Below are 57498 nucleotides of genomic sequence, written 5' to 3' on the forward strand. Positions count from 1 at the left end.
GCGACGATCAGCACCACGCCCTTCTGCCCCGCGGGATAGGTTCGCAAGATCGTCATAGCCCGGCATTCCTCAGGGACACGGTCATCGTGTACACGTGGCGCAATCGGGTATCGCAAGGCACCACCACGGTGCTGCCCAACACCGCCCAACTGGTCTGATTCGCGCAACCCGAGCGCCCGCCCGCCGGCGCCGAACCCAACGGGCCCTCCAATAAGGCGGCTATCCTCAGGCTGTTGACCTGCGCCCAATTGCTGACCTGGGCTGCGGGCAGATACTGCGTGGTCACCCCCGGCGTGCTGCCGACGCCGTACCACACCTGCAAGGCATCCACCCCGGGCACTACCGGCGTCAGCTGCCAGCTGGAGGCTGTTCCGTCATATACCGCCTGATACAAGGCGCTCTGCGCGCCTGTCGCCTGCGCGACGAAATAGGCGGTTTGCGACAAAGGCACCGCCACCGAGCCCACCGGAAAATCCGTATCCAAAGCCTGCTTCAGATTGATCACGCTGCCGCTGCTGGCGCTGCCGACGCTATTGACTTGCAGAATCGACGAGTGCCCGCAATTGGATACCGCCAACAGGTTGTTGGCCACCACCCCGGAGGCCGCCAGCGTAACCAGGGCCGTGCTGCCGGCCGATGCGTAGGTATTGACCCACACCGGCGTCGTGCCATTCGTTTGCCCGGCGAAAACCAGCACATCGCTGCCCTGCGCCACTTTTCCTTGCAGGCTGCTATCCAGCGTCGGCGACCAATCGGTCAATGTGCTGTCGTTGTTGCCGTTTAGCGCGCTCAGCGTCAGCGTCGACGAGGCCAGCGTCGCGTCATAACCGATGACCGGCGAGTTGAAGTTGCTCAACAGGCCATTTGCCGCCACCAGCGCGTTGGAAGTGGTGGCGCCGGAGCAGCCAAAAAAGCCGGCAGAACGCGCCGTCTGCGAAATCACGCTGGACAAGGTCGCGCCGGCGTTCTGCAACATGCCCTGGCCGGCATTGGTGGAATAATCCTTGCGCCCGCCCACCATGATGCCGACCAACGCAGTCAGCAGCAGCAAACCGATGGTGATCGCCACCATCAATTCAATCAGGGAGAATCCAGACTGCGCTCGCCAAGCTTTCACATGATGGTCCTCACCGTCACGGTCTGCAGGCTGCCGCCGCTGACCGCATTGCCATCGGTCCACCAGATCTGCACCACGCGCTCGGTGCTGCCGCCATTTGTCGGCTGATAAACGCTGCCGGTGCCTCCAGGCAGATTGTTCTGCACATCGCTCAGCCACTGATACTTGTCATAAGTGGCCATCGTCGCCGCGTTGCACGCGGAAGTGACGCAATTGCTTTGCAGAGAGGAAGCCGCGGTGCCGGACGCCACATCGTAGTTGCCCACGCCGACCTGGGCTGAATTCGCACGCATCCGGTCAACCATATCGTAAGCGTATTGGGTGGCCATCTGCCGCAGATAAGCCGAGCCGCTGGCGCGTTCCGCATTCAGTATCACGGCGATGGCCGCCAGCACGCCCATCGCCAGCACCAGCAGCGCAATCAGCACCTCCAGCATGGTGAACCCCGCCGCCGGCCGCCTCAGTCCATTGCGCATGTCCATCCCCATTGCCCGGCCGTCATGGCCAGAATAGCCCCAGCCAATGACAAATGGCAGCAACCGCCGACAAAAGGACGGATAGCGACGATGGACGGCGATCAAACGCATCGGCTGGCAATCAGCCCAGCAGAAAGGCCAAAGCCCCGCCGGGGACCGGTCGGGGCTGGACGTCGCGCGATCCGCGCGCGCAAAGCACAAAGCCCAGCTCGTGTGAGCTGGGCTTCGTATGGGGCGTCTGGCGGTGTCCTACTTTCACATGGCGAATGCCACACTATCATCGGCGCTAAGGCGTTTCACGGTCCTGTTCGGGATGGGAAGGCGTGGGACCACCTCGCTAAGGCCACCAGACATAAACTGGCACAAACTGGAAGAAGCCTGGGCTGGTATTCAACCAACCCGCATATATTCGGTATTTGATGTACTTCGCACATCCACTCTCGTCGCCTAGCCTTGCTAAGCTACTCAAATGATAGGATCAAGCCTCACGAGCAATTAGTATCGGTTAGCTTCACGCCTCACAGCGCTTCCACACCCGACCTATCAACGTCCTGGTCTCGAACGACTCTTCAGGGAGGTCAAGCCTCCAGGGAAGTCTCATCTTCAGGCAAGTTTCCCGCTTAGATGCTTTCAGCGGTTATCTCTTCCGAACTTAGCTACCCGGCTATGCCACTGGCGTGACAACCGGTACACCAGAGGTTCGTCCACTCCGGTCCTCTCGTACTAGGAGCAGCCCCCGTCAAACTTCCAACGCCCACTGCAGATAGGGACCAAACTGTCTCACGACGTTTTGAACCCAGCTCACGTACCACTTTAAATGGCGAACAGCCATACCCTTGGGACCGGCTACAGCCCCAGGATGTGATGAGCCGACATCGAGGTGCCAAACACCGCCGTCGATGTGAACTCTTGGGCGGTATCAGCCTGTTATCCCCGGAGTACCTTTTATCCGTTGAGCGATGGCCCTTCCATTCAGAACCACCGGATCACTATGTCCTGCTTTCGCACCTGCTCGACTTGTCGGTCTCGCAGTTAAGCTACCTTTTGCCATTGCACTATCAGCACGATTTCCGACCGTACCTAGGTAACCTTCGAACTCCTCCGTTACACTTTGGGAGGAGACCGCCCCAGTCAAACTGCCTACCATGCACTGTCCCCAATCCGGATCACGGACCAAGGTTAGAACCTCAAACACACCAGGGTGGTATTTCAAGGACGGCTCCACTGAAACTAGCGTCTCAGCTTCAAAGCCTCCCACCTATCCTACACAAGTCTGTTCAAAGTCCAATGCAAAGCTACAGTAAAGGTTCACGGGGTCTTTCCGTCTAGCAGCGGGTAGATTGCATCTTCACAAACACTTCAACTTCGCTGAGTCTCAGGAGGAGACAGTGTGGCCATCGTTACGCCATTCGTGCGGGTCGGAACTTACCCGACAAGGAATTTCGCTACCTTAGGACCGTTATAGTTACGGCCGCCGTTTACCGGGGCTTCGATCAAGAGCTTGCACCCCATCACTTAACCTTCCGGCACCGGGCAGGCGTCACACCGTATACGTCCACTTTCGTGTTGGCACAGTGCTGTGTTTTTGTTAAACAGTCGCAGCCACCTATTCTCTGCGACCTGTCAAAGCTCCTCCCGCAGGGGATTCACCTCAACAGGCATACCTTCTCCCGAAGTTACGGTATCAATTTGCCGAGTTCCTTCTCCTGAGTTCTCTCAAGCGCCTTAGAATTCTCATCCTGCCCACCTGTGTCGGTTTGCGGTACGGTTCTTATGCAGCTGAAGCTTAGTGGCTTTTCCTGGAAGCGTGGTATCAGTCACTTCAGGTCCGTAGACCCTCGTCATCACTTCTCGGCCTTAAGGAGCGGCGGATTTGCCTACCACTCCAGCCTACCGGCTTAAACAGACTATTCCAACAGTCTGATGACCTAACCTTCTCCGTCCCCACATCGCACTGCATAAAAGTACGGGAATTTTAACCCGTTTCCCATCGACTACGCTTTTCAGCCTCGCCTTAGGGGCCGACTCACCCTACGCCGATGAACGTTGCGTAGGAAACCTTGGGCTTTCGGCGAGCGGGCTTTTCACCCGCTTTATCGCTACTCATGTCAGCATTCGCACTTCTGATATCTCCAGCATCCCTTACGAGACACCTTCACAGACCTACAGAACGCTCCCCTACCACGGACGCTTACGCGCCCATCCGCAGCTTCGGTTATCAGTTTGAGCCCCGTTACATCTTCCGCGCAGGACGACTCGACCAGTGAGCTATTACGCTTTCTTTAAATGATGGCTGCTTCTAAGCCAACATCCTGGCTGTCTGGGCCTTCCCACTTCGTTTACCACTTAACTGATCATTTGGGACCTTAGCTGGCGGTCTGGGTTGTTTCCCTCTTGACGATGGACGTTAGCACCCACCGTCTGTCTCCCATGCTCGCACTTTCCGGTATTCAGAGTTTGCCATGGTTTGGTAAATCGCAATGACCCCCTAGCCATAACAGTGCTTTACCCCCGGAAGTGATACATGAGGCACTACCTAAATAGTTTTCGGGGAGAACCAGCTATCTCCGAGTTTGTTTAGCCTTTCACCCCTATCCACAGCTCATCCCCTAGTTTTGCAACACTAGTGGGTTCGGACCTCCAGTGCGTGTTACCGCACCTTCATCCTGGCCATGGATAGATCACTCGGTTTCGGGTCTACGCCCAGCAACTAAAGCGCCCTATTCGGACTCGGTTTCCCTACGCCTCCCCTATTCGGTTAAGCTTGCTACTGAACGTAAGTCGCTGACCCATTATACAAAAGGTACGCAGTCACGGAACAAGTCCGCTCCCACTGTTTGTATGCATCCGGTTTCAGGTTCTATTTCACTCCCCTCCCGGGGTTCTTTTCGCCTTTCCCTCACGGTACTGGTTCACTATCGGTCGATCACGAGTATTTAGCCTTGGAGGATGGTCCCCCCATATTCAGACAGGATTTCGCGTGTCCCGCCCTACTTCTCGTATGCTTAGTACCAAGAATGCGTTTTCGTGTACGGGGCTATCACCCACTACGGCGGTCCTTTCCATGAACCTTCCACTAACGCAATCTCTATCACATACAGGCTGTTCCGCGTTCGCTCGCCACTACTTACGGAATCTCGGTTGATTTCTTTTCCTCGAGTTACTTAGATGTTTCAGTTCACTCGGTTCGCCTCCTCTGACCTATGTATTCAGTCAGGGATACCGCCTAAGCGGTGGGTTTCCCCATTCGGACATCGCGGGATCAAAGCTCTATTGCCAGCTCCCCCGCGCTTTTCGCAGGCTTACACGTCCTTCATCGCCTGTGATCGCCAAGGCATCCACCAGATGCACTTAGTCGCTTGACCCTATCATTTCAGCAGCCTAAACCACTAAAACAACAAGATGTGTTTGTGCGACGACTGCACCGCCCCTTTTGATATGGCGACGCAGCCTTAGATACAATCAAATACCCAAGATGACGATTTGTCCGCATGCAGAATTAACTGCATGCCTTCATCTCGCCGTCTCAATATATTCGGCTTCTTCAGTTTGTTAAAGATCGGGCGTTTATACAACGCAAACAGAATCAAACTTCTCAATTTGATTTTGTTTGCATTGAGTGGTGGAGGATGACGGGATCGAACCGACGACCCCCTGCTTGCAAAGCAGGTGCTCTCCCAACTGAGCTAATCCCCCTCTAAATCCGAAATACCGCGTTGCTTAGTCGCTCGTGTACACTTGTACACGTCGCTCCCGCGCGCCTTGTCTTTCGGCTTTATATCCGGGTGCCAATTCAGAACACCCAGAATGTAACTGGTGGGTCTGGTAGGACTCGAACCTACGACCCCTGCGTTATCAACACAGTGCTCTAACCAGCTGAGCTACAAACCCAGTTGACTTATGAAGTTGTGGCATCCACAACCTCATTTTGATCAAAACCAAGCGAATCAAGGCGGAAGGCGACGACGTGTAATTCAGTACACGAGGAGCTTTCCAACGCAGAGTCGCGCCGGTTTTCATCAAAATGCCCTTAACTTGAATAACCGATAGGCTGTAAGTGCTTGGCAATCGCCATTCTCTAGAAAGGAGGTGATCCAGCCGCAGGTTCCCCTACGGCTACCTTGTTACGACTTCACCCCAGTCATGAATCCCACCGTGGTAAGCGGCCTCCTTGCGGTTAGCCTACCCACTTCTGGTGAAACTCACTCCCATGGTGTGACGGGCGGTGTGTACAAGACCCGGGAACGTATTCACCGCAGCATGCTGATCTGCGATTACTAGCGATTCCGACTTCACGCACTCGAGTTGCAGAGTGCGATCCGGACTACGATCGGTTTTCTGAGATTAGCTCCACCTCGCGGCTTGGCAACCCTCTGTACCGACCATTGTATGACGTGTGAAGCCCTGCTCATAAGGGCCATGAGGACTTGACGTCATCCCCACCTTCCTCCGGTTTGTCACCGGCAGTCTCATTAGAGTGCCCAACTTAATGATGGCAACTAATGACAAGGGTTGCGCTCGTTGCGGGACTTAACCCAACATCTCACGACACGAGCTGACGACAGCCATGCAGCACCTGTGTTACGGCTCCCTTTCGGGCACCAAGATATCTCTACCAAGTTCCGTACATGTCAAGAGCAGGTAAGGTTTTTCGCGTTGCATCGAATTAATCCACATCATCCACCGCTTGTGCGGGTCCCCGTCAATTCCTTTGAGTTTTAACCTTGCGGCCGTACTCCCCAGGCGGTCAACTTCACGCGTTAGCTACGCTACCAAGGATTCAAACCCCCAACAGCTAGTTGACATCGTTTAGGGCGTGGACTACCAGGGTATCTAATCCTGTTTGCTCCCCACGCTTTCGTGCATGAGCGTCAGTGTCATCCCAGGGGGCTGCCTTCGCCATCGGTATTCCTCCACATCTCTACGCATTTCACTGCTACACGTGGAATTCTACCCCCCTCTGACGCACTCTAGTCGTGCAGTCTCCAATGCCGTTCCCAGGTTAAGCCCGGGGCTTTCACATCAGACTTGCACAACCGCCTGCGCACGCTTTACGCCCAGTAATTCCGATTAACGCTTGCACCCTACGTATTACCGCGGCTGCTGGCACGTAGTTAGCCGGTGCTTATTCTTCCGGTACTGTCATCCCCGCCAGGTATTAACCAGCGGGATTTCCTCCCGAACAAAAGTCCTTTACAACCCGAAGGCCTTCTTCAGACACGCGGCATGGCTGGATCAGGCTTGCGCCCATTGTCCAAAATTCCCCACTGCTGCCTCCCGTAGGAGTCTGGGCCGTGTCTCAGTCCCAGTGTGGCGGATCATCCTCTCAGACCCGCTACTGATCGTCGCCTTGGTGAGCTCTTACCTCACCAACTAGCTAATCAGACGTCGGCTGCTCGTATAACGTGAGGCCTTACGGTCCCCCACTTTCCCCCTCAGGGCGTATGCGGTATTAATCCGGCTTTCGCCGAGCTATCCCCCATTACACGGTACATTCCGACGCATTACTCACCCGTTCGCCACTCGTCAGCGGTGCAAGCACCCTGTTACCGTTCGACTTGCATGTGTAAAGCATGCCGCCAGCGTTCAATCTGAGCCAGGATCAAACTCTTCAGTTCAATCTCAAGCAAATTTTCTGGCACGCAAGTTCAAAGAAATAAACAAGTATCTCTTGTCTCTTGCAGTGCAAGTGTTCGGCTTTCGCCAAGCACTTACACCTATCGGTTATTCGTTCTGTTAAAGAGCAGTGCCGTCCGCCGCGTCGTCTTCACCGGAACCGTTTCGTTTCCGCTGCTTCGTTCGCTGCGTCAGCTGAGGAGACGAACTATACCTGCGCCCTCACCCTCGGTCAACAGGTTTTTTGAGAAAACATGGAGGTTTTATAAAAATAACGCACAACCAATTGATATTTAATAAATTAATTCATATAGATTTTTGCAGGATTTGCCTCTCGCCTTCAGAAATCGGGCTTTCAGCCTAAGAGGCTGCGTGCGAAAAATGAAAAAAGCCCCGATATTTCGGAGCTTTTCCCTAATGGATGCGTTTTTCGTGCTTATCCAGGCCGTAGCCCCACCTCAGCTGCGGTAGTCGGCATTGATCCGCACATACTCATAGGAGAAATCGCAGGTCCACACCCTTGCGCTGGCGGCGCCGCGTCCCAGCTCCACCCGCACGGTGATCTCGCTCTGGTTCATCACCGCCTGGCCCTGCTCTTCCTTATATAGGGGATTGCGGCCGCCTTCGCAGGCGACCAGTACGTCATCCAGATATAGAGAGAGGCGATCGACGTCCAGATCGGCGACGCCGGCATAGCCGATGGCGGCCAGCAAGCGGCCCAGGTTGGGATCGGACGCGAAGAAGGCGGTCTTAACCAGCGGCGAACGGGCGATCGCGTAAGCCACATCCTTGCATTCGGCCACCGAGCGGCCGCCGTTCACTTCCACGGTGATGAATTTGGTGGCGCCTTCGCCGTCGCGGACGATGGCCTGGGCCAGCTCGATGGCGACATCCAGCAGCGCCTGCTTCAACTGTTGATAAGCCGGCTGCTCCGCCGAGTCGATCAACAGCGCGCCGCTCTGCCCGGTGGAAATCAGAATGAAGCTGTCGTTGGTGGAGGTATCGCCGTCCACTGTGATGCTATTGAACGATTGGTCGGCCACCTCTCGCACCAGCAGGTTCAGCATCGGACGGGTGACAGCCGCGTCGGTGGCGACAAAGCCCAGCATGGTCGCCATATTGGGATGGATCATGCCCGAACCCTTGGCGATGCCGGTGATGGTCACCGCCTGGCCGCCGATATCCAACTTGCGGCTGGCGGCCTTGGCCAGGGTGTCGGTGGTCATGATGGCTTCCGCAGCCTCGGCCCAGTCGGCCTGGCGCAGCGTCGGCAACGCAGAGATGATCTTGTCGGCCGGCAGCGGTTCCAGAATCACGCCGGTGGAGAAAGGCAGTACCTGTTCGGTTTGCAGCTGGTCCCGCTCCGCCACCGCCCGGCAAACGGACAGTGCTCGCTCTCGCCCGTCGAAGCCGGTGCCGGCATTGGCGTTGCCGGTGTTGACCACCAGCGCGCGGATCTGCACCCCGGCGGCCAAATGCTCCTGGCACAGCTGCACCGGCGCCGCGCAGAAACGGTTGCGGGTGAACACGCCGGCGACGGTATTGCCCTTGTCCAGCTTCACCACCAGCACATCCTTGCGGCCCGGGGTCTTGATGCCGGCTTCGGCCACCAGCAGTTCGACGCCGGCGACCGGCGGCAACAGGCCGACTTGCGGCGGATTCAGATTCACAGCCATGAAACTCTCCAGCATTTACATATATGCGACGGATTGTATAAGAATTTCGCCATTCATGGCTGGGCAAATCGTTTTGCCTATTCCTGCGCCTCGCGCAGGCAGCTCAGCAGCGCCTCGCCGTAGCGCGCCAGCTTCAGCTCGCCCAGGCCGTAGATGCGCTGCAAGCCGGCCGGGCTATCCGGGCGTTTTTCCACCAGATCGCGCAGCGTGCGGTCGGAGAACACCGCGTAGGCCGGCACATTGTGCTCGTCGGCCACCTGGCGGCGCCAGCGCCGCAGCGCCTGCCACAGCCGCTCTTCGCGCTCGGTGCGCAGCCAGCGGTCGGCGCCGCCGCTGCCGCGCGACTTCTTCTCGTCGGCCAGCGGGCGCAGATAGATGCTCTGCTCACCCTTCAGCAACGGCCGGCAAGCGTCGGTCAGCACCAGCGACTGGCCGCGGGCGATATCCACCTGCACCAGTTGGCGCGCCACCAGCTGGCGGACGATGGAGCGCCACCAGCGCTGGTTCATGTCCTTGCCGATGCCGTAGGTGCTGAGCTGGTCGTGGCGGTGATGGCCGATGCTGGGGTTCTGCCGTCCCAGCAGCACATCGATGACGTGGCCGGTGGGAAAACGTTGCCCCACTCTATAGATGCAGGACAATAGCTTGCGCACCGGCTCGGTGGCGTCGTAGGTGATGGGCGGATGCAGACAGTTGTCGCAATGGCCGCATGGTTTGCTCGCCTCGCCGAAATGGGCGAGGATGTGCTGGCGGCGGCAGCCGGCGGTTTCGCAGAAGGCCAGCATCGCGTCCAGCTTGCTCAATTCCACTTGTTTCTGCAGCTCGGCCATCTCGCCGCCTTCTATCATCTGCCGCAGCTGCACCACGTCGTTGAGGCCGTAGCACAGCCAGCTGGCCGACGGCAGGCCGTCGCGGCCGGCGCGGCCGGATTCCTGATAGAAGTTTTCCGGGCTCTTGGGCATGTCGATGTGGGCGACGAAGCGCACGTCCGGCTTGTCGATGCCCATGCCGAAGGCGACAGTGGCCACCATCACGATGCCGTCCTCGCGCAGGAACAGCCGCTGGTTGGCCTCGCGCTCGGCATGGCTCATGCCTGCATGATAGGCCAGCGCCTCGATGCCGTTCTCCCTCAGCCACTGCGCGGTGTCTTCCACCCGCTTGCGCGACAGGCAGTAAACGATGCCGGTGGCGCCCTGGTGCTCCTGGCGGATGAAATCCAGCAGCTGCTTCTTGGCGTTGTGCTTTTCCACCACCTGGTAGAACAAGTTGGGCCGGTCGAAGCTGGACAGGAACACCCTGGCCTCGGACAACTTCAGGTAATGAATAATGTCGAGCCGGGTCTGCTCGTCGGCGGTGGCGGTCAGCGCGATGCGCGGCACATGGGGAAACTGCTCGGCCAGCATGCCCAGCTGCTGGTATTCCGGCCGGAAATCGTGGCCCCAGTGGCTGACGCAGTGCGCCTCGTCGATCGCGAACAAGGCGATCTTCAGACTGGCGATGAACTCCTGGAAACGCGGCGTCAACAGCCGCTCCGGCGCCACATAGAGCAAGTCCAGCGTGCCCGCGCGCGCCTGGCGCGAGATATCGCGCGCCTCGTCCTGAGAAGTCGCCGAATTTAGGCAGGCCGCCGCGACGCCCAGTTCCTGCAGCGTGGCCACCTGGTCCTGCATCAGCGCGATCAGCGGCGACACCACGATGGCGACGCCGTCGCGCAGCAAAGCCGGGATCTGGTAGCACAGGCTCTTGCCGCCGCCGGTGGGCATCAGCACCAGCGCGTGGCCGCCGTGGGCCACTTGCTCGACGATCTCCTGCTGCTGCCCGCGGAATTCCGGGTAGCCGAAAATATGATTGAGGATGGAGACTGCGTCGTGCATGAGCGGGACGGGATGGCGCGGGAGAAAACGCCATTGTACGGCAAGGAGGCCCCCGGGACGAGCCGGGCAAAAAAATGGCCGCCAGGTGATGGCGGCCTCAAGTTGGATGGAGACAATGTGAAACGAAGAGGAAAAATGCTCTCGCACTACGAAAGACCGGCCTCGCCGCGATAAAGTTCCGGACTTTCTGCAAAAATCTGCCACGGCGCCGCAAACGGTTTTCCCGCGCTCCCGGCTATGCGACACTGGCGCCATCTTCTGGAGACATTCATGCGCACCCTGTTCACCACCCTGGCCGCCGCGATTTTGCTGGCCGGCTGCGCCGCCGCGCCGCAACGGACCACCCCGACCCAAACCGTCAAGCCTTCCGCTCCCGCGCCGGCCCAGGCCAGCGCCGACTGGCAGAATCTGGGCGTCTCGCCCAACGGCAATATCCTGAACGAGCTGGACCTGCTGTCGATCAAGCGCCAGGGCGCGGTGACGACCTTCCGCGACCGCAAGACCATCTTCAATCTGAAGAAGGAAAACTTCCTGACCACCCCGCGGCACAAGACCTCGCTCAACACCTGGCAGATCGATTGCGCGCAGCACACCTTCCGCTTGCTGGACATGACCTTGTTCGACGAAAACGGCCGCCAGATCGCCAGCTTCTCCTATAATGACGGTCAGATAAAATCCATGCCGGTGGTGCAGAATTCCGCCAGTTATCAACAAATGCTGCTGGTTTGCAAAGGACAGCCCGGTTTCTGAAAACCACCGGGCGCCCAAGCCCGCAGCGCCCCGTCATCTCGCCTGCCGCACCGCCCAACTACAGGAGTCTCCATGACCATCCGACGCGTGGTATTCAATCAGAAAGGCGGGGTGGGCAAATCCACCATCGCCGTCAATCTGGCGGCGGTGGCGGCCAGCCGAGGCCGGCGCGTGCTATTGATCGACCTGGACCCGCAAGGCAACGCCAGCCATTACCTGCTCGGCGCCGCCGGCGGCGAAGCCGGCCCCAGCCTGGCCGACCTGTTCCAGCAGATGCTGAACATCTCGCTGTTCGCCAAGGAGCCGCATGAGTTCGTCCGCGGTTCCGGCATCGACGGCCTGTCGCTATTGGCCTCGCACCCCGAGCTGTCCGAGCTGATGGCCAAGCTGGAATCGCGCTACAAGATGTTCAAGCTGAAAGAGGCGCTGGACCAGCTGGCGCCGCAATACGACGAGATCTGGATAGACACCCCGCCTGCGCTCAATTTCTATACCCGCTCGGCGCTGATCGCGGCCGACCGCTGCCTGATCCCCTTCGATTGCGATGCGTTCTCGCGCCAGGCCCTCTATAACCTGAAAGAAAGCGCCGACGAGATTCGCGCCGACCACAATCCCGATCTGTTCATCGAGGGCATCGTGGTCAACCAGTTCCAGCCGCGCGCCAGCCTGCCGGTGCGGCTGGTGGACGAATTGAAGGCGGAGGGCCTGCCCGTGCTGGCTTCCCCGCTGTCGGCTTCGGTCAAGATCCGCGAATCGCACCAGGCCGCGCGGCCTATGATCTATCTGGATCCGCGCCACAAGCTGTCCCGTGAATTCGAGGCGTTGTACCAAGAGTTGAGCGATCGCTGACGAGGGAGCCCATGCCGAGGTTGAACCGCCTCACCTCGCTGCTGCTGTGCGGCCTGCTGGGCTTAGGCCTGTTGCTGGGCGAATACTGGCTGCTGCTGGAGCATGACCGGGAAGAGCGCCAGCAGCAGCTGCAGCACTGGGGCGCGCTGGGCACCGGCATCGTGATCTTGCAGATACAGAACGCGCTGGAGCATTCCCGCATGCTGGCGCAACAGCTGGCCAGCGCCGACGCCCCCCACAGCCTGACCGATCTGGCGCGCCGCGTCGTCCGCGACGACAGCGTGTTCGCCGGCATCGGCACCGTGGAGCTGGTGGAGCAGAACCGCCGCGCCGCGTTTGAAAACCGCATCGCCACCAGCATCCGCTTCCTGCAGAACCAGCATCTGCAGGCCAGTCCGATTCAACTGCAATACTACCCGGTGGCCAGCTACCTGCCCGACGACGCCAACGCGCTGCCGCAGGGCCTGGATCTCAGCCACCGGGGCAACTCCAAATGGGTGCTGGACCTGGCCCGCCGCAGCGACCAGCCCATGCTGTTGTCCGGCCAGCCGCTGGATACCGGCATGCCGCGCCTGGACGTCGTCACCCGCCTGGGCAACGACCATACGCTGCTGCTGCTGCACCTGCGCCAGGACAAACTGATACAACCGATCAACAACGAGCTGATCAGCGGCAACCCCCTGCACCATGTGCGGCTGCTGGCCTGGGGCAAAAACCAGCCTGACACGCCCTTGCTGGACTCGGTGCCGGGCCGTCCGCTGCCGACCGATCCGCCGATATTCTCCCGCCTCAGCCCGATAGGCGGCACCGATCTGCAGCTGGGCGCCTACGCGCTGCAACCGGTGCGTCCCCAGCTCGGCCCGGTCGCCTGGATCATCCTGGCGGCGTCCGCGCTGGTGCTGGCCCTGCTCCTGCTGGCGCAGCAACGACAGCTGCGCGGCGGCTTGTTGCTGGAAAGGCTCGCGGCAAGCCTGCGCCTGCAGTTGCAGGAGCTCGACCGCACGCTGCGCGAACAGATCAACGACCGCGAGCAATCGCAGCAGGCCCTGGCGCAAAGCGAGGCGCGCCAACGCGCGATATTGCAGGCCAGTTCGGACGCCATCATCCTGATCCACCGCGACGGCCACATCATCCAGGCCAATCCGGCCGCCGCCAAATTGGTGGAGCAGAGCGCCCAGTCGCTGGAAAACCTGCCCGTCGGCGTGCTGTTCCCGGAACTGTACACGCCTGAGCCCAGCCCCCCGTTCGAGCAGACCGCCCAGCGCCACGAAGGCCGGCCGTTCGAGGCCAGCCTGCTGCGCAGCGACGCCCAGCGCCTGCCGGTGGAACTGTCCTTGAGCCGGGTGGTGATGCCGGACGACTGGTTCTACGTCACCGTGTGCCGCGACATCTCGCGCCGCAAGGAGCAGGAAGAGGCGCTGATCCGGCTGAAAAACAGCCTGGCCGAGCAAGTCGAGGTACAGAGCCGGCAACTGGCGGCCCTGCTCGACGCCAGCCCGCTGGCGATGGCCTATATCGTCGATCGCCACCTACGCCAGGTGAACCACGCCTTCCTCGAACTGTTCCAGCAGCAGGGCATGGACGTGATAGGCCAGCCCACCAGGCCTTATTTCGAGAATCCAGAGCAATGGGAGCGCACCGGCAAGGCGCTGTACAGCCTGCTCAACGACGGCAAGGTGGTGCAAACCGAAGTGAGGCTGCGCACCGGCAAGGGCCAGCTGTTCTGGTGCCGGCTGCACGGCCGCGCGGTCAACCCCTCGGTGCCCAAGCTGGGCACCATCTGGGTGTACCAGGACATTTCCGCCCAGCGCGCGGTGGAGGAAACGCTGCGCCACGCCAAGATCCTGGCCGAGGAAACCAGCCGCGCCAAGACCGAGTTCCTGGCCAATATGTCGCATGAGCTTCGCACTCCGCTGCACGCCATCCTAGGCTTCACAGAGATGGGCCAGCTGCGCGCGCAGGGGCTGGGCGACGCCAAGGCGGAGCAGTACTTCGCCCGCATCAATACCAGCGGCAGCCGGCTGCTGACTCTGCTCAACGATCTGCTGGACATGGCCAAGATGGAAGTGGGGCGGATGGAATACTCGATCGGCCGCGGCAATCTGACGCAATGCCTGCGCGAAGCGTGCGATGAAATGACGCCGCTGGCCGGCCGCAACCAAATCCAGCTGAAGCTGAGCTGCGAGCCGGAGATGCTGGCGGCCGACATCGACCCCTTCCGCCTGGGGCAGGTGATACGGAACCTGCTGTCCAACGCGATCAAGTTCAGCCCGGCCGGCTCGGAAATCCAAGTGCGGGCATGCCTGACCGAGCGGGACGGATCCGACTGGATCATGACCAGCGTCGAAGACGGCGGCCCCGGCATCCCGGAGAAGGAGCTGGAAACCATCTTCGACAAATTCATCCAGAGCAGCACCACCAAGACCGGCGCCGGCGGCACCGGCCTGGGCCTGGCCATCAGCCGCGAAATCATGCATGCCCATCACGGCTGGATCACCGCCGGCAACCTGCCCCAGGGCGGCGCCATCTTCACTTTCGCGATTCCCTGCCATTTTCAGCTAAAGGAGGACGACTCCGATGTCTCATAAACTCCTGCTCGTCGACGACGAGCCCTTCAACCTGGAGCTGATGACGGAGCTGCTTCAGGACGCCGGCTATGAAACCCGGCAGGCGGAAAACGGGGAAATCGCCTGGGACATCCTGTCCAGCGAAGGCGAGCAGTACTCCACCGTGCTGCTGGACAAGATGATGCCGGGCATGAGCGGCTTCGACGTGCTGAAGAAAATCAAGGCGGAGCCCCGGCTGGAATTCCTGCCGGTGATCATGCAGACTGCGATGGGCGCCGCCTCCAGCGTGCAGGAGGGCCTGGCCGCGGGCGCCTTCTACTACCTGACCAAGCCGTTCTCGCGCGACATGCTGCTGGCCATCGTCGGCGCCGCGGTCGGCCACTGGGACCGCTATGCCCATTTCCGGGAACTGGCCAATCTCCACGTCGACGCGCTCAAGCACCTGAACGCCGCCACCTTCCGCTGCCGCAGCCACCGCGAGGCCCAGGCGATCACCGCGCTGCTGGCCAAAACCTGCCCGCATCCGGAACGGGTGGCCACCGGCCTGTTCGAGCTGCTGGTCAACGCCATCGAGCACGGCAACCTGGAAATCAGCTACGAACAGAAAAGCCAGCTGATCGCCGCCGGCACCTGGGAACAGGAGCTGGAAAGCCGGTTGTCCGCGCCGACTTACCGCGACCGTGAGATCACGGTGGCGTTCTCGCAGCAGGGCAAGCAGCTGCAATTCGTCATCGAGGACATGGGGCCGGGCTTCGACTGGGAGTACTACCAGAACGCCGAGCCGTCCTCGCTGATGAACAGCCACGGCCGCGGCATCCTGATCGCCCGCAAGCTCTCGTTCGACGATCTGCGCTACCAGGGCAAGGGCAACCGCGTGGTGGCGCTGGTCAATCAAGGGGAGTGACCGCCTCATCGCCGCAGGGGCCGGCATCGCGCCAGTAGCGAGGCGCTTCGCGGCGCAGGCAGCGCCAGGCCAGCGCGTCCCCCATCTCCAGCGTCAGCGCGCCGTCCAGATCGGTGCGCAAGACAGCCGCCCCCGCGCGCCGGAAGCGCTCCAATACCAGCGGGTGCGGATGGCGATAGCGGTTCAAGTGCCCGGCGCTGACCACCGCCAGCCTGGGGCTCGCCGCCGCCAGCCAAGCCTCGCTGCTGGCGGTGCGGCTGCCGTGATGGCCGGCGACCAGCACGCTGCTGGCCAGGCGCAGGCCAGGCTGGGCCGCCAGCGCCTCCTCCATCCGCGCCGGCGCGTCGCCGCTCAGCAGCAACGCCTGCCGTCGCGTGGCCACCCTCAATACGCAGCTTCGGGCATTATCCTCGTCGGCCCGCCATCCCGGCGGCGGACCCAGCATGTCGAAACGGACGCCGTCCCATTCCCAGCCCTGCCCTTGCGCGCATCCCGCCGCGCCCGGCGCGGTTTCCGGCTGCCCCGCCAACACCCGCCCCACCGGCAGCGCGGCCCTCACGCCCGCCGCCGCGCCGTCGTGGTCGCTGTCGTGATGCGACAGCAACAACGCGTCCAGCCGATCAACGCCCAGGCCGCGCAGCTGCGGCAGCACCACGCGTCCGGCCTCGCCCGCGCCGGTATCGAACAGCAGCGCATGGTCGGCCGTCTGCACCAGCACCGACAAGCCCTGCCCCACGTCCAGCACCGTGGCGCGGGCGACGCCCCATTCCGGCCCCGGCGGCCGATAGACCAGCAAGGGCAGCAACAGCAATCCGCCCAGCCCCTTGCCGGGCACGCCGCGCGGCGCGATCAGCCACACGCTGCCGATGCCTGCCAGCGCCAGCAACGCCCATGGTGCGCCGGCCACGTGCCAGGCCGGCCCATGCGCCAATACGCCGACCATCCAGTAGAATCCGCGCGCCAGCCCGCCCGCCAGCGGCAACAAGCCATCCCAGGGCAGGGCGACGGCCAGTAGCGACAGGGGAGTCAACAAGACGGAGACATAAGGGATGGCCAAGGCATTGGCCAGCGGCGACAGCAGCGGGAAACCGCCGAACAGCGCCGCCAGCGGCGCCAGGCTGGCGATGCCGGCCGCCCACTGCCCCGACGCCGCGGCCCGCCAGCCGACGGGAGGCCGCCGCCGCGCCAGCGAGCTGAACATCAACGCCGCCACCAGGCTGAAAGACAGCCACAGGCCGGGCGTCAGCGCCGCGAACGGGTCCAGCAGCAATACCAGCGCCAGAGCCAGCCACCAGGCCTGAAAAGGCGACAGCTGACGCCGCCACAGCAGGCAGGCGCTGCCCGTCGCCAGCATGAACAGCGTGCGCTGGGTCGGCACGGTGAAGCCCGCCAACAGCGAATACAACGCTGCCGCCGACAGCGCCAGCATCGCCGTCGCCACCCGGGGAGCCCGCAGCCCGGGCACCCTGCGCACCAAGCGGGCGCCCATCCAGGCCACCAGCGCCGCCAGCATCGTGATGTGCAAGCCGGACACCGAAACGATATGGGTCAGCCCGGTGGCGGCGAATAACTGCCAATCCTCTCTCGCGATCCGCTGCTGCGCGCCCACGGTCAAGGCCGCCACCAGCGCCGATTCCCGCCCGGGACCCAGCGCGCGCTCGATGCGCGCCACCTGGGCGCCCCGCCAGCGGTCCACCCAGGCCATCAGATCGTTCCGGTCCGGCAGCCGCTGGCGTGGCTTGCCCGCCGATCCGCTGGCGAGCAGCCCCTCGGACCAGAGCCAGCGCTCGGCGTCGAAGCCGAAGGCATTGGCGCTGCCTCTCCGCGGCTTGAAACGCGCGCTCAACTGCCAACGGCTGCCCGGCGGCCAGTCGCGCCGCTGGTAGTCGTGCAGTTGCACCCGCTCCGGCAGCGCGACGCCTGGCGTCAGCGCCTTCTCCACCTCCAGCGTCAGCCGGATGCCGTACTCGCCTGGGTCAGGCAAGCCCCGGACGGTGGCGACCAGCTCGACCGGCTTCTGCCACCACGCCGGCGGCAGCGATTGCTCCAGCCGCCACTGCGCGCGCAGGGCGGCGTAACCCAGGCCCAGCAGCAAGGCCAGCGCGCAGACCGCCCCCTGCCGCAGCCATGGCCGCCCGCGGCATCCGGCAACCGCGGCGGCGGCCATCCCTGCCGCCAAGCCAATCCACCATGTGCCGGGCAGCGCCGGCAGGAAAGCGCAAGCGACGACGCCGGCCACCCAGGCCACCCACTGCGACATGTTTCCTCCGACTCTGCGGCCCGCCGGCCATGGCCAGCGTCCCGCCGCCTGCCCGACATATGGTTCCTAGGTAAAACTACCTGGCAAAACAACGGGCAATGTCGATTGAATTTAAAACCCCATGGACTAAACCTATGTCAACGGATGGGTTTTTTCCCCTGCCGGCACCCCGCCGACGGGATCATCTGACGAAGGAGCGAACGTGGAAGCTTATATCGGCAGCATTATCCCCTTTGCCTTTGACTATCCCCCGGTCGACTGGGCGCAATGCCAGGGCCAGACGCTGCAAGTCTCGCAAAACCAGGCGCTGTTCGCCGTCATCGGCAATCATTACGGCGGCAACGGCAGCACCAACTTCCAACTGCCCAATTTGTGTGGCCGGATGCCGATCAGCATCGGGCCGGCCCAACCCACTTACAACCTGCCGTCCTACGCGATCGGCAATTTCGGCGGCCAGCAAACCGTCGCCCTGCTCACCTCCAACATGCCGCTCCATGCCCACGGCACCTCGGCGGTCAATGTCAGCTTTCAGGCATCGACGATTCCAAACCCGACCACGCCGGCCAGCGCGCCCAGCACCAGCAATCCCTATCTGGGCGCTTCCGGCGGCGGCACCGGCCTAGCCACCATCTGGAGCCAGCAATTGGAAAGCCCGGTCACCGTCAAGGGCCTGGGCCTGACCGGCAACACCGACGTGGCCGGCGGCACCACCCCGGTCAGCGTGCTCAACCCCTTCCTGGCGCTGAACTTCTGCATCGCGGTTCAGGGCCTGTTCCCGACGCGACAATAAACACAAGCCTGCCGGCGGAGCGGATAGCGTCCGCCGGCATTGCCATGCAAGGGGGAAGCCATGCTGGACACGCTGAGCAGCGAGGATTTCACGCCGCTTCTGGGGCAATGCTGCCGCTTTCGCGCGGCGCCGTGGCCGGAGGTGGAACTGCAGGTGCAATCGATACGGCAAAAGCCGCTGTCCCAGGTGCCGGGACGGGAGGGGAGCGAACGCACGCCGTTCGTGGTGGAGCTGGTGGCCACCGCGACCACCGAACTGGTCGACGCCGTCGGCCAGTTGCAACTGCCGGCGGCCGGGGTGCTGCCGGCGCGCACGCTGGACAATGTGTGGATCAGCCGCACCGGCGCGATGGGCCGCGACCGGCGCTACTGTTATTTCCAGTTGCCGTTCAACTAGCGCCTCTCCGCCAGCCGGAACCGGCTGGCGGCCTCAGACCACGCCGGCCATCATGGCCCGGCCATCCGGATGCCACACCAGCTTGTCGGCCATCGCGCCGGCCTCTTCCAGCACGAAACCCAGCGACTGGTAGACCCGGCGCGCTTCGCCGTTGTTATGCCAGACCACGGCGGCCAGCGGCGCGCCCACCTGCTTCGCCGCCTGCTGCAGCCCTTGCAGCACAGCCTTGCCGTAACCTTGGCCGCGCGCCTCCGGCAGCATGGCCAGGAAAATGATGCGCACTTCGTTGGTCCCGAAATCGACCATCACCGCGCCGACCGCGCTGCCGGTCTTTTCCACGATGAAATGCATGGCGTTCGGGTAGTTTTGCCCCGTTCCCTGTTGCAACACCTGCAATTGCTGGCGCTGCACCGTGTCGATCAACTCGGCGTCGCCGCTTATCCACTGCAAGTCGGGACGCGCGCTGCGGTAAATGCGGTCGATGCAAGGCGCGTCGGCCTGACGCGCCGGACGCAGCGACAAGGACGGGCATAACGAGGAAAAATGAAGTTCGGCAGACACACATGTCTCCTTGCCAGTTCATGGAAATAGGAACCCCGCGCGCGCCTCCCCGGCCGGGCCGCTACAGCCCCGCCTCGCGCTCCAGCACAGCCGCCAGCCTGCGCCAACCCAGCGACAGCAGGCTGTAGCGCTCGCCGCTGAGACGCGCCCAGCCGGGCATTTCCCGCAACGGCGGGTCTCGCCGGCCGCAGTCCTCCAGCCGGACCCTGAAAATCGCGCGCAAGGGCACCAGATCATGGTCTCTCAACTCGACCGGAATCGGTCCGCCATACACGGAAGCCAGCAACGGCTGCTCCAGCGCCGCCTGGTTCAAGCGGTCTATCGGCCCCAGCCGGCAGGCAATGGCCCAGGTCTCGCCGCTGTCCGGCACGAACCGGGCGGCATCGCCGCGCCGCAGGCCCGCCAGGCCATCCTCGTCGACATAAGCCTCGCCCCTCACGCCATCGGCGCCGACCACCTGCAACAGACGCTCGCCCTGGGCCACCACGGTGCCGGGCCTCAACGCCTCGCTCACATCGGCCACCCGGCCGGCGAAGGGCGCGATCAGCGCCAGCCGGTCCCGCTGGCTCTGCAAGCCCGCCACTTGTTGTCGCGCCGCCTGCCACTGCTGCTGCAAGGCAGTGCCCTTGCTCTGCAGCTCGCTGTTGAAAGACTGCTGCGCGACCTGCCAGGCCAGATCCGCCTCAAGCACCTTGGCCAAGGCCAGGCGCTGGTCGAGTTGCGGCGAAGCCAGCTGCGCCAGCGCCTGTCCCGCTCTCACTCTTTGCCCTTCGCGCGCGCTCACGCCGGCGACCACGGCGGCCTCCGCCGCGTACAGCCCCTGGGACTGCGCCGCGCCCATCACCGCCGGACTGGACAGTTCGTTCTGCCACGGCAGGATCAAAAACAGCAGCAGCAGGGCCAACAAGGCGGCGCTGCGCCGGGTTTCCATCCTCCAGCGCAAATCGGCGCGGCGGCGCCACCATGCCAAAACCTCACCGACGATGGGCCTGGCAATGAACCATCCCAGCTCCACGAACAGCAGCAGCAGGCCCAGCGTTTTGAAAAACATGTGGTAGACCAACAGCGCGATCGAAGTGAACAACACCAGGCGGTACAGCCAGGTCGCCCAGGCGAACAGGATCAGCCCGCGCTGGCGGGCCGGCGGAAAGCGCTCGGGCACCGGATCGTCCAAGCCCAGCAGCCAGCGCCGCAGCTGCCAGCGCGCCAGCGCGAAGGAACGAGCGTGCAGATTGGGCACGCCCAGCCAATCGGATAACAGGAAATAGCCGTCGAAGCGCATGAAGGGGCTGGAATTGATGGCCAGGGTCGCCAGCCAGGTGGTAGTGGCCAACAGGAAGACGCCGGCGCGCAGCGGCCCCTCCGGCAGCGCGCACCAGGCCAGCGTGGCCCAGACGGCCAGCGTCAGCTCGGTCAGCATGCCGGCGGCGCCGATCAACAGCCGCTGGCGGCGCGAAGGCAGTTTCCAGGCGTCGTTGGTGTCGGTGTACAACACCGGCACCATTACCAGGAAGGCCACGCCCATCGCCGGCACCCGGCAGCCGAAATGGCGGGCGGTCAGCGCGTGGCCCAGCTCGTGCGACATCTTGGCCAGGCTCAGCGATGCCGCGATGCCCAGCGCCGCGCTCCAGCCGCCGTAGCCGGAAAACGTATGGGTGAATTCGTCCCAGCGGCGCGAAACCAAGGCCAGACCCAGCAGCGCGACGCCGGCCATCGCCCACCAGAACGCGGGCCGGAACAGCCATCCGCACCAGGGCAGCAGGCGGTTGAGCCAGGCCTCCGGCCGGAGCAGGGGGATGCGGAAAAACAGGTAGTTCTTCAACAGCCACATCGCGTGGCTCGGCCGCCCGGCTTGGCGCACCCGCCACAGCCAGTCGCTGTCCGCCGCCTGCAGCAGCTGATGCTGCGACAGGAACTGCTGCAGTTCGGCCAGATCGTCCTCGCCCAGGCGCAGCGTGGTTTCGGTATTGACCGCCTCCAGCACCGCCGCTCCGCTGCCCAGCGCCCACCGCGACAGCATTTCGAAGCTCGCCCAGCCCAGCTGGTAGTAGCGGTTGGCCGCCGGATCGTGCAGCATCCAGCTGGGCGATCCGTCCGCCAGATCCGGGCCGGCATGCAGCGTCAGCTCCTGGCGCAACGGCGGCAGCACGCGGGCGGCCACGCTACCAGCCCAGCCATTGCCGCGCGGCGGTCAGCGGCCGGCGCAGCGCGTAATACGCGAGAGGCACCCAGTCGCCATAAACCCGGGCGGTGCCCATCTGCCCCAGCAGCGGCAGCCGCTGGCCAGCGGCAAACCGCGCCTGCAGCCGGTAGGCCAGCAGATTGCCCTCGCCGGCCTCGGCCTTGTAGGCCACCCGCAGCAGCGTGGCCTCGTACGACTGGAACGGCGTGGCGTTCGGGTACAGCGTCACCTTGCCGCCCGGCTCCAGGTCGATCGCCTCCGCCGCCGGCAGCCAGGCGGCCAACTCCACCTTGGCCGGATCGGCCAGCGTCATCACTTTCTCGCCCAAGGCCACCGCCTTGCCCTGCCAGTCGTTCCGGTCGGAAAACACCACCACGCCGTCGGCCGGCGCGGTGACGTGCAAGCGTTTCAACTCCCGGCCGGCGAAATCGGCGCTGATGTCCTTCTCCTCCAGCTTGGCCCTGTCCTGCGCCAGGGCCAGCTTGCCCTTGTCGTCGGTCAGCGCCAGCTGGGCGCTGGCGCGGAAGCTTTCCTCCGCCGCGCTGGCTTCCTCCTTCGCCAGCGCCAGCTGGCTGGACAGCACCGTGGCGTCCAGGTCGAACAAGGCCGCGCCGCGTCGGACCGGCTGGTTGGGCAAGACCGCCACCTTGTCTATCACCCCGGACACCGGCGCGCGCAGCAGGATGGGATCGCTGGGCACCACCTCGGCGCGGGCCAGCACGCTGAGCCGCACCGGGAAACAGACGACAAGCAGCGCGGCGATCAGCAGACGCTTGCGGCGGCGGCCCTCGCGCAGCCACGCCTTCGCCAGCGCCGTCCAGTCGCGCCGCGGCGCATGCTGGCGCAGGGCGTGGCCATAGCCGTGCGCCAGTTCCTCGGCCAGCTGCACCTCGTAGTCGCTCCATGGCAGATCGCGGGCCAGCAGCAGCGCGCCGAGCCCGTCCAGCCTCAGCCACAAGCCGTGCTCCGGCAGCCAGTGCGCCCACTCGTCGGCCAGCGCCTCGGGCAGCCCGGCTGCGTCGCAACACACGCTGAGCCGGTCGGCATCCTCTTTCGCCAGATGGCGGAACAAGGCGGACAGCCATTGCAGATAAGGCGCGGTGGGGTCCGGCTCGGCCAGCCCGGACAAGACGGCGACATGGGCGCGCAAGCCCTCGCGCCAGAACGCAGCCTGACGGTAGGGCAGCAGATGCTGGGTCTCGTTGACCATGACGAAACCCAGGCGTTCCGCGCCATCGGCCTCGCGGGCGCGATGCAACAGCTGCAGCAACGTGGCCAGTTCCCGGCTGCGGTCGGCGTGGCCCATGGCGGCTACTTGAAGCTGGCCCAGCCGCTCATGCCGGGCAGCAGGTTGGCGGCTTTGCCGTCTATCACGCCTATCGCCAGAATGGTCTGGCTGACCGGGTCGATCTGCGCGCCCAGTCGCTCGATGCGCGCCGGGAAGCTGGCGCCCAGCTCGTCCACCGCCACGGTGAAGCGGCTGCCCAGCTTCAGCGTCGCCAGCCATTTGGACGGCACCAGCATGCGCAGCTCTAGCGAGTCGGAATCGACGATGTCCAGGATGGGATTGCCCGGATTCACGTACTGGTGCACCGCCGCGCTGCGCTTGGCCACCCGGCCGTCGAAGGGCGCGGCGATGCTGCATTTGGACACCAGCGTCTGCGCGTAGCTGGCGTCGGCGGCCGCTTCCTTGGCCTTGCCCTGGGCCTGGGTCAGCTCCAGCGTGCCGACCGAGTTGTACTTGGCCAGCTGGTTGTTCACCTTCAGCAACTGACTGGCGGCCTCCAGTGAGGCCTGGGCCTTGCGCAGCTGGGCGCGGTAGCTGCTGCAATCGAACTCCACCAGCGGCTGGCCACGGCGAAAGCCGCCGCCCTCCACCACCGGCATCGCCGATATCTTGGCCGGAATCTCGCTGGACAGGGTGACCGCGTGGCGCGACATCAATTGCACGCGTATCCTCCCGTCGGCGGCAGTGGCCGGCGGCGCGGCCTGCGCGGCCATCGACATGGCCATCACGACCCAGGCCAGCCTCATTGCTTGCCTCCCGAGACGGTCCCCTGCCACTGGTTTTCCGCGCCTTGCAGCGCCTGGCTCAACGAGGCCAGGTCGTAACCCTTGGTGGTGGACGGTAGCGGATCCAGACCCAGACTGGCGCCCATCAGTCCGTAGGCGTTCTGCAGATCGCCGTAGGACTGATACAGCCGCAGCGATGAAAACACCGCGTTGGCGTCGGCGAGTATGCCCTGCAGCCGCGCCGACGCGCCGCTCTCCACCGCGTTGCGGGTCTGTTGATAGATCGCCTGGTCGACGCCGCTCAGCTCATGCTCCAGTTCGTACTGCCGCGACTTGCCCTGGAAATCCAGATAGGCGACGTGCACCTGGGTCAGCACCGCCATGTTCAGCGCCAGCCGCTGCGACTCGCTGACCTGCTTCTGGGCGTCGGCAGCCCGGGTGATCGGCCCGGCGCTGAACAGGTTCAGCAGGTTCCAGCTGATCCGCAGCCCGGCGTCGCTCCAGGAGTTGTTGACCAGGAATTTGTTGCTGTCGTAATGCTGGCCGACGCTGAACTCCAGCCCGGGCAGCAGCTTGGCCATGGCCTTGCGGGTTTCCAGCGCGCTGATGCGGCTGCTGTATTGCGCCTCGACCACTTCCGGCCGGTTCAGCAAGGCCATCTCTTCCATCCGGTCGACATCCATGCCCAAGGTCGGCACCGGCATGCCGGACGGCGTCGCCACCTGGAAGTCCTGGCCCGGCGACACATTCATGATCGCGGCCAATCGAGGCTTGGCCTGCGACAGCGCGTTGCGCACCGCACTCATCTGGCGGATCACATCCAGCAACTGACGGCGGTAGTTGAGCGCGTCCAGCGGCGAGCGCAGCTTCTGCTTCTCCACCTGCCGCGCGTCCTCCAACGCGGACTGGGCGTCTTTCAACAAGGCATCGACCCGCCCCTGCAGCTGTTGGGCGCCGGCCGCCTGCCACCACGCCTCGCGCACCTGCTGCATCAGTTGCTGAGCCACTTTGCGCTTGCGCTGCTCCAAAATCAGCACCCGGTCCGCCTGCTGCTGGGCCGAGTAGTAGCTGACGCCGAAATCCAGCACGTTCCAGCTCAGGTTCAGATCGGCGGTGCGGTCGCGCTTCTCGGAAGAGATGGACGGCACCAGCGATTGCTCGCCGGTGGCGACGTTCTGCGACGACGACGCGTTGTCCTTGCTGCGGGTGGTGTAGCCGGCGGCCAGCGCCAGCTTGGGCAGCATGTCCAGGCTGGACAGGTCCAGCTGCCGCTGCGCCATCGCCTCCTCCATCAGCTTCACCCGGTAGTCCAGGTTGTACTTGAGCGCCCGCGCCATCGCCTCCTGCAGCGTCACCGGCGCGCTGACAGCCTCCTGGCTGCCGAACATCGTCTGCCGGTCGGCACGGAGCTGGGACTGGCGCTCGGCCAGGCTCAACGGTTGCGGCGTTACCGCGCATCCGGCCAGCGCCAGCGCGCACGCCAGCGGAACCAATCGGAGTCCGCGCGAGCGCGGCCTTGCCTGATAATCGGATTGCATCTCACTGCCCCCTTTAGAGCATTGTCGGTTTACCCTGGCCATCCTTATCGCTGTCTATTTTCTGCAGCCCCGCCCGCAGCGGCGAAGCTAGCCCTGCTTGTCATCCCCCAGAAGCGCCGCCAGCCGCTGCAGGAAGCCGCGTTGGCCGTGGTTGTCGAACTGCCGGTTTAGCGCCAGCTTGCCGGCGTCCGGCGTCGCTTTGCGCGCCTGCGTCGTCGCCTGCCGTTTGCCGAAATTCAGCTGGATGTGGCTGTTGCCATGATGGCCGGTCTTGTCCTGCACCCGGATGTCGATCGAAACCGGCTTGTTCCATCCCGCCGGCGCCTGCCCGGTGAAACGGCCCGTCGCCGGGTCGAACTTCAGCCAAGCCGGCAGGGGCTGGCCATTGCTCTGACGCGCCACGATGCTGAGGTTGGCCGAAGACTCGCGGCTGATGATGGTGGCCGGCGGCAACACGATGGTGAACGACTGCCCCGCGGCCACGGGTCGCACGCCCAGGTCCGGATTCACCTGCAGGGCGATGGTCGGATTGCCGGCAGTGTTGCTGACAAAGGAAGGCGCGCCGCCGTTTACATTGTCCAGCCCGTTGGCGCCCAGCGACGGCGAATTGACGCCCGTGCCGGCGTGAGCGGCATCCGACAGCAGATTCTGCGCCGCGTTGTCGGCATGCTCGTTGCCGGTGGCTACCGTCGGCGTGCCTCCCACCGCCGCCAGCACGATATTGGGCGTGATCGGCGGCAGCTGGATGGTGTTGGCGGCTGCGGCGGGAGGTGTCGGAACGACTGTCGGCGCCGGCGTTACAACCGTTGTCGGCGCCTGGGCGCTGACATGGTACGACGGCGCGGTTGCCTGTCCGGTCAACAGATTGCCGGCCTTGTCGCTGACCGTTCCGCTCTTGATCGCCAACGACAGCGAGCCGGTGCCGCCGACGCCGGTCAGCTGGATGGCATACGTGGTGGCGTTGACTGCGGTGACGCTGGAAATCGCGCCATGCGCGCTGCCGCTGACGACCAGATTCAGGTTGTCCGCGGTGAAGGAGGCCACGGGTTTGCTGAACGTCACCTGATAGGACAGCGTACTGGCGGAGGTGTCGAGAGGACCGCCGGCGCTGATGGTCTGGACCTGCGGCGCGGCAGTGTCGACGGTGATGTTGTACCCCGTCGATTGCCCGCTGATATTTCCGGCCGAGTCGGTCGCCGTGGCCCGGATGCTGTGGTTGCCATCGACCAGCGGACTGGCCAGGTTGTAGCTCCACGCGCCGCTGCCGTTGGCCGTCGCCGTGCCCACCGCCGTTCCATCGACATACACCGTCACCATGCTGTTCGCCTCGGCCGTGCCGGTGACCGTCGGCTGGTTGTTGCCGGTGACGCCGTCGCTGCGGCTGCTGCCGGTATCGGTCGCCGTGCTCAGCGCCACGCCGCTTGGCGCAGCCGGCGCCGTGGTGTCGACGGTGATGTTGTACGCGGTCGACTGGCCGCTGACATTACCGGCGGCGTCGGTCGCCGTCGCCCGCACGTTGTGGTTGCCTTCGGCCAAGACACTGGTCAGGTTGTAAGTCCAAACGCCGCTGCCGTTGGCCGTCGCCGTACCTGCCAGCGTGCCATCGACATACACCGTCACCGTGCTGTTCGGCTCGGCGCTGCCGGTGATCGTCGGCTGGTTGTTGTCGGTGATGCCGTCGCTGCGGCTGCTGCCGGTATCGGTCGCCGTGCTCAGCGCCACGCCGCTTGGCGCAGCCGGCGCCGTGGTGTCGACGGTGATGTTATACGCGGTCGACTGGCCGCTGACATTACCGGCGGCGTCGGTCGCCGTCGCCCGCACGTTGTGGTTGCCTTCGGCCAAGACACTGGTCAGGTTGTAAGTCCAAACGCCGCTGCCGTTGGCCGTCGCCGTACCTGCCAGCGTGCCATCGACATACACCGTCACCGTGCTGTTCGGCTCGGCGCTGCCGGTGATCGTCGGCTGGTTGTTGTCGGTGATGCCGTCGCTGTGGCTGCTGCCGGTGTCGCTGGCCGCGCTCAGCGCCAGACCCGTCGGCGCCGCCGGCGCGGCAGTGTCCACCGTGATGCTGTACGCGGTCGACTGGCCGCTGGCGTCGCCTGCCGCGTCGGTCGCCGTCGCGCGGATGCTGTGGCTGCCGTCAGTCAGCGGGCTGGCCAGGTTGTAGCTCCACGCGCCGCTGCCGTTTGCCGTCGCCGTGCCCACCGCCGTGCCGTCGACATACACCGTCACCGTGCTGCCCGCCTCGGCCGTGCCTTGCACCGTCGGCTGATTGTTGTCGGTGACGCCGTCGCTGTGGCTGCTGCCGGTGTCGCTGGCCGTGCTCAGCGCCAGACCCGTCGGCGCCGCCGGCGCGGCAGTGTCCACCGTGATGCTGTACGCGGTCGACTGGCCGCTGGCGTTGCCTGCCGCGTCGGTTGCCGTCGCCCGCACGTTGTGGTTGCCATCGGCCAGCGGACTGCTCAGGTTGTAGCTCCACGCGCCGCTGCCGTCGGCCGTCGCCGTGCCCACCGCCGTGCCGTCGACGTACACCGTCACCGTGCTGTTCGCCTCGGCCGTGCCTTGCACCGTCGGCTGGTTGTTGTCGGTGACGCCGTCGCTATGGCTGCTGCCGGTGTCGGTCGCCGCAGTCAGCGCCAAGCCGCTTGGCACCGACGGCGCCGCGGTGTCAATGGTGATGCTGTACGCCGCCGACAGCGTACTGACGTTGCCCGCGGCGTCCATCGCCGTCACCCGCGCGCCGTGGTTGCCGTCCGGCAGGCTGGTGCTCAGGTTGTAGCTCCATGCGCCGCTGCCGTTCGCGGTGGCGGTGCCCACCTGGAAGCCGTCGATGTACACCGTCACCGTGCTGTTGGCCGGCGCGGTGCCTTGCAGAGTAGGCGTATTGTCGCTGGTGATGCCGTCGCTGTGGCTGCTGCCGGTGTCCGTCGCCGTGCTCAGCCCGCTGATCGCCGGCATCGCCGGGGTCGCGGTATCGATGGTGACGCTGTAAACCGTCGCCTGGCCGCTGACATTGCCGGCGGTATCGGTCGCCGTCGCGCGGATGCTGTGGTTGCCGTCGGCCAGGCTGCTGGCGATGTTGTAGGTCCATGCTCCGCTGCCGTCGGCCGTGGCCGTGCCCATCGCGGTTCCGTCGACATAGACCGTCACCGTGCTGTTCGCATCGGCCGTGCCCTGCACCGTTGGCGTGTTGACGCTGGTGACGCCGTCGCTGTGGCTGCTGCCGGTGTCGGTGGCGGCGGTCAGGCCCGTCACCGTCGGCGTGGCGGGAGCCGTAGTGTCAATGGTGATGGCGCGGCCGGACGACACGCCGCTGTTGACGCCGCCGCTGCTGGCCATCGCCGTGATCGCGTGGCTGCCGTCCGCCAGGCTGGAGACGAAGTTGTAGCTCCACGCGCCGCTGCCGTCGGCGGTCGTGGTGCCGACGCTGACGCCGTCCACATAGACCGTGACGGTGCTGCTGGCGGTGGCGGTGCCGGTCACCGTAGGCGTGTTGTCGCTGGTGATGCCGTCGGAGCTGCTACTGCCGGTGTCGGTGCCCGCCGTCAGGCCGGCTACCGTCGGCGTCGGCAGCTGAATGGCGATATTGCGGGTGACGGCGGAGCTGTTCGCCGTGCCGTCGTTGACGACGAAGCTGATGACCCGGGTGGCGGTATTCGGCGAGCCGGCCGTGTCGTTGTAGGTCACCGCCTGCAGCGCCGACTGCCATTGCGCGACGGTGGCGGTCGCGCCGCTGGAAGTCAGCGTCAGCACGCCGGTGCCGCTGTTGTAGCTGGCGACGATATTGCCGAAGCTGCTGGAGCTGGTGTTGCTGAACGCCAGCACGTCCTCGCCGCTGTGGAAGTTGCCGGTGATGGACACTGTCGCGCTGGCCAGCGTCGCGTTGTCGCGGTCGGATACGGTGATGCCGCCATCCACCGCCACCGGCGTCGGCGTGCCGCTGATGGTGTAGCTGCCATTGGTGCCGGAGACGGTGGCGATCGGCGTTTGATCGGTATCAGCCACCGTCACCGCCCGCGTCGCGGCGGCGCTGTTCTTGGTGCCGTCGTTGACGACGAAGCTGATGGTGCGGGTGGCGTTGTTGGGCGTGATCGCGCTGTCGGTGTAGGTCGTTGCGCGCAAGGCCGCCTGCCATTGCGCCAGCGTGGCCGTCGCGCCGCTGGAAGTCAGCGTCAACACCCCGGTGCCGCTGTTGTAGCTGGCGACGATATTGCCGTAAGTGGTGGAATTGGTGTTGCTGAACGCCAGCGCATCCTCCCCGCTCTGGAAGTTGCCGGTGATGGATACCGTCGCGCTGGCCAGCGTGGTGTTGTCCAGATCGGACAAGGTGATGCCGCCATCCACCGCCACCGGCGCCGACGTGGTGTTGTTGCCAGCGGTGAAGGCCGCGCTGCCGCCGCTGGCGGTGGCGATGGGCGTCTGGTCGGTGGCGGCCACCGTCACGGTCTTAGTGGTGGCAGCGCTGTTCTTGGTGCCATCGTTGGCCACGAAGCTGATGGTGCGGGTGGCGCTGTTTGGCGTCACCGCGCTGTCGGTGTACTTCACGGCGCGCAGCGCGGCCTGCCATTGCGCGACGGTGGCGGTCGCGCCGCTGGACGTCAGCGTCAGCACCCCGGTGCCGCTGTTGTAGCTGGCGACGATATTGCCGTAAGTCACGGCGCTGGTGTTGGTGAAGCTCAGCACGTCCTCGCCGCTATGGAAGTTGCCGGTGATCGATGCCGTGGCGCTGGCCAGCGTGGTGTTGTCGAGGTCGGACACGGTGATGCCGCTGTCCACCGCCACCGGCGTCGAGGTGGCGTTGTCGCCGGCGGTGAAGGCGGTGCTGCCGCCGCTGGCGGTGGCGATAGGCGTCTGGTCGGTGTCGGCCACCGTCACCGTCCGCGTCACCGCGGTGCTGGAGTTGCTGCTGCCGTCGGCCACTTGAAAGCTGATGGTGCGGGTGGCGCTGTTCGGCGTTACTGCGCTATCGGTATATTTCACCGCGCGCAATGCCGCCTGCCATTGCGCCAGCGTGGCGGTGGCGCCGCTGGAGGTCAGCGTCAACACGCCGGTGCCGCTGTTGTAACTGGCGCTGATGTTGCCCATGGTGCTGCCATCGTTGGTGAATGACAGCACATCCTCGCCGCTGTGGAAGTTGCCAGTAATGGACACCGTGCCGCTGGCCAGCGTGGGGCTGGCGTTGTCGGTGACGGTGATGCCGCTGTCCACCGCCACCGGCGTCGAGGCGGCGTTGTCGCCGGCGGTGAAAGCCGCGCTGCCGCCGCTGACGGCGAGCAGCGGCGCGGCGCTGACCGCCATCGTCACGCTGGCGGCGCTGCTGGTGCCGCCGTGGCCGTCGTTGACCGACACCTGGATGGTGCGGGTGGAGGTGTTGGGAATGCCGGCGGCGGTGTCGTTGTAGGTCAGCGCGTCCACCAGCGTGGTCACCCGGCTGGCGGTGGCGTTGCTGTTCAAGGTGACGATCAGGTCATGGCCGCTGACGCCGTCTCCATTGGTGGCGATGGTGCCGATCGCCACGCCGCCCACCGATACCGTGCTGCCCACGCTGGTGCCGCTGGACAGCGTTACCGTGCCGCTGGTGTCGATGCCCAACGCGTCCTCGCCGCTCTGGCCATTGGCCGAGATGTGGACGGTCACATTGCCGCTGTTGAAGTTGGTCGAGTCGCTGTCGGTCACCGTCGCAGCGGTGCCGGTATCGAGGTGGACCGCGCCGCCGCCGGCATAATAGGTGTTGCTGTCGCCATTGAGGTTGCCGATCACCGGGGCCGCGTCGGCGGCCACGGTCACGGTCTTGGTCACCGTGGAGCTGGTATTGCTGCTGGCGTCGGTGATGGCGAAGCTGATGGTGCGGCTGCTGGTATTGGGCGTCAGCGAGCTGTCCCGATAGGTGACCGCCTCCAAGGCCGCCTGCCACTGGGCGTTGGTGGCGGTGGAGCCGCTGGAGGTCAGCGTCAGCACCCCGGTGCCGCTGTTGTAGCTGCCGCTGATGTTGCCCATGGTGCTGCCGTTGTTGGTGAAAGCCAGCACGTCCTCGCCGCTGTGGAAGTTGCCGGTGATCGACACCGTGGCGCTGGTTTGGGTCGAGGCCGCGGTATCGCTGAGAGTGATGCCGCTGTCCACCGTCACCGCGCTGCCGGTGCCGCCGCTGTAGGCGCTGCTGCCGCCGCTGGCGGTCAGCGTCGGCCCGGGGAAATGGAAGTTGGTGGCGTTGATGGCGCCGATGCCGAGCAGGCCGGTGATGTTGTGGCCGTTGGCGGCCAGAACGCGGAACGAGTCTATGCCCTGGAAATTGCTGTTGCCGGACACATTGAACGTCACCAGCGAGCCGCTGTTGTCGATATCGCTGACGCTCTGGCTCAACGTGGCGCCGCTGACGGCGGAACCGTTGAGGTAGCCCACCAGCTGGACGGTGCCGCCGGAGAAAGTGGAGTCGTAGCCATTCAGCACCACGCCGATGGAGTTCAGCGTGAACAGGCTGCTGTCGTTAGGCTTGACCGAGAAATAGTTGATCTGCTTGACCCCGTCGCTCAGCGCGTCCACCGTTTCCACCGAGCTGGAGCCGTCCTTCTCGATGATGATCATCTCGTTCTGGCCGTCGCTGTTGGAATTCATCTGCATCGTGAAATTCCAGCCAAGAACATTGCTGACCGTCAGCGAGGAAACGCCAGTGGGCACCACGGTGGTGGAGCCGTCCTGCGAGTCGAAGGTGGTGGTGCCGGAAGTGGGCCGGGTCAGCAAGCCGTTATAGTCAGTCAAGCTCAGCGCGGCGACGTGCAGCCGGTCGGTCGAAAATTCCAGCGTCCAGTCGCCGCCCAGGCTGGCGGCGCCGGTGGCGTCGGTGGAGGCGGCGGTCACCCGGCCGCTTTCCCGCGCGATGGCATTGACCAGCGCGGCGCCGTCGCTGCCCTCGGCCACGTCGCAGCCATACAGCAGGATGTCGCCGCCGGGGCGCAGCGCCTGCCCTATGGCGGCCAGCTCGGCCTGGTAGTTGGCGACGTTGGCGGTGGTCAGCTGGGCGGCGCCCAGTTGCAGGTCGTTTTCCTGGCCGTGCGAAATGATGTGGATGGCGCTGTAGCCGCTATGGGTTTGCGCCCACTGCGCGATCTGCGCCAGGCCGTCCTTGCTGCTGTCCAGAATCACCACCTGGTAATTGGACGGCAGCTGGGCGATCAGGCTCTGGTAGTTGGCGACGTTGGACTCGACGAACACCACCTGCGGCCCCTGCGCATGGGTGTCGCGCGCGCTGGCGGCGGCATCTCGCGGCTGGGCGGTGGCGGCGACCGCAGCCGCCGTCTCACCGTGGCGCTGCTGGGCGTCGATGCGCGCCGCGTCGTGCGCGGGGTCGACATGATGCGCGGCCTCTCCGACCGAAGCCGCCACCGCGCCGTCGAACATCATCCTGGGTTCCAGCGCCTGCAGCAGCAAACGGCCGGCCGGACGTCCAGCCTGTTTGGCCGATTCCCGGCCCGTCGATTTCCACCACGCCATGTTCCTGCTCCCGCGCCTGCGCTACGGCTGCCGCCGATTGCGTTTGAATAAAAATATCCCTTCTAAAGAAATAGACTAGTTGAGCGCATAAAAAAATGTCGTATGAGTAAAGGTTCTTTAGATAAATCTACTTAGCACCCCTCCGCTGAGCGCCGCCGCTTCCCTTCACCCGGCCAGCCGCGGCTTGCGACGACGCTCCGCATCCCGTATCGTGCGCAACAGATTTTGAAGGACCGCCGATGACCGCCACACCGCTTTACTGCGCCGAACCCGCCCGCCTCGACGCCGCCCGCCGCCTGTGCGAGCGTTTCTCCTTGCCCCTGATCAAGCAGCGGCCGGCCGACGGCTACTGGCTGGAACTGGGCTCCGAACGGTTGGAATTGCTGACCACCGGCAAGCACGGCGCGGTATACGCCGAATTCGTCGATGGCGCGGCGCGCCACCGCCGCGAACAGGGCGGCGGCCGCGGCCAGCCGGTGGCCAAGGCGGTGGGGCTGAAGGGAGCGAGGGATCTGCCTCACGTGGTAGACGCCACCGCCGGCCTGGGCCGCGACAGCTTCGTGCTGGCCACGCTGGGCTGCCGGGTGACGATGGTGGAGCGCTCGCCGGTGGCGGCGGCGCTGCTGGCCGACGCGCTGGAGCGCGCGGAACGCGACGAAACCACCCGCGACATCGCCGCGCGGATGACGCTGGTGCATGCCAACTCGCGCGACTGGCTGGCCGGCCTCGCCGAAGCACAGCGCCCCGACGTGGTGTTCGTCGACCCGATGTTCCCCGACACCGACAAGAAATCCGCCGCCGCCAAGAAAGACATGCAGGCCTTCCAGCACGTGATTGGCGACGACATGGACAGCGCCGAGCTGCTGGCCGCCGCCATCGCCGCCGCCAAGGTGCGGGTGGTGGTGAAACGGCCGCGACTGGGCGCGGCCATCGCCGGCGTGAAGCCGTCGGCGGTGCTGGACGGCAAGTCCACCCGCTTCGATCTCTACGTGATCAAGGCCCTGGCCTCAGGCTGAGTGCGCGGCGCGGCTGTCCGTCGGCGCCTGCCCGCGCTCGTTCATGCCGTAATCGCGCAGCACCGCCGCCACTCGCAGCCGGTAGTCGGCGAAAACGCCTCCCCTTCCCGCCGCCTGCGCCATCCGGTGCGATTCCAGATTGCGCCAGGCGGCAAGCGCGGCCTCGTCCCGCCAGAACGACAGAGACAGCAGCTTGTCCGGCTGATTCAGGCTCTGGAAACGCTCGATGGAGACAAAACCATCCATCGTCCGCAGCTGCTCCGCCAGCCGCGCCGCCCATTGCAGATAGGCCTCGCGGCCGCCTTCGGCCAGCGTCGCCTCGAATATCACCGCGATCATGCTCGTTCTCCCGCGCCGAAGCGGCGCATTCTTACATTGGGCGGGCCAGCAAAGGTGACGCCGGCGCCCAGGGCCCCCCAGTCCGGACGGCTCTCCTCCAATGCATGCAAAGCGCCGCGGGCGGTGGCCAGGGCCAGCGCCTCGCCCGGGCAGGCATGCCGGCCGCCGCCGAAATCCATGGCCTCTGCCGGCCCGGCCGGATCGCGCGCGGCGGCGGCCAGCAACACCAGCACCTGGTCGCCGGCCCGCAAGGTCTGGCCGGCCAGCGTCACGTCCGCTTCGACGAAACGCCGGGTGTGGTGCAGCACCGGGTCTTGCCGCAAGCGCGCGCGCCACTCGACGGGATCGGCATGGTCCCACTCTCCTTCACAGCGCCAGGCGATGCCGGCCGACAGCAGCCCGGCGCCGGCATCGCGGCTCTGGAACAGGATGCCAAGCAAATTGGCGTACAGGGCGGCATCGTCCAGGCCGGCGAACGCATCGCGCCAGCGCCGCAGCCACCCATCGGCCGATAGAACGGCGAGATCGGTCAGCAAGGTCCGGCAAGCCTCCGCGCCCCGCTCGCGCGCCGCGGCATCGGCATCGATCGCCAAGGCCCGGCACACCCGCGCGATCCCTGCCGCCGCCTCCGCCAGCGCGGCTTCCGGCCAACCCAGCAGCGAAGCCAGCGTGGCGACCGGCAAAAAATCGACCAGCGCGTCCAGCCGGCGGCCATCGACCTCGCCGGTCGGCAGAAAAGCCCGCGCCAGCCGCCGCGCCGTCTGCTCCGCCTCGTCGCAGGACTGGGCCGCCAAGCCCTCGCCCACCACCGTCCGCAAGCGGGCATGCGCGTCGCCCTCGCACATCCGCGGCCAGCGGCCGACGCGAGGCGGCCAGCCACAGCCCCAGTTGCTCGTCGCGCCGCCAGCCATCCTGCACCAACGCCCGGTAATAAGGATAAGGATCGGGATGGCCGGCGGCGGCCAACGCGTGTTCCGGCCAGCCGTTCATGCTCCGCCTCCCAGGTATCGCCGCCGCGCGCCGTCGACGCAGCGCGCGCGGGAACTGGCCGCGCGCTCGTGCGGCGCGAACCACGCCTCCACCTCGTCCAGCAGGTCCACCGCTCGGCGCAGCAAGGCCAGCTCGGCCTCCGGCAAAAAGGCTCGGGTCTGGCGTTCGGTCAGCCGGTCTATCAGGGCCACCATCGCCTCTTTGGCCGCGATCTGCTCCACCCGGCCATGGCGGGTGCAGACGCCATAGGCGCCGGCCAGGAAATGCGCCCACTCCTCGTCCAGGCCGCCCGCAGGCTCCGCGGCAGGCAGCCCCTGCTCCGCCAGACGCGCCAGCTCGGCCCGGTAGCGCCGATCGAAACGCGCGCGCAGCGTCGCCGCTTCGGCATGCTCGGCCGCTATCAGCCACTCGGTCATCGCCTGCGGATACCAGGCCAGCTCACCGCCCAGCGCCCGCTCGCCAAAGTAAGACGTAACGGCGCCGGCGCAGCGCAGCCGATAGGACGGCAGCGGCGCGCGTCCTTCACGTTGCAGCTCGGCCAGCCGCTCCGGCGCCAGTCCGCAGCGGAACAGCAGCTGCGGCTCGCTCATGAAATAGGTGTGTAGATAATCCAGCAGGGCGCGCATGTCGCAACTCCTTGGCATGTCGTTCGAATGCCCGTATCGTAGCCAGGCATCGACCACGATGTTTCACGCTGGAGTGAACCATGACCGCCGCCCATCTCCCCGACATCAGCCGCCTGGCCAGCCTGCTGGCCGATCCCGGCCGCGCCCTCATGCTGCTGTTGATGCTGGACGGCCGCAGCTACCCGGCCAGCGAGCTGGCTCAGCACGCCGGCCTCAGCGCCCAGGCCGCCAGCAACCACCTGGCCAAGCTGCTGCAAGGCGGCGCGGTCAAGGTAGAGCGGCATGGCCGCCATCGCTACTACCTGCTGGCCAACGCGGCCATCGCCCAGGCGCTGGAGGCGCTGAGCGCCGCCGCCCACGGACACGATCTGGCACGTCCGCGCGCGGCCAGCCGGGTGACGCCGGAGCTGCGGCTGGCGCGCACCTGCTACGACCACCTGGCGGGCCGGCTGGGCATCGCCATCGCCGACGCGATGCTGGAAAACGGATTGCTATTGCTGGACGAGGACAGGCAGTTCGCGGTGACGGCAGCCGGCCGCGGCTGGTTCGCCGCGGCGCTGGAGGTGGAAGCGCCTGCCGGCGGCAAGCGGCCGCTGGCGCGGGCCTGCCTGGACTGGAGCGAGCGGCGGCCGCATCTGGCCGGCGCCCTCGGCGCGGCATTGTGCCGGGAATTCCTGCGACGGAACTGGGTGGAGCGGCGGCTGGACAGCCGCGCGCTGCGCGTCACCCCGGCCGGGCAAACCTTCCTGCGCCAACAGTGGGGCATCCGGCCGGATACGCTGGCGGAATAGACGCGGCGGCAGACTCAGGCAGTCAGCCGCTCGGCGAAGCCTTCCGGAATGGCGGGGCGGCCGCGTTCATTGATCGCGGTGCCGATCACCAGGCCATCCAGCACCACCTTGCCGTCGGCCGCGCGCACCACCTGCTGGCGGAAGCCGAAGCGCACCTTGGACACCGCTTCGAAAGCCACGGTGACGGCGAAGGTGTCGCCGCTGGTCAGCGAGGCCTTGTAGTCCATCTCCGAGCGCACCACCACCAGATTGATCTTGTCGCGCGCCAGCTGCGCGAAATCTATGCCCTTGGCCAGCAAGAACTCATGCCGGGCATGTTCCAGGTAATTGAAATAGACGCCGTTGTTGACGATGCCCTGCATGTCGCACTCGTAGTCGCGCACTTTGAATTCAACGGAAAAGACTGACATCAAGCGGTTCCCTGTTTCGAAACGATGAAGCGCCCGCCGCGGCGGACAAGCCGCTTGGACGCCGACGATGGCAGGGAGTTTCTCAGATAGGCGGCCGGGGAACCAGCGCCGCCATCCGATTTCAGCGGGAGGAAGGGGTTGTCGGCGGCGCGACGCGGCGCCATTCCACCTTGGGCGGCGCCTGCAGCGCGGTACGGCCCAGCAGCCAGGCCAGCCAGTTTTCGTTGCCGGAAAAAATCATGACAGCCTCCTCCAGCCATGGTGGCGCAAACGCTGCTCGACCGCGGTGGCGGAACGGCGGCAGGCCAGCACCGGGATGCCCAGCGCGGCAGCGCGGTCGCGGTAATGCCGCATCACGTTGTGGCCGAGAAAATCGGTGAGCAGGATCAGCACGTCCGGCCGGCCGGGCAGCGCCGCCTTGCGCTGATGCGCGACGTTGCGGCCGCAGATGTGGCGGGCGATGCGGATGTCGTACAGGCTCAGCACCTCCGGAATATTGCCCAGGCTATCGGCTCCCACCAGCAGCGCTTCCATCTTGCCTCCTTGCCGCCTCGAGCGGAATCGGGTGATGGTTTGACTGTAAAGCGGCCGCTTAATCCCTCAAAGTAATAATAAATTTTATTTCAATACCCATTTGATATATAGATGGCATGGAAGGTCAGACTGCTAGACAGGCCCCGGCAAACCCGTTACCCTGCCCGCCCCGCGCAGCCGCGCATAAGCCACTGATTTGTCTATACAAATGAATGCCGTTGTACTAGCCGTGGGCGCCATGCTCACCCTGACCCTGCTGCGCACCCATGTCGTCATCAGCCTGCTGATCGGCGCCTTGGTCGGCGGCCTCGCCGGCGGACTGTCGCTGCCCGCCACCCTCGCCGCCTTCAACCAGGGCATCACCGGCGGCGCCTCGGTGGCGCTGTCCTACGCCTTGCTGGGCGCCTTCGCCGTCGCCATCGCCAAATCCGGCCTGCCGCACGCGATGGCCGACCTGGCGGTGAAGAAGCTGGAGCACGCCAGCGCCCACCGCAAGCTGAAATGGACGCTGATCGCGCTGCTGGGCTGCGTCAGCGTCGCCAGCCAGAATCTGGTGCCCATCCACATCGCCTTCATTCCGATGCTGATCCCGCCGCTGCTGTACGTGATGGCGCGGCTGCAGCTGGACCGCCGGCTGGTGGCCTGCGTGATCACCTTCGGCCTGGTGACGCCGTACATGGTGTTTCCGGTGGGCTTCGGCGACATCTACCTGAAGCAGATCCTGCTGGGCAACGCCGCCAAGGCCGGCATGGACACCTCGGGCATCAACGTGATGCACGCGATGGCGATTCCGGCGCTGGGCATGGTGGCGGGCCTGCTGTCGGCGGTGTTCGTCAGCTACCGCAAGCCGCGCCGCTACTCGCTGGGCAAGATCGAAAACGCCGAACGCACCCACGCCCGCGTCAGCCGCAAGTCGCTTGCCACCGCCTTCGCCGCCATCGTCGCCGCGTTCTCGGTGCAGCTGTACACCGACTCGATGATCATGGGCGCGCTGTCGGGCTTCCTGTTGTTCCTCGCCGCCGGCGTGGTCAAGTGGAAGGACGCCGACGGCGTGTTCAACGAGGGCATGAAGATGATGGCGATGGTGGGCTTCACCATGATCACCGCCCAGGGCTTCGCCGAAGTGCTGCGCGCCAGCGGCGAGATCGCGCCGCTGGTCAAGGCCGGCGCGGCGCTGTTCGAGGGCCAGCGTTCGCTGGCCGCGCTGGCGATGCTGGCCATCGGCATGACGGTGACGCTGGGCATAGGCTCGTCGTTCTCCACCGTGCCCATCCTCACCGCCATCTACGTGCCGCTGTGCGCCCACCTGGGCTTCTCGCCGATGGCCACCGTGGCCATCATCGGCACCGCGGGCGCGCTGGGCGACGCCGGCTCGCCGGCGTCGGACTCGACGATGGGCCCGACCTCGGGCCTGAACCTGGACGGCCAGCACGACCACATCCGCGACACGGTGATCCCCACCTTCTTGCACTTCAACCTGCCGCTGATGACCGCCGGCTGGATCGCGGCGATGGTGTTGTAGAATGGCGGGCATGCATACCGAAAACGAAAACCGCGTCGAGGCGCTGGAAGTGCGCCTCGCCTTCCAGGACGAGCTGTTGGACGCGCTGAACGCCACCGTCGCGCGCCAGCAGAAGGAAATCGACCTGCTGCAGCAGCAAATCCGCCTGCTGTACCAGCAGTTCAGGAGCGCGCAGCCGGACGACGGCCCCGGCGGATCGCCGCGCGACGAGATTCCGCCGCACTACTGAGCGCGGCGCACTTCACGCCGCGCGCGTCTCCCCGTTCACCGCATATGGGCAGCGCATTCCGCGCCGCCCATATTCGGGGAGACCGCCATGCGCACCTTCCGGCTTCATCTGGGCAATGGGTTCGAACACACCTTCACCTGCAGCCAGAACGCCAAGCTCACATTTCTGGTCAACGGCAGCCCCGCCGACTGCAGCGTCTTCGACATGACGGACGCTGGCGCGCCCACGCTGCTGAGCCAACAGAAATCGATCTCCCCCGGCAATATCTCCAGACCGGTCTCGCTCAAGGCCAACACCCGCTACAAGGCGCAGATCAATCCCCACGGCGATCCCAAGCTGTCCCATGCCACGATCAACTGGTGAACGCCGCCTTATCGGAAAAACAGGTTTGCAAATGCAAAATCTTGCAGACAAATGTGTCGATATACCTGCTTTTATAGGATATCTGCCGACATAAATCGGCTGGCCGCAATCCCAGTATCCGCGCCCGGCCGCCAGCGCTAGGCTGGTCTCACTTTCCGCCGCCCCGCGGCGCCCACCCGGAAACGGAGACTTTCATGACCGCGACACGCCCCCCCACCTTCTGCTGTTGACCAACCCCAACGCAGGAGTATCCGACATGGCACACAGCATCGCAGTGAACATTCCCGCCAGGCAGGAAATCGAAGCCGCCGACGGCGTCGTCAAACAGCTGAAGGAGTATCAGTCGAAAAACTGGGCGATAGGCCTGAACGGCGACAACCTGGCGCCGGACAACTTCCTGGCCTTCTTCACCGAGCGCCAGCTGCCGTTCGCCTACTACGTCCGCGCGCAGGGTGTCAGCGTCGGCGAGCCGTCGGCCTATCAGATCAACATCGACACGCTGAACCACTACGTCGCGCTGATCCGCAGCGCCGAGGGCATCGCCGTGCACGGCGCGATCACGCAGCTGAACCACTACAAGGCCAATAATTGGGCGATCGGCCTGAACGGCAGCACGCTGCAGCCGGACGACTTCCTGCCCTTCTTCGACACCCGCGGCGTGGCGTTCGCCTACTACGTGCGCAGCGGCGGCGTCGAACTGGGCACCCCGGCCGCCTACGACAACAATATCCGGGCGCTGCAACAGTACCTGGACAATCTGTAAACGCCCGCTTCCCGCCCCGCCGGCTTCCGCCGCGGGGCGGCCTCCCCCTCAGTCCCGCTTGCGCCGCCGCGACACCGTCGCCTCGATATTCTTGCGGCCGATCAGCTTGACCGGCTCCGGCATCGCCGGCGCTTCCGCCTCGCCCAGCCACTTGTACATCACCAGGCAGTCCACCAGCCCGTGGACCGCGTGACGGTACGCGCGCGGCAGCCGGCCGACGACGTCGAAGCCCAGCTTCTGCCACAAGGCCACCGCCGCCGCGTTGGTGGCCACCACGCTGTTGAACTGCAGCGCCAGAAACCCCCGCTCCCGCGCGCGTTGCTGCGAATGCTCGCACATCGCGCGGGCCACGCCCTTGCCTCGCGCCGCCGGCGCCACCATGTAGCCGCAGTTGCCGACGTGGCCGCCGGGCCCGGCGGCGTTGGCCTTGAGGAAATAGCTGCCCAGCAGTTGGCCGTCGTCTTCCGCCAGCCAGGTTTCCAGCGGCGCCTCGCACCACAGCCGGCGCGCCGCCTCCTGGTCCATGTCCGGGTCGAAAGCGTAGGTTTCGCGGGCGGCCACCACCTCGCTGAACACCGGCCAGAACTCCGCGAAATCCCGCGGCTCCATCAATCTAATCTGCATCTTGTCTTTCCGATTCTCGATACTCAAGGCGTGGGCTGCGGCTTGCTGCCGGGCCGGCTCATGCCGCCGGACAGCAGGCTGGCGCCGGCGATCAACGCGCCGCCCAGCCACTCCTGCAGCGACATTTTCTCGCCGGCCAGCAGATAGGCCGACACCGCGGCGAACACCAGCTCCATCAGCATCAGCGTCATCGCCTGGGTAGCCGGCATGATGGACAGGCCGTACTGCGACACCACGCTGGTGCACAGCAGCACCACGCCCAGAATCGACAATACCAGCCAGCTCTCGGCCGGGATTTCCAGCATCCTGGGAAGCTCGCCGCTCTGCAGCAGGCAGAACGCGCCGATCAGCGCCACGCCGAACCACACCGTCGCCGACTTCACCGGCACCGGAATGCCGTGCGAGCGGCGGCTGATCACATTGCCCAGCGCGAAAGCCATGCCGCCTGACAGCGCCAGCCACTCGTAGCGGTGGGTCAGCGGCAGCTCGCCGGCGAATAGTTCCGGCCGGTAGATGAACACGCAACAGCCCAGCAGCGACAAGCCCACCACCGCCCAGCCGCGGCGGGTCAGGTGCTCGTGCAGCAGCAGCCTGGATAGCAACGCGGTCCACAGCGGCGACAGGTAGAACAACAGCAGCACCCGCATCACCTGGCCTTCGGCCACCGCCATCGTGTAGCTGAAATTGCACCAGCCGAACAACAGCGTCAGCAGCACCAGCACCGGCTCGAAATGGAACTGGCGCCGGTAGACTTTGAAGAACAGCGTCAGGCCGGCGGCGATGGTGACCAGATAGGTGGCCAGCGAGGCCATCGGCACGCTGACGCCCTGGGCGTTGAGGCTGCGGAACGGGTACCACATCAGCCCCCACACCAGCGCGGTGGTGAGGATGCCGGAGGTGGCGACGATTTTTTGTTTTACAGGTGTCATGGCTGTTCTTAAGATGGTCGATTGCCTGTGCCGAATTTCCGATGGAGACGCCGCTTTGAATCCCCGCCTGGACCAATTGCACCCCTACCCGTTCCAGCGCCTGGCGACGCTGCTCGCCGATGCCAAGCCGCCGGCGGCATTGCCGCACATCAGCCTGGCGATGGGCGAGCCCAAGCATCCGGCGCCGCGACTGGTGAAGGACGCGCTGTGCGCGAATCTCGCCGGCCTGTCCGGCTACCCGGCGACGCAAGGCACGCCGGCGCTGCGCCAGGCCTGCGCCGACTGGGCCGAGCGCCGCTACGGCGTGAAGCTGGACCCGGCCGGCGAAGTGCTGCCGGTCAACGGCAGCCGCGAGGCGCTGTTCTCGCTGACCCAGTGCCTGATCGACGCCGGCGGCGCGTCCCAACCGGTAGTGGTGTCTCCCAATCCCTTTTACCAGATTTACGAAGGCGCGGCACTGCTGGCCGGCGCCGAGCCCTACTACCTGAACTGCGAGGCGGCGAACCGCTTCCAGCCGGACTGGGACGGCGTGCCGGATGACGTGTGGCGGCGCGCGCAGCTGGCGATCGTCTGCAGCCCCGGCAATCCCACCGGCGCGGTGATGGACCTGGCCGCCTGGGACAAGCTGTTCGCGCTGTCGGATCGCTACGGCTTCGTGATCGCCAGCGACGAATGCTATTCCGAGATCTATTTCGACGCGCCGCCGCTGGGCGGCCTGTCCGCCGCCCGCGCGCTCGGCCGCGGCTTGGAGCGGCTGGTGATGCTGACCAGCCTGTCCAAGCGCTCCAACGTGCCCGGCATGCGCTCCGGTTTCGTCGCCGGCGACGCCGCCGTCCTGAAGCAGTTCCTGCTGTACCGCACCTACCACGGCAGCGCGATGAGCCTGACGGTGCAGGCGGCAAGCCAGGCCGCCTGGAACGACGAGGCGCACGTCGAGTCCAACCGGGCCGCCTACGCCGCCAAATTCGCCGCGGTGCTGCCGCTGCTGCAGCCGGTTCTCGAGGTGGAGATGCCGGAAGCCGGCTTCTACCTGTGGGCGAAAGTGCCGGACGGCGACGACGCGGCCTTCGCCCGCGCGCTGTTCCAGCAGCAACACGTGACGGTGCTGCCGGGCAGCTTCCTCGCCCGCGACGCCCACGGCGCCAACCCCGGCCGCGGCTACGTGCGCATCGCGTTGGTGGCCGAGCAAGCTGAATGCGTGGCCGCCGCGCAAAGGATTGTAGAATTCCTCCAGACCCAGCGCGCCGCGACGCCGGCGTGACGCTCCGCCACAGGACCCAGAATCACAGATGACGACTTCGATTCACATTGCCAAAGGACTGAACCAGATGCATCCGATCCAAAGCCTGATCGAACAGGCATTCGAAAACCGCGCCGAGATCACCCCCGCCACCGTGTCGCCGGAACTGAAGGCCGCCATTGAGCAGGTCGTAACGGAACTGGACAACGGCCATCTGCGCGTCGCCGAGAAGCAAGGCGGCGACTGGGTGGTGAACCAATGGGTGAAGAAGGCGGTGCTGCTGTCCTTCCGCATCCGCGACAACGCGGTGCAGGACGACGGCGTCAACCGCTACTTCGACAAGGTGGACACCAAGTTCGCCGACTGGAGCCAGGCCCGCTTCCAGGAAGCCGGCTTCCGCGTGGTGCCGGGCGCGGTGGCGCGCAAGGGCAGCTTCATCGCCAAGAACACCGTGCTGATGCCGTCCTACGTCAATATCGGCGCCTACGTCGACGAAGGCGCGATGGTGGACACCTGGGCCACCGTCGGCTCCTGCGCCCAGATCGGCAAGAACGTGCACCTGTCCGGCGGCGTCGGCATCGGCGGCGTGCTGGAGCCGCTGCAGGCCAACCCCACCATCATCGAAGACAACTGCTTCATCGGCGCGCGCTCGGAAATCGTCGAGGGCGTGATCGTCGGCGAGGGCTCGGTGATCTCGATGGGCGTCTACATCGGCCAATCCACCAAGATCTTCGACCGCGAAACCGGCGAAGTGATGTACGGCCGCGTGCCGCCGGGCTCGGTGGTGGTGTCCGGCAACCTGCCGTCCAAGGACGGCAGCCACAGCCTGTACTGCGCGGTGATCGTCAAAAAGGTGGACGCGCAAACCCGCAGCAAGACCAGCATCAACGAACTGCTGCGCGGCGTGTGATCCCGATCCAAGACGCCTCCCGGCGTCTTGGCGCCGGCCGCGAACCGATCCACGGGCGCGGCCGGTGTGCCATTATGGCAACACCCCTGCCCCTGTCGCGATGACATAAGCATCAAATTGCGGCGATTTTGCACACCGTAACATAGCGAGATTTGGCGCAAAGTCGCCAACGCTATAAAATCCAGCTATTCGAGACCGGATAGTACGCTACCATAAACCGCGGCCGGCCTGATTCCCGCCGGTAGCGAAGCAGGTTGAATTTCACCGTCGCAGCGGGGTCAGATACGAGACCCCTCTTTCAAGCTGTTTGGAATTTTTGTGTCCACAGACCATTTCATCGAATTCAGGAACGTCAGCTTCGCCTACGGCGACCGGCCCATCCTGAAGAACCTTACGCTCAGCGTGCCGCGCGGCAAGCTGGTCGCCATCATGGGCGGCAGCGGCAGCGGCAAGACCACGCTGCTGCGGCTGATTTCCGGCCAGATTCGCCCGCAATCGGGCGAAGTGCTGGTGGACGGCCGCGACATCGCGCGGATGAGCCAGTCCGAGCTGTACCAGCACCGCCGCCGCATGGGCATGCTGTTCCAGTTCGGCGCGCTGTTCACCGACCTTTCGGTCGCCGACAACGTCGCCTTCCCGCTGCGCGAGCACACCAAGCTGCCGGAAAGCATGATTCAGGACCTCGTCACCATGAAGCTGGAGGCGGTGGGCCTGCGCGGCACGCAGAAGCTGATGCCGGCCGAACTGTCCGGCGGCATGGCGCGCCGCGTCGCGCTGGCGCGCGCGATCGCGCTCGATCCGCAGCTGATGCTGTACGACGAGCCCTTCACCGGCCTGGACCCGATCTCGCTGGGCGTGATCGCGCTGTTGGTCAAGAAACTGAACGACGCGCTGGGCACCACCGCGGTGATGGTCACCCACGACGTGCACCAGTCGCTGGCCATCGTCGACCACGTGCTGTTCGTCGCGGGCGGCCAGATCATCGCCCAGGGCACGCCGGACGAAGTTCGCGCTTCCGACTCTCCTTGGGTGAAGCAGTTCATCAACGGCGAGGCCGACGGCCCGGTGCACTACAACTTCCCCGCCGCCACCTCGCTGGCTGCGGACCTGGGTCTGCAAGGAGGCGGGCATGCTTGACTTTCTGACCTCGCCGCTGCGCCGCCTCGGCCATGCCACCATCAACGCCGTCTGGCGGCTGGGCTTCGCCGCCCGCTTCCTGGCCGCCATCCTGCTCAACAGCGGCCAGAGCCTGCTGCGGCTGCAGATGACGATACGCGAGATCTACTTCGCCGGCGTGATGTCGCTGATCATCATCGTTGTCTCCGGCCTGTTCGTCGGCATGGTGCTCGGCCTGCAGGGCTACACCACGCTGGCCAAGTTCGGCTCCGCCGACGCGCTGGGCGCGATGGTGGCGCTGGCGCTGCTGCGCGAGCTGGGCCCGGTGCTGGCCGCGCTGCTGTTCGCCAGCCGCGCCGGCAGCGCGATGACCGCCGAAATCGGCCTGATGAAAACCACCGAGCAGCTGGACGCGATGAGCGTGATGGCGGTCAACCCGATGGCCCGCGTGATCGCGCCGCGCTTCTGGGCCGGCGTCGTCTCCATGCCCATCCTGGCCGCGCTGTTCAACGTGGTCGGCATCTTCGGCGGCTACCTGGTCGGCGTGGTGATGATAGGCCTGGACGCCGGGACGTTCTGGTCGCAGATGCAGGGCAACGTCGACCTGCACTACGACGTGGTCAACGGCATCATCAAGAGCCTGGTGTTCGGCATCGCCGTGACGCTGATCGCCGTGTTCGAAGGCTACGACGCCACCCCGACCGCCGCCGGCGTGTCGGCCGCCACCACCCGCACCGTGGTCACCTCGGCGCTGGTGATCCTGGCGCTGGACTTCGTGCTGACCGCCTTCATGTTCTAGGAATAAAACAAATGAAACGCTCTACCATTGATTTGTGGGTCGGCATTTTCGTCGCCCTCGGCATCGCCGCCGTCGTCTTCCTGTCGCTGAAGGTTGCCAACCTGACGCCGCAGAGCGCGTCGCAAACCTACATCGTCTACGCCGATTTCGACAACGTCGGCGGCCTGAAGGTGAAGGCCCCGGTCAAGGAAGCCGGCGTGCTGGTGGGCCGCGTGTCCGACATCCGCCTGGACCCGAAGACTTACCGCGCCCGCGTCGCGCTGAACATCGACAAGACCTACCAGCTCAGCGACGACGTCAGCGCCTCGATCCTGACCTCCGGCCTGCTGGGCGAGCAATACATAGGCCTGCAGCAAGGCGGCTCGGAAACCAATCTGGCGCCCGGCGGAACCATCACCATCACCTCGTCGGCGCTGGTGCTGGAACAGTTGATCGGTAAATTCATGACCGGATTTACCGGCAAAGACGCAAGCAAATAGCGTCGCAAGCGGGGCCAACCCTCCTCGCGGCACCGCGTGCCGCCCGACTAGTGAAAAATGGAATGTCGCAAATGAAGAAACTGCTTACCCTGTTCTGTCTGATGCTGGGCCTGTCCTCCACCCAGGCTCTGGCCGCCGCCGACAACCCGGTAGAGCTGATCAAGGACGGCTCGCGCCAAGTGCTCGACATCCTGAAGCAGGACAACGGCAAGAACACCAAACAAGTGCGCCAGCAGGCCGAAGCCGTCGCCGTGCCGCTGTTCGACTTCCCGCGCATGACCGCGCTGGCGGTCGGCCTGGGCTGGCGCCAGGCGTCGCCGGATCAGCGCAATGAGCTGACCCAGCAGTTCCAGACCCTGCTGGTGCGCACCTACTCCACCACCATGACCCGCTTCAAGACCGCCCAGGTCAATGTGCAGCCCAACCCGGTGGCCGGCACCAACGGCAAGGACGTCACCGTGAAATCCAGCGTCACCCTGCCGGGCAACACCAATCCGGTGTCCGTCGACTACGTGCTGAACAAGGGCGACAAGGGTTGGAAGATCTACAACGTCAGCGTGGAAGGCGCCAGCCTGGTGACCGTGTACCGCAACAGCTTCAACGAGGAAATCCGCAAGAACGGCGTGGACGGCCTGATCAAGCTGCTGCAGGACAAGAACGCCGGCCCGGCATCTGCCGCTGCGGCCGCCAAGGGCAAGGGCTGATGCTGAACGCCACCGCCCCCGGCGCGGCCAGCCTGTCCGGCCGCATCGACATGGACAGCTGCGCCGGCTTGGCGCGGCCGCTGGTCCAGCTGGCGGCCCAGGGGCCGCTGCGGCTGGACCTGTCCGGCGTGGAAGCCGCAGACTCCGCCGCGCTGGCGCTGCTGCTGTCGGCGCGCCGCGCCGCCGCCGCCGCCGGCCACGCCCTGACGCTGTCCGGCATGCCCGCCGGCCTCGCCACGCTGGCCGGCCTGTACGACCTGGAGGCGCTGCTTTGCGCCGGAGAATGACCATGCGCCCCGCCCGATTCCTGGCCCCCGCCGCGCTACTGCTGCTGCTGGCAGGCTGCGCCAGCCACCCCACCACCGCTTACGACCCGTACGAGCCGTACAACCGCGCGATGTTCACGGTTAACGACAAAGCCGATCAATGGGTGATCAAGCCGGTGGCCCAGGGTTACCAGGCCGTGGTGCCATCGCCGATCCGCACCGGAGTAGGCAACTTCTTCGACAACCTGAAGGATGTCTACAGCTTCGCCTTCAACATCCTGCGCGCCGAGCCGGAAAAAGCCGCCAACGACTTCATGCGCGTGGCGATGAACACCGGCTTCGGCCTGTTCGGCCTGATCGACATCGCCGACCAAGCCGGCTTGAAGAACAACAAGACCTCGTTGGGCGATGTGATGGTCTCCTGGGGCTGGAAGAACAGCAATTACTTCGTACTGCCCTTCTTCGGCCCGTCGACGGTGCGCGACAGCACCGGCCTCGCCACCTCGCTGGCCGGCCCCGGCCCGGAAAAGCTGGTCTACCACAACACCAACGAAGCCATTGCCTTCTACAGCGTCTACGGCGTCAACACCCGCGCCAAGCTGCTGGGCGCCGACAATTTATTGGACACCGCCGCGGTGGACCGTTACAGCTATACCCGCGACCTCTATATGCAATACCGCGCCAAACAGCTGGGCCAGCCGGACCCGACCCAGCCGGTGGACAACTTCAATCTGGACGACCTGGTGAACGGCGGCGACAGTTCCGCCCCGGCGGCAGAACGCAAAGCCGCGCCGGCGGAAGCCTCCGCGCCCGCCGCCGCGTCTGCCGCGCAATAAGCGCCTACCTCGTCCCCATGCCGCTGCCGTCCCCCGGACGGCGGCGTTTTTCTTTTTCAAAACACAGGAGCCGCCATGAGCCAATTGCCCGCCTGTCCGCAATGCGGATCGGAATACACCTACCAGGACGGCGCGCTGTTCGTGTGCCCGGAGTGCGCGCATGAATGGAGCGACCAGCCCGCCGCCGCGGCTGAGGAACAACGCGTGGTGCGCGACGCTGTCGGCAACGTATTGCAGGACGGCGACAGCGTCACCGTGATCAAGGACCTGAAGGTCAAGGGATCGTCGCTGGTGGTCAAGGTCGGCACCAAGGTGAAGAACATCCGTCTGGTGGACGGCGACCATGACATCGACTGCAAGATAGACGGCATCGGCGCGATGGGCCTGAAGTCGGAGTTCGTCAAGAAAGCCTGACCCGCGCGGCGGATGCCGGCGATCGACGAAGGCGGCCCCGGGCCGCCTTTTTTCATCCCCTCTATACTCATGACAACTCCATCGCCAAGCGCCGACACCGATGATCCGCGTATTGTCCGGACTATGCGCCGGCCTGTGGCTATGCCAGGCCGCCGCCCAGCCTCCCGCCGTCCGCCTGTGCCATGAAGACGCGCCATCCTATCCCTGGCTGCTGGAAAACGGCCGCGGCCTCAGCCAGATCATGATGGGCATGGTGGCAGACCGGCTTGGCATCGCGATCCAGACCGAAGCGCTGCCCTGGGTGCGCTGCATGGCCGAGGTCAAGGCCGGCCGCCTGGACGGCCTGTACAAGGTCAGCTACGCGCCGGAGCGGATGGCGCTGGGCGAGTTTCCGCTGAAGCACGGCCAACCCGACGCCGCGCTGCGCATGCTGACCGACAGCTACCATCTCTACCGCGCCAGAAACGGCCATCTGGGCTGGGACGGCCGCCATATCGCCCACGCGGACAGGGGCATCGCCGCCCAGGCCGGTTTTTCCATCGTCGGCCAGCTGCAGCAATGGGGCCTGCGGGTGGACAGCAGCTCGCGCAGCGCGGCGGTCATCCTGCGCAAGGTGCTGCTGGGCAGGGTGGACGGCGCGGCGCTGCAAAGCCGGGCGGCGGACGACGCCATCGCCGCCGACCCGTCGCTGCAAAACAAGCTGGACAAGCTGGAGCCGCCGCTGGCGGTCAAACCCTATTACCTGATCTTCTCGCACGATTTCTACCAACGCCAGCCGGCGCTCGCCCGGCGCATATGGGACGCCGTGGCCGAGGTGCGCGCTTCGCCGGCCTACGCCGCCGTCCGCCCCGGCCAGTGAGCGGCGGCAAACGCCGGCGCCGGACAAAAAACGCCGCGGCCCGAAGGTCCGCGGCGTTTTCCGTCATCGACGGCTCTGCGCTCAGCTGACGCGCTCGATCAGCGCGCCGACGGCGCCCAGCTTTTTCTCGATGTACTCGTAGCCGCGGTCCAGGTGGTAGATGCGGTCGACGATGGTCTCGCCCTCGGCCACCAGGCCGGCGATCACCAGGCTGGCGGACGCGCGCAGGTCAGTGGCCATCACGGTGGCGCCGGACAGCTTCTCCACGCCCTTGACGATGGCGGTGTTGCCTTCCACTTCGATGTTGGCGCCCATGCGGTTCAGTTCCGGCACGTGCATGAAGCGGTTTTCGAAGATGGTCTCGGTCACCACGCCGGCGCCCTCGGCCACGCAGTTCAGCGTCATCAGCTGCGCCTGCATGTCGGTCGGGAAGGCCGGGTACGGCAGCGTGCGGAAGTTGACGGCCTTGGGGCGCTGCTTCATGTCCAGCGAGATCCAGTCGTCGCCGCATTCGATCAGCGCGCCGGTTTCGCGCAGCTTGTCCAGCACCGCCTCCATGCTCTGAGGCGCGGCGTTGCGCAACACCACGTGGCCGCGGGTCATCGCGCCGGCCACCAGGAAAGTGCCGGCCTCGATGCGGTCCGGCATCACCGCGTACTCGGCGCCGTGCAGCTTGTCCACGCCCTCGACCACCAGGCGGTCGCTGCCGATGCCGGAAATCCTGGCGCCCATCGCCACCAGGCAGTGGGCCAGGTCGGTCACTTCCGGCTCGCGGGCGGCGTTTTCCAGGATGGTGGTGCCTTCGGCCAGGGTGGCGGCCATCAGCAGGTTTTCGGTTCCGCCGACAGTCACCATGTCCATCACGATGCGGGCGCCGCGCAGACGCTTGGCACGCGCCTTGACGTAGCCGTGTTCGATCGACACTTCCGCGCCCATCGCCACCAGGCCCTTGATGTGCTGGTCCACCGGGCGGCTGCCGATCGCGCAGCCGCCGGGCAGCGACACCGTGGCTTCGCCGAAGCGCGCCAGCGTCGGGCCCAGCACCAGGATGGACGCGCGCATGGTCTTCACCAGCTCGTACGGCGCCACCAGGCTATCCAGCTGCGAAGCGGTGATCTCCACCTCGTGCACATTGTCGGTCATCACCCGCACGCCCATGCCCTGCAGCAGCTTCTGGGTGGTGGCGATGTCGCGCAGCATCGGCACGTTGGTGAAACGCATGGTGTCGCCGGTCAACAGGCCGGCGCAGAGGATGGGCAGCGCGGCGTTCTTGGCACCGGAGACGCGGATCTCGCCATTCAGCGGGCCGTTGCCGATGATTTTCAGTTTATCCATGGTATTGCTTTCAGGCTTGCTGTTTGGCCCACTCGTCCGGCGTGGCCGCCTTGACGATGGAGAGCGCGTGGATTTCGTTGCTGGCCAGGCGGCTGGCGATCACTTCCTTCACCATGCGGTGGCGGTCGATCAGGCGCTTGCCCTCGAAGGCGGCCGACACCACGGTGGCGTAAAAGTGGTGGCCGTCGCCTTCCACTTTCAGGAAAGCACAGTCGAGGCCGGCCTCGATATATTGTTTGACTTGCTCAGGGGTCATCTTGATTGTCCGAATGGCGAATAGGGTTCAGTGGCGCAGCTTGTAGCCGGCGCGGATCATGCCCAGCGCCAGCGCGCACAGCAGCGCGAAGCTGCCGGCCGCCACGCCGGCCGACAGCCAGGGATTGACGTCGGCCTGGCCGAAGAAACCGTAGCGGAAGCCGTCGATCATGTAGAACACCGGGTTGGCGTGCGACACGGCGTACCAGAACGGCGGCAGGCTGTGGATGGAATAGAACACGCCTGACAGGAAAGTCAGCGGCATGATCAAAAAGTTCTGGAAGGCGGCCAACTGGTCGAATTTTTCCGCCCAGATGCCGGCGATCACACCCAGCGCGCCCAGCACGCCGCAGCCGAGCACCGCGAAGACCAGCGCCCACAGCGGCTGGGCCGGCAACGGCAGGCCGAACCAGGCGGTGACGGCGAGCACGCCGGCGCCCACCGCCAGGCCGCGCACGATCGAGGCCAGCAGATAGGCGAAGAAGAACTCGGCCGCGGTCAGCGGCGGCAGCAGCAGGAACACGATGTTGCCGGTGATCTTGGACTGGATCAGGCTGGACGAGCTGTTGGCGAAGGCGTTCTGCGCCATCGACATCATCGCCAGGCCCGGGATCAGGAAGGCGGTGTAGTCGACGCCGGGATAGGCCTCGACATGCTTGGACAGCACGTGGGCGAAGATCAGCTGGTACATCAGCGCGGTCAGCACCGGCGCCGCCACGGTCTGGAACGCCACTTTCCAGAAGCGCACCAGTTCCTTCTTGAACAGGGTGAAGAAGCCGGTCATGCCGCGCCTCCATTCATCATCTTGACGAACACGCTTTCCAGATCCGCCTCCACCACGTTCAGTTCGCGCACTTCCACGCCGGCCAGGCGCAGCTCGGCGAGCACGCCCTCCAGCTCGGACAGCTCGGCCAGCTGCAGCACCGCGCGGCCGTCGTCGTCGCGCAGCTTGCGCGGCGCGAGGCTCGCGGGCAGCGGGCCGGACAGCTTGACCGCCACTTCGCGGCTCGCGCTGTGGGCCAGCAGCTTGTCCTTGTTCTCCAACGCCAGCAGCCTGCCCTTCTTCAGCATGGCGATGCGGCCGCACAAGGCCTCGGCTTCTTCCAGATAGTGGGTGGTCAGCACGATGGTGGTGCCGGCGCGGTTCAGTTCCTGGACGAAGGTCCACAGGCTCTGGCGCAGCTCGACGTCGACGCCGGCGGTGGGCTCGTCCAGCACCACCACGGGCGGGCGGTGCACCAGCGCCTGCGCCACCATCACCCGGCGCTTCATGCCGCCGGACAAGGCGCGCATATTGCTGTCGGCCTTGTCGGCCAGGCCCAGCTTGAACAGCAGCTCGTCGATCCAGGCCTCGTTGCGGGCCAGGCCGAAGTAGCCGGATTGAAAGCGCAGCGTCTCGCGCACCGACAGGAAGGGATCGAACACCAGCTCCTGCGGCACCACGCCGAGCGCGCGCCGCGCGTCGCGGAAGTCGCGCACCACGTCGCGGCCCATCACCCGGATGCTGCCGCTGTCGGGGCGGGCCAGGCCGGCCAGCGCCGAGATCAGCGTGGTCTTGCCGGCGCCGTTGGGGCCGAGCAAGGCGAAGAATTCGCCGGGCTCGACAGCGAAGCTCACCCGGTCCAGCGCCTGCAGCTGGCCGTAGCGCTTGCTGACGGCCTCGATTTCGATTGCGTGGGACATGAAAACCATGGGGCCACCAAGGCGATGCCGTCCGGATGAACGCGCGCTAGTGGCTTGAGAAAAAAGCGCAATTATAGCGCCGGCTCAGCCGCAAGTGGTAAGTTGTTCCATCACCGGCGGCAGGAAAATGCCGCGGTACAAATACTGCAACAGCCGGCTGGCGGCCAGGGTGGCGTCCGGACACGGCATCTCCACCAGCAGCCGGTTCATCAGGCCGTCGTGCAGCGACTGCAGCGCCACCGCCACTTCGTCCGGATCGACGCAATCGTAGGTCTGTCCCCGCTCCTTGGCGGCCCGCACCACCTGGCTCAGCATCCCGCGCGCCTCGTGCATGTGGGCGACGCATTCCTCGTGGATCGGCGCCAGTTCGCCGACGTGCTCGCTGCGCATGAACAGGATCAGCAGGATGCGCCTCACCTGCGGATTATGCTCGATCAGCGCCAGCAGACGGTGGCTGTGCTGCCACAGCGCCTGGGCCGGATCGGTGTTGGCGACAAGCAACAATTGCTCGCGCATGTCGTCGAACGACGGCGACACCCGGTCCAGCATCGCGCGGTACAGATCCAATTTGTTCTGGAAGTGCCAGTACACCGCGCCCCGGGTCAAGCCGGCGGCGGTGGCGATTTCCGCCAGCGTGGTGCGCGACACGCCCTGCTCGCTGAACAGCTGTTCGGCGGCGTCCAGCAGCAGCTGGCGGGTCTGTTCCGCTTCCTCACGTGTTTTCCGTGCCATTCCTGATTCTTTACGCTAGTACTAATTAATGAATTTTAACGCCTATCCCTAGCCGATATCGCAAAGCTGTTACATGACTCGACATTTCTTCATTTTACATACAGACGCGTATGTATGTAAAATGCGCAGACTCGGGGATATGACACCTCAGACCATTCCCCCAATAACAAAGTAATTCTCCATTACCTTTCCGGATTCTGCTTTCGAGGACTCGAAACCATGCAAGCAAGTGCAGTTTTCCCGCGCGCCGCGCGCGGGCTGATGCTGGGCGTAGTGGCCGCCAGCCTGGCGGCCTGCGGCCAGAAACCCGACGCCCAAGCCGGCGGCGCGATGCCGCCGGTGCCGGTAGCCGTGATCAAGGCGCAGCCGGCCGACGTGCCGGTGTCGTACGAATTCGTCGGCCAGGCGGCCGGCTCGCGCGAAGTGGAAGTGCGCGCCCGCGTCGGCGGCATCCTGCAGAAGCGCGCCTACGCCGAAGGCAAGCCGGTGAAGGCCGGCGACCTGCTGTTCCAGATCGACCCCGAGCCGTTCAAGGCGGCGCTGGACCAGGCCAAGGCGAACCTGCAGGTGCAGCAGGCGCAGCTGGCCCGCACCAAGCAGGACTACGAGCGCATCATGCCGCTGTTCAAGGAGAACGCGGTCAGCCAGAAGGACCGCGACGACTCCGTGGCCGCCTACAACGCCGCCAAGGCCTCCACCGCCGCCGCGCAGGCTCAGGTGGAACAGGCGCAGATCAATCTGGGCTACACCCGCGTCACCGCGCCGATCTCCGGCATCACCAGCCAGGAAGCCCGCTCCGAGGGCAGCCTGGTGGCGACCAGCGCCGACGCCAGCCTGCTGACCAAGATCTCGCAGCTGGACCCGATCTACGTCAACTTCAGCATGTCCGACGGCGACATGCTGAACCTGCGCAAGATGCAGCACGCCGGCAAGCTGAAGCTGGCCAACGGCGGCGGTTTCGAAGTCCAGCTCAAGCTGCCCGACGGCAGCATGTACGGCAAGTCCGGCCATCTGAACTTCACCGACAGCCTGGTGGACACCACCACCGGCACCATCCGCTCGCGCGCCACCTTCGCCAATCCGCAAGGCGGCATCCTGCCCGGCCAGTTCGTCCGCGTGCAGCTGAACGGCGCGGTGCGCACCGCGGCCATCACCGTACCCCAGCGCGCGGTGCTGACCACGCAGCAGGGCAAGATGGTTTGGGTGGTCACCGCCGAAGGCAAGGCCGCGCCGCGTCCCATCGTCACCTCGCAGGAAGTGGGCATGGACGTGCTGGTCGAGCAGGGTCTGAAGGCCGGCGACCAGGTCGTCGTCGACAACATCATCAAGCTGCGTCCGGGCGCCGAGGTCAAGCCTCACCCGTTCCAGGCCGACGCCAGCGCGCCGGCCGCCGCGGCCAAGCAGTAAACCAGGGGGAACCTGATACATGTTTTCCGCTTTCTTCATCCGGCGGCCGATCTTCGCCAGCGTGATCTCCATCGTGATCATGCTGGCGGGCCTGGCCGCCATCAAGGCGCTGCCTATCCAGCAGTACCCTGAAATCGTGCCGCCGGTGGTGAACGTCACCGCCAGCTATCCGGGCGCTTCCGCCGAAGTGATCGCCAACACCGTGGCCGCGCCGCTGGAACAGGCGATCAACGGCGTGGACGACATGCTGTACGTGCAGTCCAACAGCGCCAGCAACGGCACGCTGTCGCTGACCGTGTCGTTCAAGATCGGCACCAACGCCGACCAGGCCACCATCAACGTCAACAACCGCGTGCAATCGGTGCTGTCGCAGCTGCCGGAAGAAGTGCGGCGCCAGGGCGTCAACGTGCGCAAGAAGTCCGCCACCATCTTGCAGGTGGTGTCGCTGTTCTCGCCCGACAACAGCCACGACACGCTGTTCATCAGCAACTACGCGCTCTTGAACGTGGTGGACGAGCTGAAGCGGGTGCAGGGCGTGGGCGACGTGGTGAACTTCGCCGGCCAGGACTACTCGATGCGGATCTGGCTGAAGCCGGACAAGCTGGCGCAGCTGAAGCTGACCCCCAGCGACGTGGCCGCCGCCATCCGCGAGCAGAACTCGCAGTTCGCCGCCGGCAAGCTGGGCGCCGAGCCGACGCCGCAGAAGCTGGACTTCACCTACACCGTGACCACCAAGGGCCGCCTGTCGGAGCCCGAGGAGTTCGAGAACATCATCGTGCGCGCCAATCCGGACGGCTCCGCGGTGAAGCTGAAGGACGTGGCCCGCGTCGAGCTGGGCGCGCTGTCCTACGACTTCCACGGCAAGCACAACGGCAAGGCCACCATCCCGATCGGCATCTTCCTGGCGCCGGGCGCCAACCAGCTGGCCACCGCGCAGGCGGTGGAAACCGAGATGCTGCGCCTGTCGAAGAGCTTCCCGACCGGCCTGTCCTACGGCATCCCGTACGACACCACCAAGTTCGTCGAAGTATCGATCGAGGAGGTGTACAAGACGCTGGGCGAAGCCATGGTGCTGGTATTCCTGGTGGTATTCCTGTTCCTGCAAAACTGGCGCGCCACGCTGATTCCCTGCCTGGCGGTGCCGGTATCCATCGTCGGCGCCTTCGCCGGCATGTACGCCTTCGGCTTCACCATCAACACGCTGACGCTGTTCGGCCTGGTGCTGGCCATCGGCATCGTGGTGGACGACGCCATCGTGGTGCTGGAGAACGTCGAGCGCCTGATGACGCAAGAAGGGCTGTCGCCGCGCGATGCCAGCCTGAAGGCGATGAAGGAAGTGTCCGGCGCGCTGGTGGCCATCGTGCTGGTGCTGTGCTCGGTATTCATTCCGGTAGCCTTCCTGGGCGGCATCGCCGGCCAGATGTACAAGCAGTTCGCGATGACCATCGCGGTGTCGGTGGTGATTTCCGGCATCGTGGCGCTGACGCTGACCCCGGCGCTGTGCGCGCTGATCCTGAAGGCCGAACACCAGCATCCGAACCGCTTCTTCACCTGGTTCAACAACTGGTTCGACCGCCTGACCGAGCGCTACGCCGGCGGCGTGGCCTTCATCAACAAGCGCGCGCTGCTGGCGGTGCTGCTGTTCGGCGGCCTGATCGCCGCCTCCGCCGGCCTGTTCCGCGTCATCCCGTCCAGCTTGGCGCCGGACGAGGACCAGGGCTACATCCTGGCCGCGGCCTTCCTGCCCGACGGCGCGTCGCTGACCCGCACCGCCGCCACCATGGACAAGCTGGACGCCATGATGGCCAAGAACCCCGCGGTGCAGGACCGGATGACCTTCGCCGGCTTCGACATCCTGTCCGGCGGCAACAAGACCAACGCCGGCGTGTCCTTCATCGTGCTCAAGCCGTGGGATGAGCGCAAGTCGCCGGAGCTGTCGTCGATGGCGGTGGTGAAGGATGTATTCGGCAAAGGCGCGATGGGCATCAGCGACGGCATCGTGCTGGCCTTCAACCCGCCGCCGATCTCCGGCATGTCCAACACCGGCGGTTTCGAAGCCTATGTGCAGGACCGCGCCGGCCGCACCCCGGCCGAGCTGGGCGACATCACCAAGAAGATGGTGGCCGCCGCCGCCAAGCGTCCGGAGCTGAAGGGCGTGCAAACCACCTTCTCCGCCAGCGTGCCGCAGGTCTTCGTGCAACTGGACCGCGACAAGGCCAAGGCGCTGGGCGTGCCGATCAACAGCGTATTCGACACCATGCAGAGCACCT

48 protein-coding genes, 2 tRNA genes and 3 rRNA genes (2 of these 53 cut by a window edge) are annotated in these 57498 nt (G+C 65.2%); 24 read left to right on the forward strand and 29 right to left on the reverse strand.

From position 1 onward, the window contains the following. From BKX93_RS12965 to recQ, 10 genes are all read right to left on the reverse strand, one after another. Positions 1–56 carry the beginning of a pilus assembly PilX family protein gene (locus BKX93_RS12965; protein ID WP_021475817.1) on the reverse strand. 496 nt of this gene lie to the left of the window's left edge, so 56 of the gene's 552 nt are visible here — the first part of the coding sequence; it begins with the start codon at positions 54–56; its stop codon lies off the left edge, out of view. Further along, positions 53–1117, reverse strand: a complete 1065-nt coding sequence (locus BKX93_RS12970; protein WP_144408942.1) for a PilW family protein — start codon at positions 1115–1117, stop codon at positions 53–55. The genes BKX93_RS12965 and BKX93_RS12970 overlap by 4 nt, the downstream gene beginning before the upstream one ends. Next, entirely contained in the window at positions 1114–1593 is a 480-nt protein-coding gene (gene pilV, locus BKX93_RS12975) for a type IV pilus modification protein PilV (RefSeq protein WP_186009420.1), read from the reverse strand. Before pilV ends, BKX93_RS12970 begins: the two co-directional genes overlap by 4 nt. 236 nt (positions 1594–1829) lie before the next feature. Then, a 5S ribosomal RNA gene (gene rrf / locus BKX93_RS12980) occupies positions 1830–1944 on the reverse strand. 123 nt (positions 1945–2067) lie between these two features. Next, positions 2068–4958, reverse strand: a 23S ribosomal RNA gene (locus BKX93_RS12985). 255 nt (positions 4959–5213) lie between these two features. Continuing rightward, positions 5214–5289, reverse strand: a tRNA-Ala gene (locus BKX93_RS12990). 118 nt (positions 5290–5407) lie between these two features. Further along, positions 5408–5484, reverse strand: a tRNA-Ile gene (locus BKX93_RS12995). 191 nt (positions 5485–5675) lie between these two features. After that, positions 5676–7211 (reverse strand): 16S ribosomal RNA (locus tag BKX93_RS13000). The 16S, 23S and 5S rRNA genes sit together here with 2 tRNA genes alongside, the layout of an rRNA operon. A gap of 456 nt (positions 7212–7667) precedes the next feature. Next, positions 7668–8885: a bifunctional glutamate N-acetyltransferase/amino-acid acetyltransferase ArgJ gene (gene argJ, locus BKX93_RS13005; RefSeq protein ID WP_070980128.1), complete on the reverse strand. Its 1218-nt coding sequence runs from the start codon at positions 8883–8885 to the stop codon at positions 7668–7670. Positions 8886–8962: 77 nt separating this feature from the next. Next, on the reverse strand, positions 8963–10759 hold the full coding sequence (gene recQ, locus BKX93_RS13010) for a DNA helicase RecQ (protein ID WP_070980129.1): 1797 nt from the start codon (positions 10757–10759) through the stop codon (positions 8963–8965). Between the two features lie 270 nt (positions 10760–11029). Here recQ and BKX93_RS13015 point away from each other — a divergent pair, with 270 nt between their 5' ends. From BKX93_RS13015 to BKX93_RS13030, 4 genes are all read left to right on the forward strand, one after another. Next, positions 11030–11509, forward strand: a complete 480-nt coding sequence (locus BKX93_RS13015; protein ID WP_070980131.1) for a surface-adhesin E family protein — start codon at positions 11030–11032, stop codon at positions 11507–11509. Between the two features lie 72 nt (positions 11510–11581). Continuing rightward, the gene (locus tag BKX93_RS13020; RefSeq protein ID WP_082107347.1) at positions 11582–12358 is read left to right on the forward strand and encodes a ParA family protein; all 777 of its coding nucleotides are present in this window, start codon (positions 11582–11584) and stop codon (positions 12356–12358) included. 11 nt (positions 12359–12369) lie between these two features. Next, complete coding sequence (locus BKX93_RS13025; RefSeq protein ID WP_046168726.1) at positions 12370–14946, forward strand: sensor histidine kinase; 2577 nt, start codon at positions 12370–12372, stop codon at positions 14944–14946. Beyond that, complete coding sequence (locus BKX93_RS13030) at positions 14936–15829, forward strand: ATP-binding response regulator (RefSeq protein WP_046158781.1); 894 nt, start codon at positions 14936–14938, stop codon at positions 15827–15829. Before BKX93_RS13025 ends, BKX93_RS13030 begins: the two co-directional genes overlap by 11 nt. On the opposite strand, the gene BKX93_RS13035 is transcribed toward BKX93_RS13030, so the two are convergent. Further along, positions 15813–18089, reverse strand: a complete 2277-nt coding sequence (locus tag BKX93_RS13035) for a DNA internalization-related competence protein ComEC/Rec2 (RefSeq protein WP_070980133.1) — start codon at positions 18087–18089, stop codon at positions 15813–15815. The genes BKX93_RS13030 and BKX93_RS13035 overlap by 17 nt on opposite strands. A 202-nt stretch (positions 18090–18291) precedes the next feature. Here BKX93_RS13035 and BKX93_RS13040 point away from each other — a divergent pair, with 202 nt between their 5' ends. Continuing rightward, positions 18292–18879 (forward strand): phage tail protein, encoded by a 588-nt coding sequence (locus tag BKX93_RS13040; protein ID WP_046158779.1) that lies wholly within the window; start codon positions 18292–18294, stop codon positions 18877–18879. 60 nt (positions 18880–18939) lie between these two features. Beyond that, positions 18940–19275, forward strand: coding sequence for a hypothetical protein (locus tag BKX93_RS13045; RefSeq protein WP_046158778.1), 336 nt, complete (start codon positions 18940–18942; stop codon positions 19273–19275). Between the two features lie 33 nt (positions 19276–19308). On the opposite strand, the gene BKX93_RS13050 is transcribed toward BKX93_RS13045, so the two are convergent. The 6 genes from BKX93_RS13050 to BKX93_RS13075 form a co-directional block, all read right to left on the reverse strand. Beyond that, positions 19309–19836 carry a GNAT family N-acetyltransferase gene (locus BKX93_RS13050; protein ID WP_070980134.1) on the reverse strand — a complete coding sequence of 176 codons (528 nt, stop codon included), beginning with the start codon at positions 19834–19836 and terminating at the stop codon, positions 19309–19311. 61 nt (positions 19837–19897) lie between these two features. Next, positions 19898–21997: a site-2 protease family protein gene (locus BKX93_RS13055; RefSeq protein ID WP_235429345.1), complete on the reverse strand. Its 2100-nt coding sequence runs from the start codon at positions 21995–21997 to the stop codon at positions 19898–19900. A 1-nt stretch (position 21998) separates the two neighbouring features. Next, positions 21999–23324 (reverse strand): efflux RND transporter periplasmic adaptor subunit, encoded by a 1326-nt coding sequence (locus BKX93_RS13060; RefSeq protein ID WP_046158776.1) that lies wholly within the window; start codon positions 23322–23324, stop codon positions 21999–22001. Between the two features lie 5 nt (positions 23325–23329). Further along, a complete protein-coding gene (locus tag BKX93_RS13065; protein ID WP_083340544.1) occupies positions 23330–24052 on the reverse strand; it encodes an efflux RND transporter periplasmic adaptor subunit in 723 nt (240 codons plus the stop codon). After that, the gene (locus BKX93_RS13070) at positions 24049–25569 is read right to left on the reverse strand and encodes a TolC family protein (RefSeq protein ID WP_070980136.1); all 1521 of its coding nucleotides are present in this window, start codon (positions 25567–25569) and stop codon (positions 24049–24051) included. Before BKX93_RS13070 ends, BKX93_RS13065 begins: the two co-directional genes overlap by 4 nt. Before the next feature lie 87 nt (positions 25570–25656). Next, entirely contained in the window at positions 25657–33057 is a 7401-nt protein-coding gene (locus BKX93_RS13075; RefSeq protein WP_070980137.1) for an Ig-like domain-containing protein, read from the reverse strand. Positions 33058–33296: 239 nt separating this feature from the next. On the opposite strand from BKX93_RS13075, the gene BKX93_RS13080 reads away from it, so the two are divergent. Continuing rightward, on the forward strand, positions 33297–34073 hold the full coding sequence (locus BKX93_RS13080; protein ID WP_070980139.1) for a class I SAM-dependent methyltransferase: 777 nt from the start codon (positions 33297–33299) through the stop codon (positions 34071–34073). On the opposite strand, the gene BKX93_RS13085 is transcribed toward BKX93_RS13080, so the two are convergent. From BKX93_RS13085 to BKX93_RS13095, 3 genes are all read right to left on the reverse strand, one after another. Continuing rightward, positions 34065–34412 (reverse strand): antibiotic biosynthesis monooxygenase family protein, encoded by a 348-nt coding sequence (locus BKX93_RS13085; RefSeq protein ID WP_046157970.1) that lies wholly within the window; start codon positions 34410–34412, stop codon positions 34065–34067. The two genes, BKX93_RS13080 and BKX93_RS13085, sit on opposite strands and share 9 nt — an antisense overlap. Next, complete coding sequence (locus BKX93_RS13090) at positions 34409–35323, reverse strand: cytochrome P450 family protein (protein WP_145929316.1); 915 nt, start codon at positions 35321–35323, stop codon at positions 34409–34411. Before BKX93_RS13090 ends, BKX93_RS13085 begins: the two co-directional genes overlap by 4 nt. Positions 35324–35398: 75 nt before the next feature. After that, positions 35399–36028: a DUF6058 family natural product biosynthesis protein gene (locus BKX93_RS13095; protein WP_070980142.1), complete on the reverse strand. Its 630-nt coding sequence runs from the start codon at positions 36026–36028 to the stop codon at positions 35399–35401. A gap of 80 nt (positions 36029–36108) precedes the next feature. Between BKX93_RS13095 and BKX93_RS13100 the strand changes: the two genes are divergently transcribed. Beyond that, the gene (locus BKX93_RS13100; protein ID WP_070980144.1) at positions 36109–36819 is read left to right on the forward strand and encodes an ArsR/SmtB family transcription factor; all 711 of its coding nucleotides are present in this window, start codon (positions 36109–36111) and stop codon (positions 36817–36819) included. Positions 36820–36833: 14 nt separating this feature from the next. Here the strand turns inward: BKX93_RS13100 and BKX93_RS13105 are convergent, their stop codons facing one another. Together BKX93_RS13105 and BKX93_RS13110 are read right to left on the reverse strand one after the other, a co-directional pair. Continuing rightward, positions 36834–37229, reverse strand: a complete 396-nt coding sequence (locus BKX93_RS13105; protein WP_046157967.1) for an acyl-CoA thioesterase — start codon at positions 37227–37229, stop codon at positions 36834–36836. A gap of 237 nt (positions 37230–37466) precedes the next feature. Continuing rightward, positions 37467–37763, reverse strand: coding sequence for a DUF2325 domain-containing protein (locus tag BKX93_RS13110; RefSeq protein WP_021475592.1), 297 nt, complete (start codon positions 37761–37763; stop codon positions 37467–37469). Positions 37764–37971: 208 nt separating this feature from the next. Between BKX93_RS13110 and BKX93_RS13115 the strand changes: the two genes are divergently transcribed. The 4 genes from BKX93_RS13115 to BKX93_RS13130 all read left to right on the forward strand — a co-directional run bounded on the left by BKX93_RS13115 (position 37972) and on the right by BKX93_RS13130 (position 40640). Next, the gene (locus BKX93_RS13115) at positions 37972–39285 is read left to right on the forward strand and encodes a Na+/H+ antiporter family protein (protein ID WP_046157966.1); all 1314 of its coding nucleotides are present in this window, start codon (positions 37972–37974) and stop codon (positions 39283–39285) included. A gap of 1 nt (position 39286) precedes the next feature. Beyond that, the gene (locus BKX93_RS13120) at positions 39287–39514 is read left to right on the forward strand and encodes a SlyX family protein (protein WP_082107302.1); all 228 of its coding nucleotides are present in this window, start codon (positions 39287–39289) and stop codon (positions 39512–39514) included. Positions 39515–39601: 87 nt separating this feature from the next. Further along, positions 39602–39877, forward strand: coding sequence for a hypothetical protein (locus BKX93_RS13125; protein WP_070980146.1), 276 nt, complete (start codon positions 39602–39604; stop codon positions 39875–39877). A gap of 256 nt (positions 39878–40133) precedes the next feature. Next, positions 40134–40640 carry a hypothetical protein gene (locus BKX93_RS13130; RefSeq protein ID WP_070980148.1) on the forward strand — a complete coding sequence of 169 codons (507 nt, stop codon included), beginning with the start codon at positions 40134–40136 and terminating at the stop codon, positions 40638–40640. Positions 40641–40688: 48 nt separating this feature from the next. Here BKX93_RS13130 and BKX93_RS13135 read toward each other — a convergent pair whose 3' ends face one another. Next, positions 40689–41264, reverse strand: a complete 576-nt coding sequence (locus tag BKX93_RS13135) for a GNAT family N-acetyltransferase (protein ID WP_070980150.1) — start codon at positions 41262–41264, stop codon at positions 40689–40691. Between the two features lie 23 nt (positions 41265–41287). After that, positions 41288–42193, reverse strand: a complete 906-nt coding sequence (locus BKX93_RS13140) for a DMT family transporter (protein ID WP_046157962.1) — start codon at positions 42191–42193, stop codon at positions 41288–41290. A gap of 55 nt (positions 42194–42248) precedes the next feature. On the opposite strand from BKX93_RS13140, the gene dapC reads away from it, so the two are divergent. From dapC to BKX93_RS13190, 10 genes are all read left to right on the forward strand, one after another. Beyond that, complete coding sequence (dapC, locus tag BKX93_RS13145) at positions 42249–43454, forward strand: succinyldiaminopimelate transaminase (RefSeq protein ID WP_070980151.1); 1206 nt, start codon at positions 42249–42251, stop codon at positions 43452–43454. Between the two features lie 67 nt (positions 43455–43521). After that, the gene (gene dapD, locus BKX93_RS13150; protein ID WP_046168382.1) at positions 43522–44343 is read left to right on the forward strand and encodes a 2,3,4,5-tetrahydropyridine-2,6-dicarboxylate N-succinyltransferase; all 822 of its coding nucleotides are present in this window, start codon (positions 43522–43524) and stop codon (positions 44341–44343) included. Between the two features lie 318 nt (positions 44344–44661). Then, a complete protein-coding gene (locus tag BKX93_RS13155) occupies positions 44662–45480 on the forward strand; it encodes an ABC transporter ATP-binding protein (RefSeq protein WP_046157960.1) in 819 nt (272 codons plus the stop codon). After that, the gene (gene mlaE, locus BKX93_RS13160) at positions 45473–46258 is read left to right on the forward strand and encodes a lipid asymmetry maintenance ABC transporter permease subunit MlaE (RefSeq protein WP_046157959.1); all 786 of its coding nucleotides are present in this window, start codon (positions 45473–45475) and stop codon (positions 46256–46258) included. The genes BKX93_RS13155 and mlaE overlap by 8 nt, the downstream gene beginning before the upstream one ends. Positions 46259–46269: 11 nt before the next feature. After that, positions 46270–46737: an outer membrane lipid asymmetry maintenance protein MlaD gene (mlaD, locus tag BKX93_RS13165; RefSeq protein ID WP_046157958.1), complete on the forward strand. Its 468-nt coding sequence runs from the start codon at positions 46270–46272 to the stop codon at positions 46735–46737. 71 nt (positions 46738–46808) lie between these two features. Then, positions 46809–47441, forward strand: coding sequence for an MlaC/ttg2D family ABC transporter substrate-binding protein (locus tag BKX93_RS13170; protein WP_070980153.1), 633 nt, complete (start codon positions 46809–46811; stop codon positions 47439–47441). After that, a complete protein-coding gene (locus tag BKX93_RS13175; protein ID WP_052717641.1) occupies positions 47441–47728 on the forward strand; it encodes an STAS domain-containing protein in 288 nt (95 codons plus the stop codon). Before BKX93_RS13170 ends, BKX93_RS13175 begins: the two co-directional genes overlap by 1 nt. A gap of 2 nt (positions 47729–47730) precedes the next feature. After that, positions 47731–48543, forward strand: a complete 813-nt coding sequence (locus BKX93_RS13180; protein ID WP_070980155.1) for an MlaA family lipoprotein — start codon at positions 47731–47733, stop codon at positions 48541–48543. Positions 48544–48618: 75 nt separating this feature from the next. Beyond that, the gene (locus BKX93_RS13185; RefSeq protein ID WP_021475023.1) at positions 48619–48957 is read left to right on the forward strand and encodes a zinc ribbon domain-containing protein YjdM; all 339 of its coding nucleotides are present in this window, start codon (positions 48619–48621) and stop codon (positions 48955–48957) included. Positions 48958–49057: 100 nt separating this feature from the next. Beyond that, positions 49058–49816, forward strand: coding sequence for a type 2 periplasmic-binding domain-containing protein (locus tag BKX93_RS13190; protein WP_052729348.1), 759 nt, complete (start codon positions 49058–49060; stop codon positions 49814–49816). An 81-nt stretch (positions 49817–49897) separates the two neighbouring features. Here the strand turns inward: BKX93_RS13190 and murA are convergent, their stop codons facing one another. From murA to BKX93_RS13215, 5 genes are all read right to left on the reverse strand, one after another. Further along, positions 49898–51151, reverse strand: coding sequence for a UDP-N-acetylglucosamine 1-carboxyvinyltransferase (gene murA, locus BKX93_RS13195; RefSeq protein ID WP_046157955.1), 1254 nt, complete (start codon positions 51149–51151; stop codon positions 49898–49900). A gap of 10 nt (positions 51152–51161) precedes the next feature. Then, positions 51162–51407, reverse strand: coding sequence for a BolA family protein (locus BKX93_RS13200; RefSeq protein WP_046157954.1), 246 nt, complete (start codon positions 51405–51407; stop codon positions 51162–51164). A gap of 27 nt (positions 51408–51434) precedes the next feature. Continuing rightward, positions 51435–52190, reverse strand: a complete 756-nt coding sequence (locus BKX93_RS13205) for an ABC transporter permease (RefSeq protein ID WP_070980157.1) — start codon at positions 52188–52190, stop codon at positions 51435–51437. Continuing rightward, on the reverse strand, positions 52187–53089 hold the full coding sequence (locus BKX93_RS13210; protein WP_046157983.1) for an ABC transporter ATP-binding protein: 903 nt from the start codon (positions 53087–53089) through the stop codon (positions 52187–52189). The genes BKX93_RS13205 and BKX93_RS13210 overlap by 4 nt, the downstream gene beginning before the upstream one ends. Before the next feature lie 84 nt (positions 53090–53173). Continuing rightward, positions 53174–53821 carry a TetR family transcriptional regulator gene (locus tag BKX93_RS13215; RefSeq protein WP_070980159.1) on the reverse strand — a complete coding sequence of 216 codons (648 nt, stop codon included), beginning with the start codon at positions 53819–53821 and terminating at the stop codon, positions 53174–53176. A gap of 219 nt (positions 53822–54040) precedes the next feature. Between BKX93_RS13215 and BKX93_RS13220 the strand changes: the two genes are divergently transcribed. Next, positions 54041–55228, forward strand: a complete 1188-nt coding sequence (locus tag BKX93_RS13220) for an efflux RND transporter periplasmic adaptor subunit (protein WP_046168385.1) — start codon at positions 54041–54043, stop codon at positions 55226–55228. A gap of 19 nt (positions 55229–55247) precedes the next feature. Continuing rightward, a protein-coding gene (locus tag BKX93_RS13225; protein WP_070980160.1) for an efflux RND transporter permease subunit crosses the window boundary here: on the forward strand, positions 55248–57498 show its 5' portion. The gene runs 893 nt beyond the window's last position; the window shows 2251 of its 3144 coding nt (coding positions 1–2251); it begins with the start codon at positions 55248–55250; its stop codon lies beyond the right edge, outside the window.

This window comes from Chromobacterium vaccinii (assembly GCF_001855275.1).
Lineage (GTDB): Bacteria > Pseudomonadota > Gammaproteobacteria > Burkholderiales > Chromobacteriaceae > Chromobacterium > Chromobacterium vaccinii.

Excerpts from the sequence above, each read along its gene's own strand:
- BKX93_RS13105 (WP_046157967.1), bottom strand. The coding sequence starts at position 37,229 with ATGTCAGTCTTTTCCGTTGAATTCAAAGTGCGCGACTACGAGTGCGAC.
- BKX93_RS13115 (WP_046157966.1), top strand. The coding sequence starts at position 37,972 with ATGAATGCCGTTGTACTAGCCGTGGGCGCCATGCTCACCCTGACCCTG.
- BKX93_RS13185 (WP_021475023.1), top strand. The coding sequence starts at position 48,619 with ATGAGCCAATTGCCCGCCTGTCCGCAATGCGGATCGGAATACACCTAC.
- argJ (WP_070980128.1), bottom strand. The coding sequence starts at position 8,885 with ATGGCTGTGAATCTGAATCCGCCGCAAGTCGGCCTGTTGCCGCCGGTC.
- BKX93_RS13045 (WP_046158778.1), top strand. The coding sequence starts at position 18,940 with ATGCTGGACACGCTGAGCAGCGAGGATTTCACGCCGCTTCTGGGGCAA.
- BKX93_RS13090 (WP_145929316.1), bottom strand. The coding sequence starts at position 35,323 with ATGGCTGGCGGCGCGACGAGCAACTGGGGCTGTGGCTGGCCGCCTCGC.
- BKX93_RS13080 (WP_070980139.1), top strand. The coding sequence starts at position 33,297 with ATGACCGCCACACCGCTTTACTGCGCCGAACCCGCCCGCCTCGACGCC.
- BKX93_RS13095 (WP_070980142.1), bottom strand. The coding sequence starts at position 36,028 with ATGCGCGCCCTGCTGGATTATCTACACACCTATTTCATGAGCGAGCCG.
- BKX93_RS13200 (WP_046157954.1), bottom strand. The coding sequence starts at position 51,407 with ATGACCCCTGAGCAAGTCAAACAATATATCGAGGCCGGCCTCGACTGT.
- BKX93_RS13130 (WP_070980148.1), top strand. The coding sequence starts at position 40,134 with ATGGCACACAGCATCGCAGTGAACATTCCCGCCAGGCAGGAAATCGAA.
- BKX93_RS13170 (WP_070980153.1), top strand. The coding sequence starts at position 46,809 with ATGAAGAAACTGCTTACCCTGTTCTGTCTGATGCTGGGCCTGTCCTCC.
- BKX93_RS13110 (WP_021475592.1), bottom strand. The coding sequence starts at position 37,763 with ATGGAAGCGCTGCTGGTGGGAGCCGATAGCCTGGGCAATATTCCGGAG.
- BKX93_RS13135 (WP_070980150.1), bottom strand. The coding sequence starts at position 41,264 with ATGCAGATTAGATTGATGGAGCCGCGGGATTTCGCGGAGTTCTGGCCG.
- BKX93_RS13060 (WP_046158776.1), bottom strand. The coding sequence starts at position 23,324 with ATGGGCCACGCCGACCGCAGCCGGGAACTGGCCACGTTGCTGCAGCTG.
- BKX93_RS13100 (WP_070980144.1), top strand. The coding sequence starts at position 36,109 with ATGACCGCCGCCCATCTCCCCGACATCAGCCGCCTGGCCAGCCTGCTG.
- BKX93_RS13190 (WP_052729348.1), top strand. The coding sequence starts at position 49,058 with ATGATCCGCGTATTGTCCGGACTATGCGCCGGCCTGTGGCTATGCCAG.
- BKX93_RS13180 (WP_070980155.1), top strand. The coding sequence starts at position 47,731 with ATGCGCCCCGCCCGATTCCTGGCCCCCGCCGCGCTACTGCTGCTGCTG.
- recQ (WP_070980129.1), bottom strand. The coding sequence starts at position 10,759 with ATGCACGACGCAGTCTCCATCCTCAATCATATTTTCGGCTACCCGGAA.
- dapD (WP_046168382.1), top strand. The coding sequence starts at position 43,522 with ATGCATCCGATCCAAAGCCTGATCGAACAGGCATTCGAAAACCGCGCC.
- BKX93_RS13020 (WP_082107347.1), top strand. The coding sequence starts at position 11,582 with ATGACCATCCGACGCGTGGTATTCAATCAGAAAGGCGGGGTGGGCAAA.
- BKX93_RS13030 (WP_046158781.1), top strand. The coding sequence starts at position 14,936 with ATGTCTCATAAACTCCTGCTCGTCGACGACGAGCCCTTCAACCTGGAG.
- murA (WP_046157955.1), bottom strand. The coding sequence starts at position 51,151 with ATGGATAAACTGAAAATCATCGGCAACGGCCCGCTGAATGGCGAGATC.
- BKX93_RS13175 (WP_052717641.1), top strand. The coding sequence starts at position 47,441 with ATGCTGAACGCCACCGCCCCCGGCGCGGCCAGCCTGTCCGGCCGCATC.
- BKX93_RS13215 (WP_070980159.1), bottom strand. The coding sequence starts at position 53,821 with ATGGCACGGAAAACACGTGAGGAAGCGGAACAGACCCGCCAGCTGCTG.
- BKX93_RS13025 (WP_046168726.1), top strand. The coding sequence starts at position 12,370 with ATGCCGAGGTTGAACCGCCTCACCTCGCTGCTGCTGTGCGGCCTGCTG.
- BKX93_RS13125 (WP_070980146.1), top strand. The coding sequence starts at position 39,602 with ATGCGCACCTTCCGGCTTCATCTGGGCAATGGGTTCGAACACACCTTC.
- pilV (WP_186009420.1), bottom strand. The coding sequence starts at position 1,593 with ATGCGCAATGGACTGAGGCGGCCGGCGGCGGGGTTCACCATGCTGGAG.
- BKX93_RS13035 (WP_070980133.1), bottom strand. The coding sequence starts at position 18,089 with ATGTCGCAGTGGGTGGCCTGGGTGGCCGGCGTCGTCGCTTGCGCTTTC.
- BKX93_RS13065 (WP_083340544.1), bottom strand. The coding sequence starts at position 24,052 with ATGAGGCTGGCCTGGGTCGTGATGGCCATGTCGATGGCCGCGCAGGCC.
- BKX93_RS13015 (WP_070980131.1), top strand. The coding sequence starts at position 11,030 with ATGCGCACCCTGTTCACCACCCTGGCCGCCGCGATTTTGCTGGCCGGC.
- BKX93_RS13085 (WP_046157970.1), bottom strand. The coding sequence starts at position 34,412 with ATGATCGCGGTGATATTCGAGGCGACGCTGGCCGAAGGCGGCCGCGAG.
- mlaE (WP_046157959.1), top strand. The coding sequence starts at position 45,473 with ATGCTTGACTTTCTGACCTCGCCGCTGCGCCGCCTCGGCCATGCCACC.
- BKX93_RS13070 (WP_070980136.1), bottom strand. The coding sequence starts at position 25,569 with ATGCAATCCGATTATCAGGCAAGGCCGCGCTCGCGCGGACTCCGATTG.
- BKX93_RS13210 (WP_046157983.1), bottom strand. The coding sequence starts at position 53,089 with ATGTCCCACGCAATCGAAATCGAGGCCGTCAGCAAGCGCTACGGCCAG.
- BKX93_RS13140 (WP_046157962.1), bottom strand. The coding sequence starts at position 42,193 with ATGACACCTGTAAAACAAAAAATCGTCGCCACCTCCGGCATCCTCACC.
- BKX93_RS13205 (WP_070980157.1), bottom strand. The coding sequence starts at position 52,190 with ATGACCGGCTTCTTCACCCTGTTCAAGAAGGAACTGGTGCGCTTCTGG.
- BKX93_RS13120 (WP_082107302.1), top strand. The coding sequence starts at position 39,287 with ATGGCGGGCATGCATACCGAAAACGAAAACCGCGTCGAGGCGCTGGAA.
- mlaD (WP_046157958.1), top strand. The coding sequence starts at position 46,270 with ATGAAACGCTCTACCATTGATTTGTGGGTCGGCATTTTCGTCGCCCTC.
- BKX93_RS13075 (WP_070980137.1), bottom strand. The coding sequence starts at position 33,057 with ATGGCGTGGTGGAAATCGACGGGCCGGGAATCGGCCAAACAGGCTGGA.
- BKX93_RS13220 (WP_046168385.1), top strand. The coding sequence starts at position 54,041 with ATGCAAGCAAGTGCAGTTTTCCCGCGCGCCGCGCGCGGGCTGATGCTG.